This is a genomic window from Rickettsia australis str. Phillips (assembly GCF_000273745.1).
GTDB classification, from domain to species: Bacteria; Pseudomonadota; Alphaproteobacteria; order Rickettsiales; family Rickettsiaceae; genus Rickettsia; species Rickettsia australis.
Map to the genome: position 1 here is coordinate 1 of NZ_AKVZ01000021.1, position 57,671 is coordinate 57,671.

The following is a 57,671-nucleotide window of genomic DNA, read 5'->3' on the forward strand; positions in this document are numbered from 1 at the left end:
AGCTCTAAATGCTGCTTCTGATCCTCACCTACAGGCACTATATCAGCTTTATATATCAATATATCCGCTGCCATAAGTACCGGATAAGCAAATAACCCAAGGCAAGCTTTTTCTTGATCGCTTCCTGCTTTATCTTTAAATTGCGTCATTCTCTTTAACCATCCAAGCGGTGTAACACAATTTAGTAGCCAAGCAAGCTCTGCATGCTCTTTCACCATACTTTGGGCAAAAATTGTTACTTTATCCGGGTTAAGCCCTGCTGCTAAATAAACAGCAAGAACCCCAATAATTGAATTATTAAGTTCTGATGACTTAATATCAACCGTGATAGCATGCAAATCTGCTAAGAAGAAAAAACAATTATATTCTTCCTGCATTTTAACCCAGTGTCTAATTGAACCTAAATAGTTACCGAGATGTAAAGAACCGGTAGCTTGCACACCGGAAAGAACAGTTTTTTTCATTATAATACCTTATTTATTTTACTCGCTATAAATTTATGTTATAAGTACCATTTGAATTAATAATTATTTAATAATTATGCTGTGGCGTTTAAGAATTTTATCATTTTACGGATTATTATCGTTATTTACATTTATTTTTTTTCTTGTATGTTACATACCCATAACATTTTTCAATGTCAACTATCAAATAAGATATAGAATTGCCATTATCTTTTCTTATGCTTTTGTGTGGCTTGCAAAAATTTGTTGCGGTTTAAAATATGAAGTAGAGGGACTTGAGAAATTACCGAAAACAATCTCAATAGTCGTGTCTAATCACCAATCCTTTTGGGATCAAATGTTTATGCAACTGATTATTCCTAAACATTCTTGGGTATTAAAGCGTGAATTATTTAATATACCCTTGCTTGGTTGGGGACTGCGGATGGTTAAACCTATTGCAGTTGACCGTGGTACTAATAGCTCGGTTGCTCAGATTTTAAGAGAAGGCCAGGAAAAAATAAAAGAAGGATTATGGTTGATAATATTTCCGGAATCAACCAAAGTCCCACCTGATAGAACGGTGAAATTTAAGCCGAGTGCCGTAAAACTTGCTTCAATTACTAAAGTGCCAATTGTAATGATGGCTCACAATGCCGGTTTATTTTGGCCTAGAGGTTTTTGGTTTAAGCAACCTGGAACTATAAAGGTAAAGATTATAGGTGTAATAGAAAAAGAAGAGGTAGAGCAAACAGACGTACGTATTCTAAATGATAAGGTTGAGCGAATAATTAATAGCGAAAAGCAAAAATTATTAAATTAATTTGGTTTATATAATAATTAGTATTATCATAACATGACCAATATATTACTATGGAGGTATTTATGGTAAGTACAGAATCGTTAAAATTAATTGCAGTTATCGATAGTAAGCAAATGATGCTTTACGACGCGTTTGGGATTAAAATTACTACTAATAAACCTTTAAAATTATCTTTGGATTTAGAGGAGCATCACCACCATAGAGAAAAAAGACAACGCCTTTACCAAAATAAATCTACACCGGCTTCGTTATTTGAGCCGCATACTTCGTTAAAAGATATAGAACATAAAGAAGCAGCAAGGAGCGTTATTAAACATCTAGAGAAAGTAACGGCTGCTAATCAAGCTAAATATAAGGAATTGATTATTGTAGCAGAACCGCAGATGCTTGGATGTGTTAGACAAGAACTTAAAAACGGTCTAAAAAAGATGGTTACTAAAGAAATCGCTAAGGATTTAGTACAACATAGTGCAGATGCAGTCGAACGAGCAGTATTTTCTTAGGTCATAATAAATAGCAAATTACTTTTGTAATTTGCTATGGACTTAAAAAAATCTGCATATGTTCCTGTGCGATATAAAATAATTGTATCTTTTTTATTTCATATATTAATAGCCAATCAGGTTCAATATGACATTCCCATTTTGGGTAATGGTTGCCTATGAGTTTATGAGGTCTATATTTTTGTGGTAAAGCAATATTGTTTACAAGCATATTCACTATTGCTTGTATTTTTTTATATTTTTGCCTCTTTTAACCAATTGTTTTAAATCGCGATTAAAAATTACAGTAGAGTGAATCTGTCTCATTTAGCGATGTCATCTAAAAATTTTTCAAATTGTTTAAATTATAGCTTTCAAATTCACCGTTTTCTGCTTGCTTAAATGATTCTAATGTTTCTTTATTAGGAATCTTAATATGTGGTTTGAAAGGCAAACCGCCGCTATTTATACATTGATTTAGGAAGATCCTCATGGCTTCCGACATAGTCATCCCCATTTGCTTAAATATTTCTTCTGCTTCTATCTTTATATCTGCTGACACACGTATTCTAATATCTACTGTATTCTCCATTCAGTTATTATTATCCGCTATTTTAGTATATATGGCGGCATGCGTCAATATAATCGATTATTTAGTGATAGTGTTTTAAAATATAAGAATAGTTGCACTAATAAGAAAAAGTGGTAAAATATCATATCGAACAAATTAAATATAATTATGCCACAAATTTATTTTAACGGTCCGGAAGGACGAATTGAAGGAAGATATGCAAAAGCTACCGCACCTAATGCCCCTATTGCATTAATTCTTCATCCTCATCCTTTATATGAGGGTAATATGAATAATAAAGTAGTTTATAATGCTTATAAAATTTTAGCAGATAACGGTTATACCGTCTTACGTATTAATTTTAGAGGAGTAGGGGGATCGCAAGGTAAATTTGATAATGGAGTCGGTGAAGTTGTTGATGCTGGTGCAGCTCTCGACTGGTTACAGCAGAATAACCCAAATGCTCATTCCAACCTGATATTAGGCTTTTCTTTCGGAGCGTGGATAGCTATGCAGCTTGTAATGAGACGTCCGGAAATAAATCATTTTATTGCTATCTCACCACCGGTTAATACAATTCATAAATATGATTTCTCATTCCTTTCACCTTGTCCTATTCCAGGGTTTATATTACAGGGAGATAATGATAGTATAGTATCGGCAGATGATGTAAAAGACCTAGCAAATAGATTATCTAAGCAACAATCCCATATTAAAGTTGATTATAAAATTATCAATGGGGCGGACCATTTCTTTCGTTATAAAACTGAAGAATTTTCTAAAGCAATAAATGATTATTTAATAACGATCCAATCTAATTATCATCACCATAATAACAATGTAAATGAAGCAATTAGTAAGAGCCAAAAGAAACTATTTTTATATTAGGTTTTATCTTATCCGTCATTGCGAGTAGGCGTTGCCCGGCGTGAATCAATTTCACCTTTGTCATCCCGTGGGGCTCATTTTATGTCATTCCCACGGAAAGTGGGCATCCAATAAAACCTATAAAAACTTGTTTTTTTAGGTTTGTTTTGCCAATATTGAGACTATTTTTTCTAGACTCCTGTGCTTGCGCAGGAATGACATGATACAACAACACCTATAATTCTAAATAAGCTTCTATTGCCAAAATTAATATTTCATCTTTTTTAGCATCTAACTCCCTAGTTAATTCTTCGTAAATTTGCCTATCTGATATAGAAGTAAAGTTTTTAAATAGCTGCACTAATTTTAAAGAGGGGATAATACGAAAAGCATCTTTTAATATTTTGGTCTTTTTATTAACATTAAGCTTATCATTTAAATTAAAGTAAAATTCTAGTAATTCATCGTTATAAAAATTTAAATCTATAGCCATTTCCAAATAATCTATAGCGTTAGCCGTATTATTACTTTCTACTTCTTGCTTTGCTGCTAATAAATAATACTCAGCAATTTCCGGCATAGAATCATGTTTATGAAATTTTGCGAGCTTGTTTGTTATAAAAATAAATTTCGTCCATAGAGAAAGTCTAGCATAACAACGCATTAAAGTAATTAAATTGTCACTATCAAGTGCATTTAAATTATAAGCCTTTGTTGCGTAATTTTCTGCTTTCTCATACAAAGATTTATCATAATAAAGTTTTGCTAGGTTTTTGCTACCGTAAAAAACAAATTCTTTAGATGTAATAAGTTTTTGCAAATAGGAAATTTTTCTATCTATATCCTCTTCAGTTACGGCTAAGATTAAATTATGGGATTCTTGCAAACCCTTTAAATCTTCAGAAGATAAATTTTTGCGAGCAATTGAAGCAGATTTAGCTTTATTATTCATAATATATTCGGCAAAAGCTAAAATTAAAGCATATCTCTCATGATTAATTTTTCGTTTATTAAAAATATTATGTATTGTAGACGGTAAATCGATAATTAATATTAAAAACCTAATTATAATAAAACAAGAAATTATTAATAAAAGCCATAAAATAAGACTAAAGAACAAGGTAATCTCAATATTATAATCATATACACTAATAAAAACTTTGGAATCAAAGCTCTCTATTAAAGTAAACCCGAAATAAAGCAGTAAAAAAGTAGCACATATTAATAATAACCTAAACATCTTTATTTACAAACTCCTGCATAAATTTTTCTGCATAAAGAAAATCGATTAGATAGTTTAATTTCTCTACAATTAGAGTTTTATCTTGTTCTTTTATCATCATAGCAGAAGGTTTTTTCTCAATTTTGATAAATTTCTCCAGCCACTTATGGTTGGTAGGAAAAATTACTTCCGTACTACTTGATTTAGAAAAAAGATACTTATTATTATATGCTTCTAGGTTATTTAAAATATTTCTTATATCTTGAGGCAGCAGGCGAGATTTTACTATTCTTAACTCCTTACTATAGTCTTTATCCTGCATGAAATTATATACTAACAGATTTACATTTAATAAGTAATTAATATAATCCACTGAATATGGTTTAATAGGAGCTTCTACATTATGATCCCGTAGCTTGACCGAGGAACCCGGTTCCGGTGCTTCAGGAAACTTTAAAGAACTTACGTAATTTAAAAGCGACTTAGTAGATAATAGATGGGCTACTTCCTTTTCTTCCAAGGTAGTATTTTCTTTATTTTCTACTGCTTGATCAGGAATTTGGCTTAAATCTTTATTTTCACTTTTAAACAATTTTAAAATATCGGCTCTATTATGATAAAAAGTAAAAGAAGATAATACAAATATTACTATTGCTATAAAAAAGATGTTTTTGCTTTTAAATAAACTATCGAATTTTTGCATTTTCAGATAATAACTTGATTATATAATTAGGGTTATGGTCATCACAATAAACCACATTTTTTATAAAAGGTCTAACTATATTTGCGACTTTCAAACTTATGGCTACAACTAAGCTATCTTGTAAGTATTCTAGTAAATTATTTTGAAGTAATAATCTTATAAAAGTCTTAGCACTATTCTGAGAATAAAGTAATATAAAATCAATATTTTTTTCTAACTCTTTTATAATAGATATGGGCAACTCATTCAAATATTCTACATTATAAATGATATGTCTAGCGATTTTATTAGGTAAATCTTTAGTAATTTCATTTGAAGATAAGTATATAGTCTGCTCATATAAATCAGGAGGAAAATGCTTAATCAAATCTTCCACGTTTTTAGCAGTATAAATTACTTTCTTGCCTAATAATCGTTTTGACTTACTACCTACTACCCAAATATCTTGTTTTAAGTTGTAACCGACTAAGATATTTGCTGAGTATTTACTAGTAATTATTATATTTGAGTAATTATCTAAAATATAAATATTAAAATCTAGAGCTTCATATTTAATTAAAGGACAATGAATATAACATAAATCTAAATTAGATTTACTTATTTCTTTTATAGTTTCATTATTTTCTTCAATATTTCTAGTTAATAAAACCGATTTCATACAAAATTTGTACTCCAATATAAAAAGCAACTGCCCAAATAATAATAGCAGCGATCTTATTAATTATAGTTAAAATCGTACTACTTTTATTTAGCTTTCTGATATTATAACCTGCAACTGCTAAAGAAAAAAACCATATCCAAGATATAAATATACAAGTTAAGGTAAACATAATTTTTGCAATACCGTTATACCTTAAAGCACTAGTACCTATTACTATAATCGTATCCATAATTGCATGCGGATTTAATATTGACACCGATATAGCACATAAAATTTGTTTTTTAGCTGAAAAAGCCCCGGAATTCATTGTAAGGTCAATAGGCGGCTGATTCCAAGTATTATATCCCATATAAATTAAGAAAATAAATCCAACAATAAATATAGATAATTTTAACCAAGAAATTTCAAGAATTAACAAAGATATCCCAAAAACTGCAATACATATAAGAATAGTATCACATATTGAGGCTGCAATGATGCTAGGTAAAGCCTTACTATACTTTGGCTGTTTTGCTCCTTGATTAAATATAAAAATATTCTGTACTCCAAGCGGCACTATTAAACCAAGAGCTAAAACAATACCATGTAAAAAAGCACTTAATATATCATTCATTATTGTAATTTAGTTTTTATCTTTAATAATATTAATAAAGACGGGATAGTAATAATTGTAGTAAATAAAAAGAAATTTTGCCAACCGAAATTTACTATCATATAGCCTGAAATTATAGGAAAAATTGAGCGTGAAATTCCCATCATCGATGAAAGACAAGAATATTGAGTAGCTCGAAATTTACCTTGGCATAGCGAAGAAATAAAAGCTATATAAGCAGTCATCGTCATACCACCGGTAATACTTTCTATTCCTATCGTGATAAATAATAATAAAGAATTTTTACCGTTTATTTCAAGAAAAATAAATAAAATATGTCCTAAAGCATGAATAATCCCAAATAAAAATATACTATTTAATATATTTTTATGTTTCATAATAAAGCCGCCGAGTAGTCCGCCGATTATAGCTCCTACAACACCCCAAAACTTTCCAACACTTGCTATTTCAAAAGCATCATACTCAAGATGAAGCAAAAACGGATTAATCATAACATTGATTAAATTATCCGGTAATCGATATAATACTAGGAAAATTAATATAAGAATAATGAAGTATGCGAGGCTGATGTCATTCCCGCGGAAGCGGGAATCCAGAAAGATCTTTAAGAAATTAGAATAATAACGTTTTATAAAAAATTCATGCTTATTTTGGTTGTTTTCTGGATTCCCGCTTCCACAGGAATGACATATTTTTTCTTCAACGAGACCAAAAGAATTAGTATATCTAGCAGCTACAATCAATAAAATTAAATAAATACATACTAAGCCGGCAAAGATTTTATATATTTCATTAAATGTAAAATAAATAGATAAATAAATAGCTCCGGAACCGGCTAAAAGCATACCGACCCGATAACCGAATATATATATTCCTGAAGTAAACCCCAGCGATTCTTTAGGTACTATTTCTGTTCTTAAAGCACTTAATATAGTATCTTGGGCAGCACTAAAAAAAGAAATAATTAAAGCCGTAAAGGTAAATAATACTAGATTAGTACGAGGATCTAGAAAGCTGAAAATATATATAAGAAATATTAACGCAGTACTAGTTAAGCAAATCCAAGATAATCTATGACCAAATTTTTTGTTTAAATATTTAATTTGCACTGCATCAAAAATCGGTGCTAACAAGAAATTAATAGAGTAGGGAAGCGTTATGAATGATAATATACCAATTGTTTGCAGTGCTATATCTTCTTTAGCAAGCCAATAATTTAAAGTATTACCGGTAATCATTAGATTAAAACCGCTAATAAGTCCAAACAACCAAATAATACATAAACGAGAGTTATTTAACATGAATTTTATATATGCCTGTAGCTATACAACAATGTGATTATTCTGTTTATTTGCAGCATGTAATGTAATTATGTTATTTTAATTTCTCAATTTCTGCTTTTTTTAAACCTGTAAAGTTTATAATCTTATTTATAGGCTCTTTTATAGATAGCATCTTTTTAGCTATAATAATTTTCTCTTTATTTTTCTACCTTCTTCAATACTTTCGTGTTTCCAGCTATGAGCTAAGCTATTCATAAATTTTCCTCCTACTTCAGGGTTTAAATGTGATTTAGGCATTTTTTCTATTTCTATTTTATCATTTTCCTTAATCTTATTCAAGGTGTAGGACAAAATTAGCTCTATATAATTATACCAATATTAACTTTAATAAATTCAGGTAAAAGATCAGCTACTTCTTGCCATCTCTTTAATAAATCTCGTTCGTGAATATGTTTTAAAAAAACTGCAAGATTCCAGACCAAGCTTTTGCTTTTAATTTTTCATCAAATCACCGTCATTGCGAGGAGTTACCGATAAGCATGAACTATGGAAGACAAATCAGGACAAGTTAGATAAAATGACAAAATACTACTGGCGATATAGAGAAATAACACCTTGGAGTAGTATAAATTAATTATTTTAATTGACTTTAGCACTTAAGAGATTTAAAAGTTAACTTTAATATGTAAGGTTACAATAAAAATGTTACCGCCTAAAATTTTCTTTGAAAAAGTTAAAGAAATAATTTGGCCTATAGAAAGGAAAGAATTAAAGCTATTTATACCTATGGCTTTAATGATGTTATGTATCCTTTTTAATTTTGGGGCTTTAAGATCTATCAAAGATAGTTTAGTAGTACCTTCTATGGGGGCTGAAATTATTAGTTTCTTAAAATTATGGTTAGTATTACCCTCCTGCGTAATTTTTACTGTACTTTATGTTAAGCTTAGTAATAAATTAAATTTTGAATATATTTTCTACATTATAGTCGGCAGTTTTTTACTGTTTTTCTTATTATTTGCCTATATTATTTATCCCAATCAAGATATTTATCATCCTAACGATGAAATGATAAATAATTTAATTGCTTCATACCCTAATTTTAAATGGTTCATTAAAATAGGTAGTAAATGGAGTTATGCATTGATGTATATTTTCTCGGAATTATGGAGTGCAGTAGTCATAAACTTAATGTTTTGGCAGTTTGCCAATCACATTTTTGATACTTCTAAAGCTAAAAGATTCTATCCAGTTCTTGGAATGGTCGGCAATATCGGTCTTATAATAGCAGGCAGCGTACTTGTCTTGTTCTCAAGTGGGCAAGATGTCATTGATTCAGAATTATTATCAGATTCTTTTAATTCATCTGCCAGAAATGCTATAATGCTTCAGCCAATCATATCAATTATTGCTACTGCAGGAATAATGGCTATGCTTCTATTTAGAATAATAAATAGATTTATTTTAACAGACTCTATAAATGTTTTAGATACAAAAAAAGTTACGGCTAAAACGAAAACAAAACTTTCGGTAATTGAAAGTATCAAATTAGTAATTCACTCAAAATATATAGGTCGTATTGCTTTACTAATAATTTGTTATGGGTTATTAATAAATATAGTCGAAGGACCTTGGAAAGCAAAAATAAAAGAATTATACCCAAACACTATAGACTATGTTAACTTTATGGGCAGGTTTAATATTTGGATGGGGATATCATGCGTTACCTTCATGATAATAGGCAGCAATATTCTTAGAAGACTCGGTTGGTTTATTGCTGCATTATTAACCCCTATTATGTTGTCTATTACCGGCTTGATGTTTTTTATCTTTATAATTTTTATTGAAGAAATAGGAGCATGTTTCGGTGATTTTAATCTTCTATATGCAGCGATTATTGTTGGAGCAATTCAGAACATACTTAGTAAATCGTCTAAATATTCATTATTCGATTCAACAAAAGAAATGGCGTATATCCCATTATCTTTAGAGCTTAGAACTAAGGGAAAAGCTGCCGTAGAGGTAATAGGTACTAAATTCGGTAAATCGCTTGGAGCATTTATCCAGTCTTTGATATTTATTATTATTCCGACTACTACCTTTGATTCTATTATAATATATTTATTGGTAATTTTTATAGTTATAATGAGTTTATGGATTTGGAACGTTATAAAATTGAATAAGGAATATATAGAGCTGTGTAAGTAGAAGATATATGTCATTCCTGCAAAAGGGCTTTGTGTTGCAGGGCAGCTATGTCATTCCCGCGTAGGCGGGAATTCAGCACTTTAAAACTTTTTAAAATCTCGCTTTATCCTAGATTCTCGCCTACACGCGGAAATGACATCGAGTAGGTTTTTCGATCCATGCGGACAACGCCTAACAAGGCTTTCGCAGGGATGACATACATATAAAATACCTAAAGAAATGAAAAAAATTCTTAAAATAATATTATTTATAACTATCTTTATTATATTCGCATATAGTGGTCTGTGGTTTACTATTATATTCTCTTTATCACACTCTATAAATCAAAAATATGCCGATACTAACCTTAATATAGAAGAGGCTGATAATAATCCTAATCAGCAATACCTTATTAAATTCTCTAAAGTTCAGCCCTATGGTTTTCCTTTTAAATGGGGTATCTCAGTAGTTAATTGGCAAGAAGAGAGTATTAATAGAGCAATTGAATTTACTACACCGATACATATTGGTTATGATTTACTTAAGCAGAAATTATTTATAAATTTTTCCGGAGAAGCATTAGGACAATTTAAGCCAGTTCAAAGAGGCTTTGGAGTAAGATTTTATAATGAGAACTGTATATTGTCAACAAAAATACCGTTAAATTTTAAATTATTTGAAATAATACGATCAAAAAAAGATTTATTTGAAATTATAAATTTAATAGAAAATATTGAGTTTACTTCCAGTAAAACAAAAATTTTTGACTTAGTCGATAATCAAAAATTATATGAAGAAGATCATACTATGCTTACTATGTTATTTGACAAAAGTAAGTATTATACAAGTAAACAAGATTTCCTTGATAATATACCGCAAAAATTAGAAATTTATTATGAAACCGAAATAGTAAAAAGTAACCTTGAAGATAGAATAATACCTGCCGGCTTATTATTATATAGACCAGCTTGGAATAATAACTTCAAATTTTCCGGTAATTTCTTGATTAGTACTAGTAGTTTGCATTTTAAAGATATTGCTAAAGATTTAACAATTGAAGTGACTAATGCAAAAATCAATAGTAATAACTTTGAAAATAATATTAATTTATTATATAAAGGTAAGTTAAACGATTTCGGCAATAATAATATTGATCTTTTGGTAGATTCGCAATTTAAGCTAAAACCTGGTTTTATAATAGGTTCTTTAGAATTTATAAAGAAATATTACGATAGGCAAACCTATCTGTTTAAACTTTCCGATAATAATCTATATAAAGATTTTAATAATGAACTAAGCTATATTTTAAATAAAAATAAACAGTTTAGTATTTTTGAAGATAGGCAATATAATTTTAATTTAAATATTAATTTAGTTACTGAATTAAATAAATTAACTAGAGCACAGATAAATGCTTTAAGTCTATATTCAAACGCATCAGGATTTAATATAACAAATGAAACTATAGTAAATGCTCTTAAAGATTCTTACAGTAAAGGTACAATAGTAATTAATGATTACTCTAAAATAATAGATGTTTTAAGTCTATATGTATATGGGGTAGGTGATTTTAAAAACTTATCCAACGAGAGCAAAGAAGTATACGGAGATGCTCTAAAATCATTTTTAAAAGCTATTTCCGATCACCCGAATTCATCTAATTTAATTGACGCTAGCATTGAGTATGAGTTTGATTTATCCGATTTAAACAAAGCTAAAATAGGTACTATAGATGATATAAATAAACTTATACCTTTATATTATTTATCTTTATACCAAGCAGCAGTAAAGAAAGTGAAACCCGGAGAAAACGTAAAAGAAAAGATTATAGAGTTAATTCCGAGTGTTAATCAAAAAATATTAGAGGAATGTATGTTGCCTGAGATTGTTACCCCGTGACTTGATCACAGATTCTATTAGTACTTACAGGCCTCTAGCAATTCAAAAAATACCATGAATATTATAGTAAAAATACAGCAAGATTTAAAAGATGAAGTAACTAAGTTAAACAATTTAAACATTAGCTGTTTAAAAAGTGATGAAGAGTTAATAGAAAAGGTCGGTAAATATTTACTAGAGGCAGGCGGTAAAAGAATTCGTCCGCTTTTAACTATAATAACCGCTAAAATGTTTGATTATAAAGGCGATAATCATATAAAGCTCGCAAGCGCCGTTGAATTCATTCACACCGCTACATTGCTTCATGATGATGTGGTAGACGACAGCACTTTAAGAAGATTCAAACCTACGGCTAACGTTATTTGGGGAAGTAAAACAAGTATTTTAGTCGGTGATTTCCTATTTAGTCAGTCTTTTAAGTTAATGGTAGCTTCCGGCTCTATTAAAGCTATGAATGTTCTAGCTAAAGCTTCAGCAATTATTTCCGAAGGGGAGGTAATACAGTTAGTTAAGCTAAATGAGCGACGTATTATAACTATAGAAGAGTATCACCAAATAGTTAAGTCTAAAACTGCTGAGTTATTTGGTGCTTCTTGTGAAGTTGGAGCTATTATAGCAGAGCAGGTAGACCATATTTCTAAAGATATGCGGTACTTTGGGAAATTACTCGGAACGATATTTCAGGTTATAGATGATCTACTTGATTATTTGGGTAATGATAAACAGGTAGGCAAAAATATCGGCGATGATTTCTTAGAAGGAAAAGTTACGTTACCGCTGATTTTTTTATATAATACGCTAGAGCAAGATAAGCATCTTTGGCTTGAAAATATAATTAAATGCGATAAGCGTACTAATGATGAGTTTATGCAAATACGTGACTTAATGGTAAAGTATGAAATCTACAATGAAACAATTAATTATTTGAGTAACTTAGAAAATGAAATAAATAAATTATTAAATAAAATTCCGGTTCAGAATATTTATAAAGATTATTTGTTTTCGATTATTAGATTTATTTTAGATCGTTCTTATTAATATCGTTCTTATTTGCATTCGTAGCTCAGCTGGATAGAGCATTGCCCTCCGAAGGCAAAGGTCGTTGGTTCAAATCCAATCGAATGCACCATTAAATGTAACGCAATTATCATTTATTTTCCATAATATAGATTATAGAACAATTATTGTACTAATGCTTCTTTACTAAAATCTTTCATAGTATTTCATTAGCTGTGGCTGTAGCTTGAAGTATTTGAACGGGTTTTTCAAAACCGTTTGTTATAGGACCTAAGTAGAAATAGCCGCTGAATTTAAACCAGGCATAATTAATACATGACCTAAGTAGAAATAGCCGCTGAATTTAAACCAGGCATAATTAATACATTTGCAGATCCTGATAATCTACAAAATTTATATATTTGAATGTTTCATTTGATGAATATTTTGTGGATTGGGTAATTGCACATTGACGAATGGCTGGGACGGGAGGATTCGAACCTCCGAATGACGATACCAAAAACCGTTGCCTTACCACTTGGCGACGTCCCAATGTATAAAAAATGTATGTATGTATAGACTTTATACCAATAAATAGCGAGAACGTCAATTACAATAATGATTGTAACAATAAATTTATTTCATTGTTAAGCCAACCACTCGCTTGCGGAGATAATAAATCATAAATTTTAGCTCTAATTTTGTTATAATATTCCTTAATATAATTTATTTCATCAATATTAAGTAGTTTTGTATCAATCAATTTACTATCATAAGGTACTAGGCTTAAGGTTTCAAATTCAAGCCATCCGCTATTTTCTTTTACATACATTAAATTTTCTATTCTAATTCCGTATTTTCCAGGAATATAAAAACCAGGTTCGTTAGATAGAATCATACCTTTTTGAAGTACGGTTCTATTACGAAGATTTATGCTTTGGGGTCCTTCATGAACACTCAAGAAACTACCTACTCCATGCCCTGTACCGTGTGGATAATCTAGCATTTCTTGCCATAAATATTGCCGAGCTAATATATCAAGATTAGCTCCTGCGATGATATTTTTTGGGAATTTGGCGTTAGCTAAAGCAATATGTCCTTTAAGTACTTGCGTATAACGCTTTTTCTGCTCATCAGTCGGCGTACCTATCATGATTGTCCTTGTTATATCGGTAGTAGCACCACTATATTGACCGCCGGAATCTATCAGTAATATCCCCTGCCCTATAATTCTTTTAGCATTTTCCAGAACAGCTCTATAATGAATAATGGCACTATTCTCCTGAAATCCGCAAATAGCAGGAAAACTATCCGAAACATACCCCTCTTGTTTAGCTCGATACTCTGTAAGTTTTAAACCGAGGGAATACTCGTTCAATTCGTCATTCTCATTATCCCATATGTCATTCCCGCAAAAGTTGGAATCCATATTATGTTTTTCTGGATTCCCGTTTTCACGGAGATGACATTGAGAAAAATCAGCAAAAAACTCACATAAAGCTACTGCATCTTTAATATGAAAATCGATTGCATGCTTAATTTCTACATCGTTCTTACAAGCTTTAAGCGTTAAGCATGGATCGGTAATTTTTTGTACTTTTTTATCAGCTATTAAGTCCATTATATGAACAGAGGCTATAGTATCATCAATAAAAATATTGTCATGACCCTTTAAAATATTTTCAAATTCTTCTTCCGGTAAAATTGTTATTTCAGGACGTGCATTAATAATTGCGACATCAATTCTTATGAGATCAATAAATAGATATAATTTTGTAGACGTAACGATTACTTTTGCAAACATTAAAGGTGTATAAGCAACGTCACTAGCCCGCAAATTTAGTAACCAACATATGGAGGAGCTGTCGAGAATGATTAGAGCATATTGCTCATTATAATTACTGGATCCTGCGGTCAAGCCGCAGGATGACAATAAGGTTTTACGGCATTTATTTATTTTATCATTATGACTAACACCCGCAAATTTAATATCATGTAAATAAACTTTAGAGTTTGGCTCTGATGGCTGATTATGCCAAATTTTATCAACTAAATTTCCGTTAATCTTCTGAAAATTGAGCTTTAAATTTGATATAGCTGGACAAGTAAATAATTGAGGATCATATCCTATTTTGGTATCTTTATTTAAGGTTGTGGATATATCTTTTAAGTCAAAGATCTTAAAAAGCTCTAAATCCAGCTCTTTATTTGCTTGCTCTAAATAACGCCCGTCAGTAAAGAATAATGCTGTATCTTTACATATAATAACTATACCGTTTGAACCGGTAAAACCTGTTATATATTCAAGCCTTTTGGCATACTCAGGTACATATTCGCTCATATATTTATCGTTAGACGGAATTATATAACTGTCTATATCATATGCTGTGAATAAGCTTCTAAGTAGATTAATGCGGGTTTTTGTCATATTCACTACCTGTCATACCGCGACTTGATTGCGGTATCTAAAAAAATACTCAATGGATACCGTGGTCAAGCCACGGTATGACATAGGCTACAATTTAGTTCTATTCCTTCCTCTATACCACCCATAATATAAAGGAATACCTGCTATAGTGAAAGAACAAGCTATAATTAGAGTTTTAACAGGTGTTTCATAGATAACCCATGCACAAAAGATAATCGATATTAGGGCTATAAGTAAATAATAATAAGAAAAATTTTCTTTTGAACTAAGAATTACCTTTAAGAAAGCTAAGCTACAAATTAAATAAACAAACAAAAATGCTATTACCGAAAAATCTATTATTTGTGTAATCTGCTCGGCAAAATTATCATTTGACGTAAAGACTAATAATGGCACAATGCCAAGGCAGCTTACAATAATTCCGTAAGTTGGGGCGTTATTGCTATTTTTCTTAGCAAAAAATTTCGGCAATAACCCGTCTTCTGCAAGTCCTAGAGCAATCTGTCCGCTAGTCAGCACCCAAGCGTTGAGCGTACCTATACATATAATCGAGGCTATAATTGCAATTACGCTTGACCATTTACCACCGAACAATAATGCAGCGGCATCGGCATAAGGAGCTTTAGAATTAATAAGTTCAGAAGCAGAGATTAATCCCATTATACCTATACTATTAATAATATATAACACCGCTACGCAAAAAGTGCCAACTATTATGGCTCTTGGAATAGTCTTTGCCGGATCTTTTACCGCTCCTGCCGTAGTAGTTGCACACTCTACCCCAATAAATCCCCAAAAAGTAAGCAGTGCAACTCTTCCCATAATAGTCGGAATACTTAAATTCTCTACTTCCTTAGCAATAACTATATTATCTATATTAAAATGAGATAATGCCGCTAAACCTACTACAAGCAGCGGAACAAATTTTAAGAGAGTTAAATAAAACTCTGCTTTTCCTGCTACTTCAGGACCTTTTAAATTTAAAATTGTAATAGCAGTTAATAATATTATCTGTAATATTAAATCCAAAATCGCTTGTGATTGAAAAAAAGGCGTTAGATAACCTATCGCCGAAATGACAACTATACTTGTACTGACAAAGGATATAACCCAGTAAGTGAAACCGGTGAAGAAAGCTATTTTATCCCCAAAACTCTCTCGTACATAAACATGAGGACCGCCTGTTTTAGGAAATTTTGCACATAAGAATGAGAATACAAGGGCTATACTCATAGCACCGAATAATGAAAGTACCCAGCCCCAAACGCTATATATACCGAACGGCGCTAAACTTAGCGGTAATATAAAAACACTAGTACCAATTTGACTGCCGGTTACTAATGCAAAAACCGCCCAGAAACCTAATTTTTGCGACATAATAATTTGATTAAAGAAATAGCTTTAAAATAGCTGAAATAATGATTTTTAGCAATAGTATTGATAGCTTTTTTAAGCTATCAAAAATAATCTTAGGAGTTAATATACCAAATCACACCGCTAAAGTTTATACAGTGAAATCAGAAGTCACTTTATCACATATTGCTACAAAAAATGGGCTAACAGTTAAGCAATTGTTAACTATCCCAAGTAATAAAAAATTTAAAGCTAATATCCTGATAAGATTTATCCAGGGAATAAAGTAAACGGTACTTCTGTTCAGAATAGCGATCCTAAATAGCAAGTAGGCTGAGAGATTTCATTATTCTCTGCGATAATAGAGAAAGGAACTCCTTGATTATTAAAATTTAAGATTTCCTCCAACGCCGGCATTTTTTTATCAGAATCGCTGAAATTTAAAACATATTCAGCAAATTCTAAATTCTTGTTCAATCTCTACCCCATTTATTTGATCCAGGTCATGTATTTTATTACCTTGAATTATTTGTAAGCTTTCAATTTTAGGTGAAGGATAAGAGAATATTTTATTATAATCCAGTTAAACATATTTTAAATTATATTAAGTGTTACACGTTAAAGGATTTGCTACAACACGCTTTTTATGGATGTACCGTAATTGCTAGAATAGTGATGTTATCTTTGTTTGATACATAATGCCAAAAAATTCTATAAGCAGCAGGAATATTATTTTCAGCATAAGCTTCAAATATTTCTTCTCCGTTATTTCCTTTAATAGATTTATGCTGAAATTTTCTATAAATTTGACTTGTCCTTTAGCAAAGCCTTTAATACCGTTATTTAACTGTTTAAAGCCTTGTTGTTATTAAATAGCCAACTTTCTTTTAAAGGTATTCCCGTATAAGGGTCTAAAATAATTTGTCCTTTTTTACTATTAACATTTAGCTAATTTACCAAGCGTTATTGTTTCTTTTATACCAAGTTTTAATATACATGCTTGTACCATATAAATTACTTTTCTTGCATTCTAGAATATAGAATAACATATGGTGGGTAATTAATCAAGTGGGATTATCACACACTAAAAGATCTGCCACAGCCGCAACCTGCTTTTTCGTTAGGATTGGTGAAAGTGAATTGGGATTTGAATTTAGTCTCTACATAGTCTATTTCAGAACCTAGAATATACATTAACGCTTTTGGATCGATTAGTATCCGTACACCCTTGTCTTCAACTACTTCATCGAATTGATTTTTACTATCGGCATATTCAACGTAATAAATCTGACCGGCACAACCGCCTGACTTAACCCCTATCCTAACACCAAAGGTAGGCTTAGCTCGTTTTTCTATTAGCAATTTTACTTGCTTTGCAGCAGAATCGGTTAATGAAATAACATTGTTCATGTTTTAAGAGTCTTTTTTGCTTTCTTTTTTCTGTTTGTAATCAGCAATAGCTGCTTTTATTGCATCTTCAGCAAGTAGTGAGCAATGTAATTTTACCGGCGGGAGCGATAATTCTCTTGCTATCTCAGTATTTTTAATTTCTCCAGCATCATTTATCGATCTTCCTTTAACCCATTCCGTTACTAAAGAACTTGAAGCAATAGCTGAACCGCAGCCGAATGTTTTAAATTTAGCATCTGTAATAATCCCATCATCATCAACTTCGATTTGTAACTTCATCACGTCACCACAAGCAGGAGCTCCAACTAGTCCCGTTCCGACGTTTTTTTTCTCTTTATCAAGTGACCCGACATTACGAGGATTTTCATAATGATCTATCACTTTTTTGCTATAAGCCATTGTTATTCTCTAAAATTTATTTTCAATTTTGTCATTCCACATAGTGTTATGTCATTCCCGCTTTCGCGGGCATGACATACGGTTCATGGGAGACCACGGGATGACATTAATATTCTCAATGTACAGCCCATTTAATCTTTTTCAAATCAATCCCTTCTTGCATCATTTCCCAAAGAGGGCTTAATTCCCTTAATTTATCGATTTTTGAGCATATTAAATTTACTGCGTAATCAATTTCTTGCTCGGTAGTAAATCTACCTATGCCGAACCTAATCGAAGCATGGGCAAGCTCTTCACCTATTCCCATGGAACGTAAAACATATGACGGCTCTAAAGAGGCAGAAGTACAAGCAGAACCGGAAGAAACCGCTAAATCTTTAATGGCAAGGATAATTGATTCTCCTTCTACTCCAGCAAAGCTTAGATTTAGATTGCTTTTATATCTTGAATCTTTATCGCCATTTAAATAAACTTTCGAAATTCGACTATGTATATTATTTAAAAATCTGTCGAATAAGTAATTTACATGCTTAGTATCTTTTTCCATCTCACTATACGCTATTTCAGCAGCCATGCCAAGCCCTACGATTAAAGGAGTAGGTAGCGTACCCGAACGCATACCTCTCTCCTGTCCACCACCGTTTATGAGCGGCGTAACACGCACTCGAGGTTTTTTCCTTACATATAAGGCACCTATTCCTTTCGGACCGTAAATTTTATGCCCTGAGATACTGGCAAGATCAATATTAAATTCGTTAACGTCAATTGGAATTTTACCAAAACCTTGAGCAATATCGGAATGAAAGAAAACACCTCTTTCACGGCAAATTTTCCCAATTTCCTTTAAAGGCTGAACAACACCTATTTCATTATTAACCGCCATAACTGAAACTAACATAGTCTGATCGGTAATGGCATTTTTTAGAGTTTCTAAATCGATTATTCCATTTGGCTTAATCGGTAAGTATGTGATTTTTATTCCTTCTTGCTCTAAATGCCTGCAAGCATCAAGTACGCATTTATGCTCACTGACTACGGTAATAATATGATTTTTCTTATTGCCGTAAAATTTTGCTATTCCCTTTATTGCAAGGTTGTTAGACTCAGTTGCACCAGAGGTAAAAATAATTTCTTTAGTATCTGCTCCTATTAACCTTGCTACTCTACTCCTTGCCTCTTCAACAGCGTGTTCTGCTTCCCATCCGAAAGAATGGCTACGTGAATGAGGATTCCCGAACTTGGTAGTAAAATATGGCAACATTGCCTCCATTACTCTTGGATCTAGTGGCGTTGTTGCCTGATAATCCATATATATAGGCAAGGTTAAATTGTTTAATTGTTGGTTCATATGGTTTATTAAATTAATTTTTTGTATACAAAGCCTAAAAATAGACGAAGTGTAATTTGGAAAAGGGTAAGGCGTTTCATATTTTTTGACCGCAGCATGCATACTAATATGTGAGGATCAAAAAATATTAAACACCAACGCCAATTTTTCAAATTAAACGAGTACATTATACACTTCCTCAAAAGCTTTGATAAAAGCCTTTATATCACTTACCGTATTAGTATGGCTCAAAGATACTCTAATAGAGGATTTTGCCTCTTCTTCCCCTACACCCATATTGTTTAATACGTGTGATTTAGATATTTTTCCTGATGAGCAAGCAGAGCCGGAACTTATGCAAATATTACGTAAATCAAACCCAATTAATTTCACTTGTGCATCTGTATTTTGTACAGTAAATAAAGTAGTATTAGGCAATCTTGCAATATTATTACTAACAATATTTACATTAGGATATTTTTTTAATTTTCTCTCTAAATCTTCTTGTAAGCTTTTGATTTTTATATATTTTGCTGAGATATCTTTTGTTATTAACTCAGCTGCCAAACCAAGTCCTGCAATAGCTAAAACATTTTCTGTACCTGATCTTATTCCTTTCTCTTGTCCTCCTCCTATAATCATAGGAGTAACTTGAAAGTTAGAGTTAGAGAGTAAAGCAGCACCACCATGCCCCCCTCCTATTTTATGCCCTGAAATTGTCGCAAAATCTAATCCCAACTCTTTGATATTTATAGATATTCTGCCAAAACTTTGTACTAAATCACTATGAAATTTCGCATCATATTTTTTAGCTATTTCACTTATTGTGGTTATATCTTGCAGCACCCCGCTCTCGTTATTAGCCATCATTACGGAAACTAGTTTTTTAGCAGCGTTACTTTGAGCTAATAACTCTTCTAGATGTTCTAAATCAACCAAACCTTGATTGTTAACTCTTACAATTTTAATATTTGGAGCATGTTTTATATGGTTATAGATCGATAAATGTTCAATAGCTGAAATAAAAATATCGCCGTCATAAAAATTGTTCATTATTAAATTATTACTTTCAGTTCCCGATGACGTAAAAGTAATGTTATATTCTCTAGATGATAAAGTTATACCAAGAGCCGCAACTAATTGAAAACGTGCTTCTTCTATAATATTCCTAGCAAATACACCTGATCTATGTATTGACGAAGGGTTAAGCTCTTTATCCATCAAACTGATTATATATTCTTTTACCTTGGGATCGATAAAGGTGGTTGCATTATGATCTAGGTATATCATATATTTATATTTAAGTTTAGAGTATCTTTAATGGAGATATTTTCAAAATAATCTCTAATATGTTTACCAAGACCTTTCCATAATTTATGCGAATTACATTTTACTGTGTCAGGTACACAAGTTTTAACCGATTTCTTATAGCAGGTAGTCATTATAAAATTTTCGTTAACAGCATCCATAATATCGGAAATTTTTATTTCTTCTAGGTTACCTATTAAAACATATCCACCTTTCGAGCCTCTAATAGCCTTAACTAGATCAGCTTTTTTAAGTTTAGAAAATATCTGCTCTAAATAGTTAAGCGATATATTTTGTTTTACGGAAATTTCATTCAAAGTGACCGGTTCAACACTTGATTTTGTAGCCATTTCAAGTATTGCCATTACGGCATATCTTCCTTTCGTCGTCAGCATCATATAACCAACCTATTAAAACTTAAAATTGTTTTATATCTACAATACCCAAGTAATTTAGTCAAGTATATAAATTTTAGAAAAATTAAAGGTTTTATTATATTTAATTTTTTGTTTTGAGTTAACTTCATGTATAATAAACTCCTAAATCTCCTCGCTATCATCCAACAGTAATAAGTTTCACGCCGGCAAGCGTAGTTATAAATTACTCTTTAAATGATTTACAAGAAGCTACAAACCTTGCTCAACAATTTTGTAGCATGATAAACAAAGATGCACAATATACAGGAACACAGTATATAAAAATTGCTGAAGCAGGATTTTTTCAAATGAAATTCAAAATCGTTATGCTTTCTTTAATTGTATAGAGTCAAGTAAAAGTAGAAAAGATGGTCAGAATATCATAAATAACTTTAAATGAATTCTTCCTTATATATAGTGCTATAGGCTCTTGTTAATTTGCCAAATAGCGACAAACACTAAACAAGTTGTAAACATTTGTAGTAGCTGTAATAATATGCTTAATTCCGGTATTAATATAATAATAACCGGTTGTAATATTATTGGGACTCCGCTTGAAAACATTACTAATCTTATAGCAGTTTGTATTGAAGTTTTAGTAGTAAGTAAATTAGATAAACTATATACTAACAAAACTATAATACTTCTCTCTAATAAGAATGTTACAAACCAAAATAATATAATAGCCGGCATACCGAAATAAATAAATAAATTTGGTGCATATAATAAATTATCGGCAAAATATTTTTTTATTATTTCAGGAGTTAAAATTACTTCATTTTGTTTGAATATCTCAGAATAGTTAACAGTACTTGGGAAATTTTTCTTAGTATTGGCTACAATTAAATTGATCTTCAGCTTATTCTCTTCAAGTACAAACGGTATTTTGCTTTTTTCTTTGTTAGAAACTTGATTTTTTGTATCAATGACAACTATTTTATTGTTATTTTTGCTATATAAATATATAGGCTCTACTTCTTCAACTGAAATTTTTGAATTATTATATTTAATTTCCGGTAATTGATTGATAATATATTCAATGTTGTCTGTAACTTTTGATGATTGTATTCCGTTAAAATAATCTTTTAAAGTTATTATGTAATTTAATATAAAAATACAATAAATTACTGATGGGATAAAAGATAAGGTAAATAAATATCTTATTCCGTACCCTTGATAGTTTTTATATACGTCTTTATAAAACTCTATAGAGCTAATTGATAAGCGTAATTGACGGAGTAATGCATTTAATCCTCCTAATATAAATGATAATAAATACATGTATAAGTAATTTATTTAAGTTCCTTACCCTCTTCCTTCTTTAATCCGGTTGAGGTTAGCTATTACATCAGTTCTTGCACAGACTTTGATTAAATTTTTGGCTATATTAATTATGATTTAAGTATTTTTTCTATTTCTATCATTTTGACCAAATTTGGTCAAAATGTAGAATAAAATTAACTCTATTTTGTATGCCATTATAAAACACTAAAGGATATATGAAAGAAAATTTTTTGTTTTTTATTACTTTTATATGATATTCATAAAAATTTAACATGCCAAAAACTTCAGAGTCATTAGATATTTTGGGTTGTTTCTATGCTTACCTATCAAACGCGCTGTTTTGCTTTTAGTCTGATTATCTGATAACTGATTTTTTAAATAACATGCAGCTAGATATTCTTGAAATGTTAAATGAATAAATTGATTATTTAGATTTATTATGCTTTCTCCTGTTCCTTCTGCTTTAAGCAATCCAAGCTTATTTATTTTTTCTATATTAAGAATTGTAAAATCCTTATCATTTAACTTTGCTTTTATTAATTGATGTGTTACTAGTTTGCCTGTAGCTACCAAAGCTTCAAAAGCTATTTCTTGTCAGAATTGAAATTCAGGAGTATATAATATTTGTTCATCGGTAATATTTACTATTCTTTTATTTTCAAATTTCTGAAAATATTTTTTTCCAAGTCATATTACTACTTCATGATATAACTGACTTATATTAAAATCTTCATCACGTTTTTTTTTGAATTTATATCTTTATCACTCCAAACCAAACATATTAATGCAGTATTGATAGGAACTTCACATATTTCTTTTATTGGCTATGAGTATCCCCAAAAAGCTTGTTAATTGTGTTCCCAGCTCTTTATCATTTTCAAAATTTTTATTTACATATTACCTCACTATCCCAACCTGTATTTTCTACTATGCGTTCAAACTCGTTGCTTACTTTTTCCGTAATTGCGTTAGGTCTTGGACTCATTATTACGTTCTTATACTGAAATACCGAATCCATAATATCTCGGTAATCACGATTGCTATATGATAAAAACGCCACCTCATCATAACCGTCAAGTAGTAATGTAGTAATAATATCCTATCTTTATCTTGTATGTTTTTTATATCCTCAAGTTTTATATCTTTAGAATCTAGACAATAATGGATAAAACAACTTAGTATATCGTCATCTATGTTAGTACCGTAACGTAATGTCCAATTGCTTAATAATGCCTTTAACTTAACTCTAAAGACGTAATCAAATTTATTATTCCATAAATTTCCTTGTCCCCATTTATAAGATAGATAATGCATTAACGTAATTTAACCTATTCCTGCACTACCGAGTAACAATACTTTACCGACATCCGCTTGAATTCTGTTTATTGATTCAGCTATATTTTTTATTTCCGATTCACTTTTATTAGGTAAATTTCTATAAAGTACATCTATCTTATTTTTTTCTGCCTTGAACGACCTAATTTATATTATCAATCTCATCATCCTTATTAGGCAGATCTTTACTAAGCAACTCTCTTATCTTTTTTTCCGTATCTATGGCTTTAAAAATATTCTCTATTTCTACTGATTTCTTGTCTCCGACAACTTTATTGCGTAATGCTGTTTTACCTGCTTCATCATCTTCACTCAGTAATATCTGCAATTTTACATAATATTCCTCTAAAGACTGAGCTTTGATTTTCTCATCTTCTATTAGCTTTGGCAAAGTATCGTGAGAGCTATATAAGGTTCTTAACTTGTCAGTTAATGATTTTGAAGTAGAAGGCTTCATATTTTTACTTAGTGGTAGAAAATATATTTTTATTAGAAAACCTAATTAGATTAAAACAATTATAGGTGTGAGTTTAAGAATTAAATTTATTTAAGCAATTTAAAATTGATTAACCAAAATAATTTATTTTTATTTATTGCAACTAATAATTATCAAGTTGCAATAATTATTATGGGATTAGAGCTAAGTAAAATTTTACAAAGAAAATCATTTTAATTGTAGGTAGTATTAAAGTGCAATATTATATATAAGTTTGTTGATAAAAAATGATTTATTTACTAATATCTATATTTCCATAAATAATATTAGTTTTATATGCTACTGCTACTTCCTGAAATAACTTTGACTTTAATAGCACTTTTAGGGCAGTTTTTTGCCGTAATGATCCCAAATAAAAATAGAATTATTGCTAATATCATTATTTTATTATGTATATTATCAATTTTTCTTACCTTTAAGTACTCAAGCTATGAAGGAGTATGGTACTCATTTGCTACCGGAATAAATATCGGGATTAGTAAAAGCATAGTATTGATATTCACTATTATATCCATGATTATATACCGTGATTACTCTATTCTTGTTGCTGAGGAATTAAAATTTGAATTTATCACTTTAATATTATTATCGGTCGTAGGTCTTTTTGTTGCAATCTCATCACGGAATTTTCTATTATTATTCTGCGGTATGGAGCTTACTGCTTTAACTTCATATGCACTTGCAGGATTCAAATTAAATGATATTAAATCCTCGGAAGGTGCTTTAAAATATTTTATCTTGAGTAGTTTAGTTACTTGTTTATCATTATTCGGGATTTCTTTTATATACGGATTTGGTGGAAGCCTACAATTTGAGGATATCTTATATAAACTAAATAATAATTCTAGGATGAATCTTGGTTTAATAATCGGTATTGTACTATTTTTAAGTAGTATTTTCTTTAAACTCTCAAGTGTTCCACTCCATTTTTGGGTCCCTGACGTATATGAAGGCTCACCGATTAGTTCGGTTACTTATTTCACCGCTACCTCCAAAATAGGTATAGTTATTGTTTTATTAAATATTAGCAAATTAATTATAGGTAATTACTATCCTATTAACTATAATTTAATAAAGATAATGGCTATATTATCTATGCTGTTCGGAGCTTTTGGAGCTATTCGTCAAACTTCTCTAAAAAGATTAATGGCTTATAGTACTATTTTAAATATCGGTTATGTGTTAATCGGCGTTCTTCTGCATAATCAAGAAGGGTATAAAGCAGCTCTACTATATATTCTAATATATGCGGTAGGGAATATAGGGTTTTTTACTTGCTTAATCATGCTGCTCGGTAAAGACGCCGATAAGGCTAGTTTTAAAACTATACAAGGCATTGCAGAGAACCATAAAACTATAGCTGCCGTAATTAGCATAGTGATGTTCTCAATGATCGGCATTCCTCCTCTCACAGGATTTTTCGGTAAATATTACCTTTTGCACCAAGCAATTAATCAAGAAGAATTCGCATTAGCTTATTGTGGTATTTTTACCAGCGTAGTTGCGGCTTTTTATTATCTTAAAGTAGTAAAAGCCATGTATTTTTCTAAAAAGATTGAGATAATTAAGCTACCTATGCAATATGGGCTTTTACTGATTAATTACTTAGTTGTAGGCTTCTTGTTGCTTGGTTCATTTATTATCTCGTTTTAGCCGGTGTAGACTTTTTATTAACAACACTAGCCGAAGTAATTTTTGTAGGCTTCATAACCTTTTCTTTTAGATACTTTATATGTTTTAGATCTTCTTCATCTAATTTTAATAAATCTTGGTCTTGCTGTTTAGCTTTTTTAGCTAGACCTAATTGACTTGGAGTAACACTAACAATATCATCCGTTCCGACTTCTTTCTTGAATTTTTCTAGAGCGTCTACATATTCTCTATCTGCGTCTATATTTGTCTTTACTGATTTTTGTTTTAGTTCTTTCTTTATTTTATCAGAAGAATCAGCTAAATTTCTTTCATCTTGAATATCTTCATTTAAACTTTTTATTGTCTTTATTAAATGTTTTTTTGCACTATCTCTAATACCAAGTATTTCTAAAATTCTTGCAAAACTAGTAGTAATTTTATTTCTTAATTTAAGTTTTTGCCCTCCTTTTTTTCTTTCTTCATAATTAAGAATTTTTTCAAAATAATCAGGATATTCTTTCATTAATGTTTTTAATCCTTGCTCTTTCACTTCGTAATAAGGAAAACTATATTTTTTAGAAATTAAACTGTTTACTTTAATTTCTAAGCCGTATTCCTTTAAGGATTCTTGTCTTTTTTTCATTGTATCTATTAAACTAGCCTTAATTTCTTCAGGCATTATTTCTTTAGATTTTTTATTATGAAATTTCTTTGGCATTGCTTGTTTTGCAAATTCTGCAATTGCTTCATTACTATAATATTTAGTTAATTCATCAAAACTTTTATCAATGGTTTTGCTTAAATCAATTTTAGAAACTGCAAGTAAGCTATCGGCAAAATTAGGATTTTTTGTTCTTAAATTAGAAGGAAATTCTCTAAAATGGTTAGTAGGCCCGAATCCAGGCAAATGTTTGGCTCTTGAATGCGGATATATATTATTTGTCAAATTATCAAAACTACCGGCAAAATCAATTCTTACTAATTTAGGTAAAGTTTTTGGATTTTTTTGATCTCTGATAACTCCTATATTTCCAACATGTATATCAAAATCGCCGATCAATAAACTTGCAGGCATAATGTTTTCAAAGTTCTGATACTTAATTTCCTTAAAAGCATTTTCTAAGGTTCTAAATAATTTATTTCTAGCCCCCATAAAAAACGGTCTACCGCCATCCTTTCTAAACCAAGAACTCGGTTTAGTTTTAGCAGACATATGTTGATCCATGTCCACATACATATCACTACTATAATTCTCAAAAAATTCAGATTTGACATATATTTGTGAATCAACAGCTTTAGATTTATTAAAATCATCAGGAGCAATTAAATTAACCTTTGCTCCATTTCCGGGACTTATAGCTTCAAAAATTTGAGAGCCTAAAAACTCGGCCATATTTTTTGAGCTTGAAGCCTCTTTTTTTATCATCGCTGTAACTTTACCGTCTAAGCTTTGATATACTCCGCCATACTCTCCTGCTTCATTAGCTCCGCCTCCTTTAGGCTTTAAAAAATTCCAACCTTCAAATACTGATTTCTTATTTTGAGTCATCCTCGCCTCTTTATAATGATTTACATAAAATTTATAATTTTGATATAATTATAAAATATATTATTTATTTAATATCAAGGATAGAAGTCGTTTTCTACTTAATTTTATTGTTCTTTAATATTTCAGCTACTTCAAGAGCAGCATAGGTAAATATACCTGTTGCACCGGCACGTTTAAAACTAATTAATGACTCCATCAAAGCTCTCTCCCAATCAATTACTCCTGCTGCTGCTGCAAATTTTAACATTGCATATTCTCCGCTAACCTGATATGCAAAAAGTTTAGCATTAAAATTATTTGCCGCTTCACGAATAACATCCAAAAACATCATACCCGGTTTAACCATTACCATATCGGCTCCCTCTGCTATATCATGCTCAATCTCAAGCATTGCTTCCTTAACATTACGTACATCCATTTGATAGCTTGATTTATCTAAATAATTCTTTTTATTACTCTTAACAGCAGCACGAAACGGACCGTAAAAGCTTGAAGCATATTTAGCGGCATAAGCAAGAATTCCAACATTTATAAATCCTTCTTTGTCAAGGTATTCCCTTATAGCCCCGATTCTTCCATCCATCATATCGGAAGGTGCAACAATATCTACTCCGGCTTTTGCTAGCACTAATGCTTGATTACATAAAGCTCTTACCGATCTATCATTATCAACTTCTACGTGATGCACAATACCGTCATGACCGCTTGTAGTGTAAGGATCAAGTGCTACATCACATATTATACCGATATCGATATTAGCGTTTTTGATGCTTCTAATAGTTCTACATATTAAATTATCTAAATTATAAGCCTCGTCGGCATTTTCACTTTTTAGACCTTGATCAATACTCGGGAATAATGCAATAGCATTAATACCAAGCTCTGCTGCTTCTTTTGCCGTTTCTACTATTTGATCGATCGATAAACGATATATATCGGGCATAGTCTTAATTTCTTGTCTTTCATTATATCCTTCAACAACAAATAAAGGCAACACTAAATCACTAATCGATAAATTACTTTCGGCTATTAACTCTCTAAGCCAAAAAGCTTTTCTATTTCTTCTAAGTCTAATATAGGGGTACATAAAATTCATATCTCATTTTAGTTAATAACTTGGATTCTAATGTATAAAATATATAACTTAACTATCTTATAGTAAAAAGTATTGCATTACAAAAAGAAATTTTTCTTGCAATTTATAAAAAATTTAAGCAAACTAACGAAAATAAAGATATGGTTTAATTATGTAAATAAGTATAGGAATTTAATATGGCACAAGATAATATTCCAAAATCAGTAAAAGATAGAATATAAAGAGTGGGAAAACAAAACAACTATGTCAGATACCCCGCCAAAAAATACAAAACCGGCTGTGCCTCCAAAACCTACTCCTGAGACAATAAAGACATGGAGTGAGGAACATAAAAAACAGACTGACTTAACTACACATTCCCAAGCACTTGATATATTTGTCGATACCCCATCTCCACAAGTTGAAACCCAAAAGCCTATTATTTTTTCAAAACCGGTTCCGGAACACACAAAAGTACCGGAAGAAACACCTAAAAAACAATCCAATTTAACCGTACAAGAAAAAATAGAGCAATTTTTTAAAAATCATAATATTGATACCAAAGATGCTTTTATTCCGGAATTTAGCCGCTATATAGAATTAAGCAATTCTATGGCAGGGGAAGCGTCTTGACGTTACTGTTAAAGCTTATGAACAATCATTAGGACGACTAATAAATCAAGTAGGAGTACCTCAAAAAGAGTTTGTTTCTTTTATAGAAGATGAGCTAATAAAGAATCATCCACATAAAGATAAATTTGAGAAAATCAATCAACATTATAAATTACCTGAGCCACCTAAATTATCTGATATAATTGATAATCTTAGAGAATTAGTAAACAGTGATGATATAATAGCTAATTTAAAACAAAGTAGAAAACACATTGAATTTCAAGAGAAAGTAAACAACCTTATTCAAATTTATGACGATAATAAACATAATCCAGCTGCTATAACTAAAGTTGAAACAAAATTGAAAGAGTTAGGTAAATGGTGTGAAGAAACTACAAAAATGGATAATAATCCTATTTGGAAAAATATTGGTAATTTTATAAAATATTCATTTACCGGAGATAAAGCTAAAGCTGCTTTTTATAAAGACGCTATAAAAAATTCTACTCAAAATACTAAAAAAGCTATAGCAGAAATACAAAAATCTCTTACTAATCCTTCTCCTCATTCATCTAATGTTCCACCGTCAAAGAATAAAGGAGAAAGATATAGAAGCTAATAAAAACTTTTAGGATCGATATCTATTTTTAGATGGCAAAAAGAAGGAATTTTTATAAGGCTTAGCCAAAATTTTAAATATTTCTGCAAATTAAATTTCTTACCAGCTATAATGAGTATCCGGTAACGATATTTACCGGCGAGCTTTGACATTAATGAGCTTGCCGGTCCTAAAATTTTCACGTTTGCTTTCGGTGCAATTCGTACCATATCTCGTGCTATTTCTAGAATTTTAGATTCACTAGAACCTGATAAAATTATCGATGCTGTTTTAGAAAAGGGCGGCATATCTGCTGATTTTCTTATTTCAAGTTCATGCGCAAAAAAACTGTCTTCATCACCGGCTTTAACATAACTAAAAATTATATTATCAGGATAATAGCTTTGTAAATATACTACACCTTTACTATCTCCCCTACCAGCTCTACCGCCTACTTGATGCAGTAGCTGAAAAGTTCGCTCAGATGCTCTAAGGTCGGCATTATTACTACCAAGGTCAGCATCTATTACTCCAACTAAAGTAAGATTCGGAAAATGATAGCCTTTCGTTATCATTTGCGTTCCTATTAATATATCAATTTCTAGATTTTCCATTTGATGTAGAAGTTGTGCTATTTTTTCCGGATTTTTAGCATGATCTTTACTTATCAACGCAATTTTACTCTCAGGAAAAAGTGCCTTTGCTTCTTCCTCTATCCTTTCTATTCCTGGACCACAGATAGTTAATGTTTCACCATCTAGACATTCAGGACAAGAACTAAAAATTTTACTTTGATAACCGCAATGGTGACATTCAAGTTTTTTAGTTGCTTTATGTACTACCATCCAAGAAGAGCAGAATTTACAGGTAAATCTGTGACCACAAGCTTTGCATAGCATGAGCGGAGCATAACCACGCCTATTAAGAAATAATAATACTTGCTTTTTATTATCTAAATTATCCTTGATAGCTTCTATAAGAATCTTGGATAAATAGGAATTCTTAGCTAGCTTTTCTTTAGTCATGTCGATTATTTCTATATTTGGCAAATCGACATCTTTATATCTATTAACCAATGTAACTCGTTGATATTTACCTATTGCTATATTATATATCGTTTCAATGGACGGTGTTGCCGAGCACAAAATGATTTGTGCTTTATCAAATCTACCCCTTACGATAGCCGTATCCCTAGCATTATATAATATACCGTCATCTTGTTTATAGGAATCGTCATGCTCCTCATCTATAACTATTAAACCGAGATTTTTAAAAGGTAAAAACAAACTACTTCTAGCCCCAATTACTACTTTAACTTTCTCGCTTAATATACCTCTTAAAATCATTTTCTTTTGAGCTTTGGTAACGTTTGAGTTCCATATGATAGGCTCAAAACCGAATCGCTCTATAAAACGATTAATAATTTGTGTACTTAAAGCAATTTCAGGCAACATAACAAGCACTTGTTTGCCTTTTGCTAAGTAGTCTGCTATTAGATGAAAATATATTTCCGTTTTACCTGACCCCGTAACACCTTTAATAATCACAGGCTTACGGCTTTCATTTAAGACTGTTACTGCCCTATTCTGCTCTTCTGACAAATTAGGTAGCACAAAGTTATTATTTACTTTCTGCTCTTTAACTTTAATCGGTTTTTCAGCAATATCTATAGGTAATACTAACTTGGCTATGCTTCCAAGTTCCGACATATAGTAGCTGCTCATCCATTTAATTAATTCTAAAACTTCTAAAGTAATATTTAAATTTAACGGGACTTTTTCTTTTACGGTTTTTAGCTTTTTTGCTTCAGGAATAGTGGTGAATTCCCATATTATGCCGGTTAATTCCTTATTTCTAAAAGGCACTACAACAAGATCACCGATATTTAGCTCTAAGTCTTCAGTTATTAAATAATCTAAAGGGAATAATTTTGCTGCCGGTAATAATATTTTTGCTATTCGCATATATAATGTATTTTATAATTTTTTTTTTATTATATACTAAATTTAATGGATTGTAGAAATTTAGATGATAAGAGATAAAAAGATTATTATAGCAATTTCCGGAGCATCAGGTGCTATATACGGTATTCGTTTGCTTGAAGTACTAAAAGAGCAAAATATCGAGACTCATTTGGTTATTTCAGAGGGAGCAGCTCTTACTATAAAGCTCGAAACCAAATATTCTATAGATGAAGTAAAGTTTCTAGCGAATTATTGTTATGATGATAAAGATTTAGGAGCTGCTATTTCAAGCGGTTCTTTTAAAATTTCGGGGATGGTAATAGCTCCTTGTAGTATGAAGACCTTAGCAAGTATTGCTCACTCAATGGAAGATAGTTTAATTAGTAGAGCAGCAGGGGTTATACTTAAAGACAGACGAAAGCTTATTTTAATGACTCGTGAAACGCCTTTGCATATTGGATATTTAGAAAATATGTTAAAAGTAGCGAATTACGGCGGTATCATAGCACCGCCCGTGCCGGCTTTTTATAATAATCCTAAAGCAATAGATGATATAGTGAACCATTCTATTACTAGAGTTCTAGATTTTTTTGGTATTGAAACTAATTTAATTAAACGCTGGAGGAGTGTTTAGGTACAGTAGATGTTATTCCTGCGTGGATCAAAAACGCGTTCGATGTCATACCGTGGCCTTGACCACGGGTATCCAGAAAAATAACTAAAAATACTAACATTGTTAGTATTTTTAACTGGATCCTGTGAATAAATCACGGGATGACACTGTATACTTTTCAAACCCCAATAAACTTTAACAAACAAAATGGCACATAATAAAATAAATAACGACACAAATATACTAACTGATGATGAAGATAATTTACCCGTACCAAGGGTTTTACCTTCAAATGTTCAAGCAGAGCAAATGCTACTTGGGGCGATTTTAACCAACAATGAATTACTAAATTACGTATCGGAATTTTTACGTGAGGAACATTTTTTTGAACCTATTCATCAAAAAATATATAACGCAATTGAAAAAATTACCGCAAAAGGTTTGATAGCTACACCTATTACTTTACGTAGTATGTTAACTCAAGATGAACTATTTCAAGAAATAGAAGGAGCAGAGTATTTAGCAAAATTGATAACTATGTCAATGATGGTAATAAATCCGGTTGATTACGGTAAAATAATATATGATTTAGCAATAAAGCGTCATTTAATAAATATCGGTGAAGAAGTAGTAAATAATGCCTATAATTCTTCATTAGAAGTTGAAGCAAAAGAACAGATTGAATATGCCGAAGCTAAACTTTACGATTTAGCTAGCGAAGGCTTGAATGCAAAAAGTTTTACCAAAATCGGTATATCTATTTCAGAGTCACTAGCTAGTATTAATAGAGCTATGAAAAATAATGATCATGTAATCGGTATATCTACTGGTTTGCTTGATCTAGATAATAAATTATTCGGCTTTCATAATTCTGATCTTATAATTCTTGCAGGACGTCCGTCGATGGGTAAAACGGCATTTGCTATAAATCTTGCACTTAACGCCTGTAATAATATGCGTCTTAAAAATATTATGGATAATCAAGAAATTCAGTCGGTAGGTTTTTTCTCGTTAGAAATGTCCTCAGAACAGCTAACCACACGTCTACTTTCAATGTGTGCAGAAATTGATTCTACTTCTCTTCGTACGGGGATTCTAGGTGAAGAAAAATATAACCGTCTTCGCAAAGAAGCAAATACTTTATCGGAATTACAATTTTTTATCGATGATACCCCTGCTCTATCTATTTCCGCTATAAGAACAAGAGCTAGAAGAATGAAACGCAAGCATAATCTTGGTATATTATTTATCGATTATCTACAATTAATTAGAGGAGCGACTAAATCCGAAAATAGAGTTAGTGAAATTTCAGAGATTACACAAGGTTTAAAAGCGATAGCAAAAGAGTTAAATATTCCGGTGATTGCCTTATCTCAGCTTTCAAGAGCGGTAGAACTGCGTGAGGACAAAAAACCTATGCTATCTGACCTTAGAGAATCAGGAACTATAGAACAGGATGCGGATATAGTAATGTTTATTTACCGTGAAGAATATTATTTAACTAGAAAAGAACCGGCAGCAGGCGATGCTAAACATGCCGAATGGTTAGATAAGCTTAATAAAGTATATAATATTGCCGATATAATTGTTGCAAAACATCGTAACGGACCGGTTGGAAATGTTCCACTTTATTATGATAGTCAATTTTCTAAATTTGGTAATTTGGAGAAAAAAATTTTTAATTCTGTTTAAATCAGAATTGCCTTAACGTCATTGCGAACGACTAAAGACGTTGTTGCATGGGTCGATTTATTTCATTCCCGCGGAGGCAGGAATCCACCGTTGTCATACCGAGGCTTAATCGCGGTATCCAAAAATACAACTTTAAAATACTAAATTTTAGTATTTTTAACCCCGTGATGTCAAGCCACGGGGTTAAAGTCATTTTCTGGATCCCCGCCTATGCGGGAATGAAATCGGACAGCTAGAGAATATCAATTATTTCATCAAAATTTTCACGTCGTTTATTTTTTCTACCCATTTTATTGCTTTATCAAGCAACTCATTATTATTGTTATTATAAAGCCAAATCTTATTATCAGGAATAAACTTACCGGGCTTTATTATTATAGTACCATCACTTAAGGTTAAAACTTGTATCTGTTTTCCTGCGTATTTTTTCCTAATGAGATTTGCCAGTTATTTCTTACTTGTTTTATTGTTTTTATATTTTTTTCTACTATCATAGTATTTAATAGTTAATTTAGTTACTATATTAACAAGTTCATAGCCCATTATAAGCATTCCGATAATTACGCATATAATAATTAGATATCGTTTTTGTAATTATTACAAGAATCATACCGGCAAACCCTAAAATTGTAATAAAAGCATTAGGTACTACTACTGCTACAATATAAGCCGGTAATATAGTAACAATAGAAGCTGTCATATTACGAAGTACTACATTCGGTATCGAATTCATAAACATAGTTTTAAGAGAATCACATAGCCCTACTCCTAGTATTGAGATAGCGATAGCAAAAATTAAAATTATCCAAACTAATAATTGTACGGACTGCCATTTTGCTATATTACTTAATTCAATCTCCTACTTCTACATTACTGGTAATCATTTGTTGATAAAATGTTGGATTATTATGATTTACTACAATCAGAACACTACAAGTCCAAATTATATATACTATTGCAGGAATTAAACTGCCAAATAAAAATGCCGTCTTTAGCATTTTAGCATCTTTGTTACAATAATTAGTTAAGGTATGGAAGATTACTTGGAAACCAAATGCAGTAAAAACTACCGGAGTTACTACACTCCATATAGATATTTCTTTATAATTTGGTGAGAATAAAGGTAAATTATCCCACTGAATCATGGAAACAAGTCCAATAACTAAAATTGCAATTATTATAAGTAACCAGATAAATAGCACTCGATTTATATAATCTACTAACTTTAGAGGTAATAATAATATTAGAATGCTAATAATAACATACCATGCTCCTATATAAGTTATACTTGTATCTAAAGCTAATAACTTCTGTAATATTGAAGAACCTCCATATATAAATACTGCAAGTAAAACATGTGAAAGGAGCTTAAGGCTTACCGTACCGATGATTTGTGCAGTATGTCCTGAAAAATATTTTCCCAATGCCCCATGGTTAAACCTTTACCAGCTTGAAGATTAAGCTTTAGATTAATTAAAAAAGTATAATATATTATAAACCAAATTATAAACATCAATGTTATACTAGGTATTATACCTAATTTTGCTCACACCATAGGCAGTGCTATCATACCGCTACCTATACAGTACCTGAAATTAATAGGATCGAACCAATAAGTTTTTGCATAATTTAACGAAGTTTAGATTAAAGAAAAAAGTATGTAATTTTTTCTAAAACGAAAATCAGCTAAAAAAAGAAGATAAGATTTTAAAGGAAAAGGTTTTGATAAGTAAAATTAACATTCGTGTAATTTTGTTAAAATATATATGGCGATATGGTATAATTATATTAATTATTTATGTCAAATTATTAATATTGCTTTTTAAGGGTATTTTTGTATGTTTTTATTAGACATTTTCCTAAATAACCTCTAACAGCCGGTTTAGAAAGATGTCTATGAAATTTACTATATTTAAAAATGCAAAGATTAGCCAAAATAATTAGTAATGCAGGAATATGTTCTAGGCGTGATGCTGAAAAGCTTATAGCTGAAGGACAGGTAAAAGTAGACGGCATTACAATTTTATCACCGGCTACAAATGTTAATATTAGTAATCAAATCGAAGTATCAGGCATATTAATCAATAATATACAAAAACCAAGGCTTTGGATTTATTATAAGCCTGTGGGTTTAATTACTACTCATAAAGATCCATTATTTCGTAAAACGGTTTTTGAACAGCTAACAGGTTTACCTCGTGTTATTTCAATAGGTAGGCTGGATTTAAATAGCGAAGGTTTGTTATTACTAACTAATAGCGGTGACTTAGCTCGTCAGTTTGAGCTACCTTCAAATAGGTTAAAGCGAGTATATCATGTTAGGGCATATGGGAAGTCTGATATTTTACTAAAAAGCGATTATAAAAATTTAGAAATTGACGGGATATTTTATAATCCTCATTCGATAAAGTTACTTAAGCAAAATAAAAGTAATTCTTGGTTTGAAGTAGTTTTATTTGAAGGAAAAAATCGTGAAATTAGAAGAATATTCGAGTATTTTGGACTAAAAGTGCACAAATTAATTAGGATTCAATATGGTAGTTTTACAATAGATAATCTAAAACCTGGAGCTTATAAAGAAATAAATAATAAAATACTGGGAAAATAATTAGTAATGTGTTATTATTAACGTATTTTAACTAATCATATAGAAAATAGAAAACATATGACAAATCTTAATATATATAAATGTGAAGAAAAAGACTTAAACGATTATCTTGGTTATATAAAAGATAACCCTAGTGTCTCATTAAATGATTTTATCAAAAATAAATATTTCGCTGAAGATAATGATAAAATTATCATTACTAGCTTAGAAAATATGGAAATTAATGCAGATTTAGTCAATGCTAATTTCCAAGGCACAATATTAACAGATGCTGTATTTAATAATTGTGACTTAATAAATACCATATTATGTGATTCAGATTTAACAAATGTAAAATTTAATGATTGTACATTTATCGGTACCGACTTTAGAGGAGCAAATCTTCATTACACAGACTGTAATTATAAAGATTATGATTATGATAACTATAAAATCCCAAATCTAAAAGATAAAATACGAGATATCAAACTATCTTTTTCAAATCTTGAAAGATTAAATAAATATATAGATAAGGATTTAGAAAAAGAACGTGTTAAAGAAATAGTTATAGATGAAGTTACGAATAAAAAGAAATATATTCTAGCTACGGAAGACGAAGAAACTTTACATACAGTTAAAGCAAAAGAGCTACAGACTAAGCAAGAAGAGTTAGAAACTCTAAAGCAAAACCTAGATAATCCTGGGATTGCTACCAATCTTTTAAATGCTTTTTGGAATAGTGCAGAAACTATTGCTCAAAACCAACAAAACAAACTAGAAACAATCAATAAGTTACAGCATGAAGTAAATAAATTAGAAACTGAAATATATGCTTTAGATAATCTTAGAATGTTCTGCGGTAACGGTCTTGCAGATATTTTTGAGCAGTTAAAAGATGAAAAAATACAAGTAAAACTAGATCCGTCATATATTATAGGTTCGCCAGCCAAAGAACGTGATATACCGAAAGAATATATAAAATTAACTTCTGCTGAATTTGATCTATATTTAGCTGAAGCAGCAAAACAATCTGATACAAAATTATCTCTTACCGATTTTGTTAGAAAGCAAAAAAAACTTTCAGAAGATTTAAATATAGTTCCTGATCTTTCAGACATTAATTTATCAGGTAAAACTCTTACTAATCTTAACCTGAAGAATACATTATTTGCTTCAGCTAATTTAGAAAATATTAACATCTCAAATTGTAATTTAGATTTTACTAATTTTGAAGGAGCTAATTTACAAAATGCTGTTTTTCAAGATGTTACGGCTCGTAACACAGGATTTCTTTTTGCTGATCTTAAAAAGAGCAAAATTGAAAATAGCGATATGTCGAGAGCTTACATGCCTAAAGTAGATTTATCTGAAGCAGAGGTAACAAATAGCAAATTTAATGCTGTTATGATGGTTAATGCCGATGCCGAAAAGTTAATTATGCAAGATTCAGAATGGAAAAATTCTAATCTTACCGGTATATCACTTGCTTATGCAGATATGCAAAGAGTTCAAATGCAGGGAGTAGTTTTAAATAATGCACTTCTAGATCAAGCAAATATCATTTCTACTGATCTTGAAAATGCTTTTATGAATAATGCACGTGCGTTAGAAGCAAAATTCAAAGAGCAATGTAACATGCAAGGCATAACTGCAAGGAATGCCTATTTTAGCGATGCTGAATTTGAACATATACTATCTTTAAAAGAAGCTGACTTAAGAGAAGCTATAATACAGCGTGTTAAACTTAAGAATGCTGATTTAACAAAAGCAAAGCTTGATAAAGCAAATCTTGAATATGCCGATCTTACAAACGCTACGCTTACTAATGCAACTGCACAATTTGTTAAGTTAAGTAATGCTACTTTAGAAAAAGCAGAAGCTGAAGGATTAAATATTTCTGATGTTATTGCTAAAAATATTAATGCTAAGGAAGCTAACTTTAAAAATGTAATTATGCAGCGTGCCGATCTTACTAAAGCCGATTTCACTAAAGCGGTGCTTGAAAATGCCGATATGCAAGCAGTAGAAGCACTTGATGCTATATTTAAAGAAGCAACTCTAAAACAAGCAAATCTAAAAGCAGCCAATCTAGCTGGAATTAATAAAGAAGGTGCAGATTTTGATAAAGCAAAACTCAACGATGCTACAAAGATGCATGATACTAAAGGTGAGGCTAAAGGGAATTTAGATCATCAAGATAAAGACGGTAAAAAAGCATCTGTCAATGTTAACGAGCATGCTAAATTACAAGATAAAATTCATGCAAGAGAAAAAAGCGGTTGGTTTCTGAAAACCGGAGTAGGACAGCTTTGTACAAAAATTGCTAAAACTACTACATCAGGAATTAGCCGCGTAACAAATTTTTTAGCAAGTAAGAAATTTTTAGTAGGGCTTGCCGTAGTAGCAGGTCTCGTAGTAGCAGCTGCACCTTTCGTAGCGATGCCTGTATTATTGGTCACCGGTACAGCCATTGCTACTAAAGCTGTTATTCTAGGAGCAGGTATTTTAGCTGGAGGTCTAGTCGCTATCGGCACTTATAAACTTACTCAAAAACCTTTACGCAATCTTCAGAAATCATTTGAAAACTTAACTAGTAGTATAGATAAATATATCTCACCGCCTCCTGAAAATATTGATGAATTAGTAACAGAAAAACAACAAGCAAGACAAAAAGCTGAAACAGAAAAATCTAAAGAAAGGGAAGAAAATTTAAATAATGTAAATAATAATATTGATAAAGCTAAAGAACAAGATATTTTAAAACAAGCACAAAATAATTTAAACCAAGCAACGCCAAAAGTAGAAATAAAAGAAAAGCAAGATAAAACTGTAGAAAAACAACAAACAGAGCATGGTAAATTTGCAGCAAAATTTCAGCCTAACACTAAAGGTAAAGGATTTGTCGAAAAAATAAAAGACGCAAAAAAAAAACAAATTCAACAAAAGAAGCATATAACTAAATAAGTGTTAAAAATAATATCCGGTAAATATAGAAACCAAATTATACCTACCGCTAAAAATATCAAATATCGACCTTCCACCGGTAAGCTCAAAGAAGCAATATTTAGTATATTAACCTCCGGTGAGTTTACCGGTAATAAATTATTTAACGAAAATCCCCACATTCTCGATTTATTTGCCGGTAGCGGTAGCCTTGCTTTTGAAAGCCTATCAAGAGGAGCAGGTTTTGCTACCTTAATTGATATTGATACATCTTCATTAAGAATAGCCGAAGAATTCGCTAAATCTCTAAATATCGAAGATAAAGTTAATTTTGTTAATATTAATGCCTTAAATCTACCGCAAGCAAATAAGGCTTTTGATCTTGTATTTATAGACCCCCCCTATCATAAGGATATCGTGCCTAAAGTAATGAAATTGCTGATAAAAAACAACTGGCTTAAAGACGGTACTATAATAGTTATTGAGATGGCTAAACTAGATAATTATGTTTTGGATGAAAATATTGAAATTTTATGTGAAAAACTATATGGTAAGAGTAAGCTATTGGTTTTGAGATATGGTTGCCATCCCACAACTTGATTGGCATTGTTGCATAGTTCAAAAAACCTACCTTATGTTATTCCCGCGTAGGCTGGAATAACATAGAACCACTTACCAAGACATTAAAAAACAAACATGACCAAAGACAAGAAGCATTATATCTGTTCTAACTGTGGAAATACTAGTCCTAAATGGTCGGGGCAGTGCTTTGACTGCGGTGTATGGGGTGGTATTGTCGAAGAGATAGTAAGTTCAAATAAAGCAATTGTTAAAACAGGTCGCAAACAAGATTTCGATAAACTTTCAGATCACGTAGCCGAACAGTTACGCATCCCTACCCCTATAGGTGAATTAAATAGAGTACTAGGGGGCGGTTTGGTGCTTGGTTCTGCTATATTAATAGGAGGAGACCCTGGCATAGGTAAATCTACTTTGTTACTACAACTAGCAGCAAGTAATTTTGCATCAAAGATGAATTGCTTATATATAACGGGCGAAGAATCGTTAGACCAAATAAAATTAAGGGCCATAAGGTTAAATCTAACTAACTATAATACCAATATTTTAGCAGCCACTAATGTGGAAGATATTATTGCGAGTATAGAAGCTAATAAAAATAATATTGATTTAGTAGTGATTGATTCTATTCAAACAATTACCACAAAAGAATTATCATCGCCTCCAGGCACTGTTTCACAAATTCGTACATGTGCGAATGAACTTGTTAATTATTCTAAGCAAAATAATATAATTATATTATTAAGCTGTCACGTAACTAAAGACGGTCAGCTAGCAGGTCCTAAGATACTTGAGCATTTAGTTGATACCGTGCTATATTTCGAGGGAGATCATAATAATCATTTCCGTATTTTACGTTCATATAAAAATCGTTTTGGCGGTGTTGGTGAAATAGGAGTATTTGAGATGAGCGGCAGCGGGCTTATTGAAGTAACAAATCCGTCTGAACTATTTTTGATGAAGCGAGCGCAGAACGTTATAGGTACGTCTATTTTTGCAGGAATTGAAGGCTCAAGACCATTACTTATGGAAGTACAAGCCCTCATAGTATCTTCAAATATGGTAACTCCTAGACGCTCTGCGGTGGGCTGGGATGCAAATAGATTATCAATGATACTTGCCGTGCTTAGTAGTAGGATAGGACTTAATCTTGCTAATTATGAAGTATATTTAAGCATAGCTGGAGGTCTTAAAATTACCGATCCTGCTTCGGACCTCGCAGTAGCAGCGAGCTTAATATCTGCCGCAACAGGCAAACCAGTTCCTGAACAAAGAGTTTTTTTCGGAGAAATAAGCTTATCGGGTGAAATAAGAAAAACTGCAAAAGCAGAAACAAGAATAAAAGAAGCCGTAAAGCTTGGATTTAATAAGATTATCTGCTCTAAACTTGAGCATTTAACGTATGACTTTATATCTTCTATCTCACATTTAAAGGATTTAAAAGAGCTAATTAGATGAAAACATATGTTGTAGTAAATTTGGAAGAAGCACGTAATTTTTTATCTAGTATAGAAGAACAGCTGATATTAACAAATCATGCCTCTAGCGTAAAATATTACGGTATGCTAGCAATTAATTACATATTTAAAACTTTAAGTAAAGAATTTCCGCAAAAAGTTTTAGAGCTTACCGTAAATGTAGGAGAGGATCATGCCGCGTTATTTACTGCAATCAAACTAGGATATAAGAATATATTATATACAGGGGATTCTAAGGAAGCTAGAGGGTTATTGGGTGGAGTGGAAAAACACTCTATGTCATACCGTGGCTTGACCACGGTATCCAAAAAAAATTAAAAAAGACTGGATACTGCAGTCAAGTCGCGGTATGACACCAAGGAAAAACTATGAATATCAAAGATGTAGGAGTAATAATTGCTAAAAAACCTTTGAAAGAAAATACATTTATTATTACGGTTTGTACTAAAAATCATGGTTTATATTCGGGAGTTGTAAAAGAATTTTCTAAAAAAAGCAAATTTATATATCAGGAAGGGAATATTGTAGATTTCCTTTGGCAGGCAAGACTACACGAACATATCGGCATGGCTAAATGTGAACTCATCAAATCTTACACTGGTTATTTGATCATAAATAAAGCTAAATTATATGCCTTTAATTCCGTTATATCTTTAATCAAAGAGTTATTTCATGAAAGAGAAGAACATTCTAATTTTTTTTCATTTCTACTTAACTATTTAGATAATTTATCAAAAAATTTTTGTTTTCGTGATTATATTAATTTTGAGCTGGCTTTACTTGCCAAGACGGGTTATAAGCTTGATCTTACCAAGTGCGGCGTGACTCATGTTACAACTGATTTAACCTATGTATCACCTAAATCAGCTAGAGCATTATCATATGAAGTAGGGAAGCCTTACAAAGATAAATTATTGATTTTACCAAAATTTTTACTTTCAGATGATAGTGAGATTACATTAGAAGAAAAAAGACAAGCTTTAACTCTAACAAACTATTTTTTTAATAGATATTTATTTCATAATAATAGACAGCCTGAAGCACGCCAAGCTTTTATGGAGTATATACTTAATGGGTGCTATAGCTAGCTAAAAGCGGTCTTGTTGTATGGACTGGTTTTTCGTCATTTTTGCGAGGCAATTACAAAGTAATTGACGAAGCAATCCAGTTAAAAATGCTATAAAATAGCATTTTTAACTGGATTGCCACGCCAGCCTGGCTTGCTCTCGCAATGATGGGGTAGTATCCACCGCAACAACACCTCACGGGGGGAAGGACACCTTATAGTTATAAATAATATAATAATCTATGAAAATACTAGCATTTGACACAGCCAATAATACTGCATCGGTAGCAATATCCAAAAATGAGAATATTTTGGCATATATAGAAGAATTACGCCCTTCTATGCAAGCAGAGAATCTCATGCCGATGATAGAAGACGTGATGAAATCAGCTAAATGTTCATATGATGATCTAGATTATTTAGCGGTAACTAACGGACCAGGTAGCTTTACCGGCATTAGAATAGGGCTTGCTTGTGCTAAAGGTATATTATTCGCCAAGGAAAATATTAAAGCAGTAGCGGTTAGCAATTTTGAATATGCTTACTTTAGAGCCATAACTCAAGTTAAAGACTATGATAAAATATATATCTTTTTAAACGCTTATCGCTCACAGCTCTATATGCAGGTTTTTCATAAATCAGGAGAAATGGAAGAGCTGTTATTGATAGATTTCAAGTATGCTATAAAGCTGCTTGCAAATGAGAAAGGTAATATAGTGTGCTGCGGTAGCGGACTTGAATTTATATATCACCAAATTATGCATTTACCGAATATAATAACCTTACCACGTTTTGCACGAGTTAAAGCATGGGTTATTTGTAGATATATTGCTAATAGATTATCGAGCGGTATGAAATTAAATAGCTTTATCGAACCGCTTTATATACGCCCACCTGATGCTAAAATAGCTAAAAAGGATAAGATTTAAAAAAAATCTTATCCTCTGTAATTTGCCTATTTATTAGAAGTATTCTATCCAATTATTGTTAGGGTCAAAGTTACTTTCAATTCCAGAATCATCAGAATTATATCCGGTTTTTTCACTATTACCTAACAACCCAATACTAGAACCCTTATTTACAAAATTTTCATGATATGCTTCATTAGAACTTTTATAATGTTCTCCTCCTTGTCTTTCAAGCTGCTCTACAACCTCTTCATCATCCATTAAGGTTGTTATTCGTTTAATTTTTTCAAAAGGAAGCCAAGGCAATATCTTTGGGTTAATATTCATGATTCTTACTATACTTTCATCTGAGGCGTGAGAAATTATTGTTGCTAGCTTAGCATTTGAAATATTACTTATGATTCTTACTAAATTTTCATTTGGAATAATATCAAGCTTTTCTGCAAATTTTTCTTCTCCTGCTAAAATAATTATATTTTTAAACCATTCATCAGAAATATCCTCATGTGATAATTTTTTTAGTTCCTGCTCGGTAAGTGCTTCTAAAGAAAGATTATTAGGGTTTTCATTAAATAATTTATCCAACTTATCTTGTGTGATTAAATCTATTACTTTTTCAAGATGCCAAGGCAAAATATAATAAACTAATTGTTGTGCTTGCTCATCGGAAGTATTATTAATTAATTCTGCCAATTTTGCATATGTCATCTTTTCAAACACTTCATCTAATTCATGTTCAGGCATATTTAAAATCTCTTCTACTAACTCATTATCAGAAAGAGTTTCAAGTTGATCTAAATGATCAAATGTTTCTTCAGCGTCAGTATATTTGATTTGCGAGATGCTTAGAGTATCTACCTGACCTTTTACTGCTTCTTGGAAGATTATTTTAGAATTTAAAAAAGGATATTTAGCTTGAGCTTCTACTATTTTTTTATTACATCTTGTACTTTTTTCATCATACGGCTTAATTGAATTATCCAACGCTGCTAAAAAATCAGTATTTTTTTCTTGATTAGTAGTTTGCTTTGGAAAAATTATAAACTCAAATTCATCATTAGCAAGATAAGAGGCTGGCTTTGGATAAGTATTATGTGAGATTAAATTTTGTAACTTATTAAAAATTGATGTTATTGACATAATACTTCCTCATTTCTTATTATAATAATCAGTGTTGCATTATAATAGAAATTATGAAGAGGTCAAGATAAAGGCTAATAATTATTAACTTTTTATTATATTTGACTTAAAATTGATTAATTTATCACAGAGGGATATTCTACTAAATATTATTCCCGCAGAAACGTGGCGTTGCCTGGCATGGCTCGTTTATGTCATCCCCGCCTACGCGGGAATGACATATAATAAAAATTCTACTATAATTGTCTCTGTTCTTGAACTAGCTCAAAAACTTCAACTGTGTCTCCTTCTCTAATATCTTCGTAATTTTCAAATGCTATACCACACTCATATCCTTCTCTAACTTCTTTAACTTCATCTTTAAAGCGTTTTAAAGTTTTGAGTTTTCCTTCATGAATGACTACATTATCACGTAATAAGCGTACGCCCGCTCCTTGCTTAATAATCCCTTTAGTTACATAGCTACCGGCAATTTTACCGACTTTGGTAATATTAAATATTTGTCTAATTTCTACGCTTCCGATATATTGCTCTCTAACGATCGGATCAAGCATACCGCTCATAATGGCTTTTACGTCATCAATTAAATTATATATTATACTATAATACCTAATATTGACTTTTCCTTTTTCTGCAGCAGTTAAAGCATTTGCCCCTGCTCTAACGTTAAAGCCGACAATAATAGCTGAAGAAGCATGTGCAAGAGATACATCGGATTCCGTTATCGGACCTACGCCACTATGAAGTATACGAAGCTTTATTTCATCACTCGGTAATTTTAATAAGCTACCTGAAATAGCTTCAACTGACCCTTGAACATCACCTTTAATAATTAAAGGTAATTCCTTAATTTTACTATTACCGGAAGCTTTTAAAAATAAATCTTCTAAACTTGAACGCGGTGCAATAGATATTTTCTTTTCTTTAGCAAGACGCATTCTATATTCGGCTATATCTTTTGCTTGTTTCTCATTTTGTACTACGTTAAATTTATCGCCGGCAAAAGGTACTTCGTTTAAACCTTGAATTTCTACAGGAACAGATGGTGTTGCTTCTACTATTTCTAGTCCCTTATCATTAGTCATCTTTTTAACTTTACCGTAAGAGCTACCTGCTATTATAATATCACCATTTCTTAAAGTACCTCGTTGAACTAATATAGTGGTTAGCGTTCCTCTTCCTTTTTCGATTTTCGATTCAATTACAACACCGGCAGCTGCACCGAAAGGGCTTGCCTTTAAATCCTGCATTTCTGCAACTAATAAAATCGCTTCTTCAAGTTTATCTAAGTTAATTTTCTTTAGTGCCGAGATAGGAATAACCATAACATCACCCCCTGCCTCTTCGCCTATAATTTCGTGGACATATAATTCGTTCTTTACACGCTCAATATCAATATCAGGCTTATCAATCTTATTAATAGCTACAATTATAGGAACGCCCGCTGCTTTTGCATGATTAATTGCCTCAACCGTTTGCGTTTTGATTCCATCATCTGCTGCAACCACTATAATAACTATATCCGTTACTTTAGCACCTCTTGATCGCATTTCTGAAAAAGCCTCGTGACCCGGGGTATCAATAAAAGTAATCGCTCTACCGTCTGCAAGAGTTACTCTATAAGCTCCAATATGCTGGGTAATTCCTCCAGTTTCACTTGCAGCAACATCCGTAGATTTAAGGGCGTCAAGTAATGATGTTTTTCCGTGATCTACATGCCCCATTACTGTAACAACCGGAGCACGAGTTCTCAAATCTTCAACCTTATCATCACTAATTAAAACATTTTCAACATCTGATTCTTGAACTCTTTTTACCGTATGCCCTAAATTTGTTGCAACTAGTTCTGCTGTATCGGTATCTATTGTTTGGCTGGCATTTGCAAGAATACCTAGCTTCATTAATTCCTTAATTACATCTGCTACTCTTTCAGACATAGCATTTGCAAGATCGCCGACTCCGATAACTTCCGGTATCGTCACTTCTCTATATACTTTCTCAGGTGCTTGTGATACTAATTTACGCTTTTCTTTTTCTCTAGCTCTTTTTATAGAAGCAAGACTTCTAGTTCTACCGCTTTCATCGCCGCCAAGCATATTGAAAAGATCGGCTTTTTTGAATTTTTTTGGCTCTTCTAACTTAATCTTTGGAGCAACTACTTTACTATCTGCTGTTTTATCTAATTCTTTCTCTGATTCTATACCGTAACGTGTTCGCACCCCTACTAAAAGAGACTTTACAAAAGCTTCTTCTTTCTTTTTAGATATTTGTGACGGTATATCTTCATTATCTTGAACGATTTTAGCACTAACTTCTACTTTATTTTCTTCGGTATTTTGCTGTTTTTGTTCAACTTCTTTATCAGTTTCTAGCGGTTCTATTTTTGAGTTATCAGACTGGTTAATACTTGCAAGTTTACTTAAAGTGCTTATTTGTGAATGGTCATTTAATTTAGATTGCTCAGCAGCTTTTTTAAGAATAGATAAACGCCTGTTAAATTCTTCCTTATTAGCATCAACAGCAGTTTGATCTAAGCTATTTCTTTCTTTATTTAATGAAAGGGTTGTACTACCGGTAGAGCTTTTTCTAACTTCTACTAGCGTTTTAGATTTAGCATTAATAAAGCTTTGAGCTCCTGTAAGAGAGTCAAAAGACTTATTAAGCGATAATTTTGAATTGCCAAGTGTCAACTTTTTGGGTTTGATTTCCTGGTTATCCGTCATATTTAAAACCTTTGTGTTTCTGTTTTTTCCGTCTACTACTATTACATCATTCCCGTAGAAATGTTGTCCACATAGCTATCATTCCCGCGAAACCGGGAATCCAAAAAAAGTATAAATACAGCAAGCTTTTAAAATTAAAAGCTCGATTCATCTCATTTTATACTGGATGCCCGCCTACGTGGGAATGACATCGAGCGTGTTTTTTGATTCATACAACCACTCTTTCGCAGGAATGACGTACATTCCCATCATCTAACTATCCTTTAATTCACCGTGCTGTCTAGCAGTTTTAATCAGTAATTTAATATTTTCGTCCGTTATATTAGAATTTGGAGCTAAATTTTTAAACTCATTTACACTCATCTCTCCTAAATCTTCTATGGTCTTTATACCATATTCAGCAAATTTTAATATTAATTCAAGCGGTAATGCTAATATATCTATTAATTCTTGCTCAACTCCCAGATCCTCTAACTTTTTGATAATCTTTTCATTCTTAAGGTCGACGTAATTAATAGCTCGATTTTTGATCTCTACTGCAAGTTCTTCCTCAAAACCTTCGATTCTTGTTAAAGTACTAATCTCACCACTGGCAATTTGTTCTACCGAATTAAATCCCGTTACCGATAAAAGCTGACCTATAACTTCTTCAACATCTAAAGCTTCCATAAATAATTGCGTAGAAGTTAAGAACTCTTCGTTTCTTCTTTTTGATTCTTGCTCTTCAGTCATTATATCGATATTCCAACCTGTAAGCTTAGAAGCTAAACGAACATTCTGACCTCTTCTACCTATTGCAATACTTTGATTTTCTTGTGAAACTACTACTTCTACCTTATGTCTATCCTCATCAATCAAAATTTTTGTAATCTCCCCAGGTGCAAGCGGTACAAGAGCATTAACTATAAACTGTGCAAGATCATTACTCCATAATACTATATCAATTTTCTCTCCGTTTAACTCATTTGTTACTGCTTTTACTCTATTACCTCTAATACCTACGCATGAGCCTACGGGATCTATACTACTATCTGAAGCAAATACCGCTATTTTTGCTTTTGAACCGGGATCACGTGCTACTGATTTTATTTGAATAATATCTTCAAGAATTTCAGGTACTTCTAGCTTAAATAGTTTAACTAGCATCTGGTTATCTACTCTAGACAAGAAAATCTGAGGTCCTTTTGTTTCTTGCCTTACATCCTGTACATATGCTTTTATACGATCATTAGGTTTAAAATTCTCACCCTTAATTAATTGATCTTTTCTTATTATTGCTTCAGCACGACTCAAGTCAACTATTATATCACCGTATTCTATTCTCTTAACTATCCCGTTTATAATTTCGCCTTTTCTATCTTTAAAGTCATGATATTGTTTTTCACGTTCAGCTTCTATAACACGTTGAGTTATAACTTGTTTTGCAGCTTGGGCCGATACTCTAGCATGATCAATCGGTGGTAAATATTCATATATCTCATCACCGATTTTAGCTTCCGGATTCTTTCTTAAAGCTTCTGCAAGTGAGATTTGCGTTAAGTAATCTTCTACATCTTCTACTATTTTTAAGATTCTTAAAAGATTTATCTCACCGGTTTTCCTATTTATCTGAGCTTTAATATTATATTCATTACCGTATTTTTTTCGTCCTGCTACTTGTACCGCTTGTTCAATCGTTGAAATCAAAATTTCTTTTGATATTCCTTTCTCACGAGCTACAGAATCTATAATTTGTAAAATTTCTACATTACCTATATTAGACATACATTATCTCTTATTGCGTTAAGGCCTTGCGTACAATTTCTAAAAAGACTTAATTTTGGTTATTTTTTAAAAATACCTCAAAATAGAAAATCAACTAGAACCCTTCACAGAACCTAGTAATTTTTAAAATACTTCTTCAGTTAAAACTAGATTAGCATTTTTAATTAAATTATAATCAATTAGTACTTCTTGTTCTTCACATTTTAAATATACTTTATTATTTTCGGCTTTAATTATTTTACCCTGATAACGAGTTTTGCCGTTCAATAATTCTTTAAGTTTAACTTTAACTTCTCTTCCTAAAAATCTATTATAATTTTTAAACTTTACTAACGGACGTTCAAAACCGCTTGATGCTACCTCTAAAGAATATGCATCTTCTATTAAATCTTCAACATCTAGAATAGCGGAGATAGTCCTGCTTGCTTTAGTACAATCTTCCACAGATATTTTTTCACCGTTTAAGCTATCAATCAATATCTCGACTACTTTATGGTTAACACCTTTAAACTTAACAAGAACTAACTCAAATCCCATATCAGTCAAGGATTCTTCTATTACGTTTGTTATTTGTTGTTCAATAGTTTGCATATTTGATGTTTATAACAAAAAAGGTGGGATAAACCCACCTATCTATAATTTTTATAATGCTTATCCGTAACGAAAATACACTAATTAGAATATATAAGCAATATTTAACTTTATATTTTTATGTCTAAGAAGCTATTGTACCGGACAATTTTTACTTTATATCATTCCCGCGGAAGCGGGAATCCAATTAAATAAAGCTTCTTAAAGCGTTATTTAAAAAATTATCCAATAAAAAAATCTTTAATTTTAAAGATTTTTTAGCCTAGATCCCTACTTTCGCATGGATGACATCGAGAGCTTGTTAAAAAATGTCCAGTACTATACTAAGAAGCTATCTTTAATCTCGTTTATAGTTGCTCTCTGTTTTTTCAATACCTGAATTTTTTTGCATCTTTCAAGTGCTTCTTTAGAATAAAGTTGATAATTTGAATCGGTAATATCAGCAATTTCAAGTAACCCCATCTTAGTCCAAAAGCGGATTGTAGAAACATTTTCGTTAGCGGCTTTAGCTAGTTCCCCGATTTTCATTAATCTTTCTGATTTTCCATTATATGACGGCTCTTTGCCTATTATTGCCTTTAAGTAAATATCAAGTGAACGGTTAACTGCGTTATAAATAATTTTCATATTTTTCTTTTGAACCACCAAACTGTGCAGTTTCTAAAGACGTAATATAAGGCAATCGTTCTTGAGGTCTTATAATTGCAGGCGGATAGCCTTCCATAATTAAAATTAAATGCATTAATAGACGTGCAGTGCGACCGTTTCCATCTGAAAACGGATAAATTGTTACGAGTCTATAATGAGCTTCCCCTGCAAGCTCCAACCGGATGAATATTTTTAACCCCATTTAACCAATTTATAAAATTTGTCATTAATAATGGCACTTTTGCAGGATAGGCATTACGACGGGAGAACCTGAAATACGTACGGATACATTTCTATAATGACCTGCATTATAGTCATCAATACTATGTAAAATTGTATGATGTATTGCTAAAATATCTTTTTCGGTGATTTCGTAATATTTCTTTTTAGCAAGCTTTTGGATAATATCTAAAGCTTTTGCATGGTTGGTAGCTTCTAAATGTTCTACTAATGCCTTACCTCCTATAGTTAAACCCTTTTCAATAACTATAGCAGTCTCTTTGCGGGATAAAGTATTTCCTTCGATAGCATTACTTGTATAAGTTAATTCTATCTTAAATCACTCATCTAAGTTTTTAGTTAATTCAGAACTTAATGGACGCAAATCATCTAACTTCTTCTTTTTTTATCTAAAAGATCATATTTCATAAATATAAAGTGTTAAGTGTTACTTTATACTTTAAATCATTCTTATTTAATTATCAAAGCTTAAAATGTCCTGCTATTAAAAACTCCTTATTCCCCTTAGATCCCAGTATTGGACTTTCTATAATATCAAATATTTTAAAATTATGCTCTTGTTCAAGCCAATCTTTGATTTTATCGCATACTTTTTGATGTAAGAGAGGATTTTTAATAATTCCTCCCTGCTCTACTTCATACTTTGCAACCTCAAACTGCGGTTTTATTAAAGCAATAAGCATGCAATCTTCTTTAGCTAAATTTAGTGAAGTCGGCAATACAGTAGTTAAACTAATAAAACTGGCATCACAAACAATTAAATCAGGCTTTATCGTTATTTGTTTATCAGTTAAATATCGTGCATTAGTCTTCTCAAGCACTTTAATTTGTGGATTGTCGCGTAATTTAGGATGAAGTTCGCCATAACCTACATCTACGGCAAAAATTAATTTTGCTTTACGCTCAAGTAATACTTCGGTAAAACCGCCTGTGCTACTACCTATATCAATACAAACTAAATTTTCAGGATCAATTTTAAAATAATCCAAAGCAGCAATTAACTTTAATGCACCTCTTGAAACATAATGATGCTGCGGTAGCTTTACCTTAATGTCGGTATCATTTATATTAACCTGTATCCCAGGCTTAATTAACTGCTCATACTTATTATGTACTTTACCTTGAATAATCAAGCTTCGTGCTATAGTAATATCTGTTACAAAACCTTTTTGCAGCAAATATTCATCAAGCCTTATTTTAGTCATGACTTTTTAAATCTGAATTTAACTTATGTTATAGGGGTTCATTAGATAGGAAATATACAATTTGTCTAATTGAAAGTTGCAGTTTCAATTAGACATAATATATTTGAGCCATACAACAATGTTGCAATTGAAAGGAGCATGGCAATCTAGAAAAACATTTAAACCCTAACCAATATATGTCTTTTCTTGCCAGCAGAGAGCTTTACAACATTTTTATCGAGTAGGAAAGTAGTATTAATTATAATATTCTCATCTTCGACTAATCTATCATTTATCTTAGCACCCTTCCCTCTTATAAGCTTGCGTGCTTCTGACTTAGAGCTAGCAAGACCCACCTTGTGAAATAACTCATATGCACTAATACCGGCTTGTAATAGTTCCTGCTCTAAAACAACGGTAGGTAAATTCTCATCGATTTCTCCTTGTTCAAATATCTTTACTGCAGTTTCTAGAGCTGATTTTGCTGCCTGCTCCGAGTGACAAAGCTTAGTTAGCTCATACGCTAGTTGCTTTTTAGCTGCATTAATATCTTCAGCCGCTAAGCTCTCAAATTCATTAAGCTCTTCAGAAGTTAACTCACTATATAATTTAGCAAATCTAATTACGTCGGCATCTTCACAGTTACGCCAATATTGGTAATAATCATACGGACTTAACAAATCTTCATTAAGCCATACTGCCCCTACCGCAGTCTTACCCATCTTAGCACCTGAGCTAGTCGTAAGTAGTGGCGTAGTCATACCGAATACTTCTTTGCTACTTATTTTACGAATTAAATCCGCTCCCATTACGATATTGCCCCATTGGTCACTACCGCCAAGCTGCAAACTGCAATTGTAATGCTTGCTTAAATAATAAAAATCATAGGCTTGCAGCAACATATAGTTAAATTCTAAGAAGCTTAAATGCTGCTCACGCTCAAGCCTTAGTTTTACCGAATCCATAGTAAGCATACGGTTGATTGAAAAATGAATGCCAAAATCTCTTAAAAACTCTAGATAATTAAGAGAATCAAGCCACTCTACATTATCGAACATAATAGCATCACTTTTACCATCACCGAATTTGATAAATTTTGATAGTGATTTTTTAATCCCTTTAGCATTTTTAGCTATATCTTCTTTGCTTAAAATTTTGCGAGTTTCGTCTTTCCAAGTAGGATCACCGATTTTACTCGTACCGCCGCCGATAATGACAATAGGCTTATGCCCATGCTGCTGAAGTAACCGTAATATCATTATCTGCATTAAACTACCGATATGTAGCGATGTAGCAGTACAGTCAAAGCCTATATAAGCCACTATTTTTGTTTCTTTCGTTATAGTAGTTAACCGATCCAAATCGGTACATTGATGGAAATATCCTTTATTTATAAATTCTTCTATAAAACTCATATATTATTTCTTATCTTCTAACAATTCCTTTTTTGCTTTTCTACTAAGTAATAAAGTCTTAAGGAAAACAGTATCTTCGTCTTCTTCTACAAACGGCACAGCATATACTTGATCAATCATTCTAACATATAAAATTTTTTGACCTGCATGCTTCCTGTGATTATGATGTAATTTGACATCTAGTAAATTACTGTCTTCAATTGATTGAACTATCTCTTCAAAGCTTACACCACGCTCATGTAATCACTTAGAGTTCTTGTCATGATTATATCTAAATTTGATCATTAGTATTTAAAGTTTAGTAGTATCTAAATGAATTAGCATATTAAGATAGGTTTGATAAGGTAAGCCATGCTTAGAAGCTTTAATTTTTATTGCTTCTATGTCATGTTCTGCAACCCTGATAGTAACAGATCTCTTTATTATTAAGATGTGCTTTTGCAGACTTTTGAAATAATGCAATGAGAGCAGGATCATCAACTGTTTGCTGCTTTTCAAAATTATCTTCAATATCGTGTTCGTAAGGATCTAGCTTGATACCCATAGACACAACCATTTTTAATGTTTAATTGATTATAAATAATGTAAGTACTTTGTCAATACTTGATATATTAGATTATCATGCGAATAGTTGTAAATCTGTACATCGGATTTTGTGAAAGAAATTTAATTTAATCTACTTTTTAGTTTTCTTTGTATTATAGGAAGTAAAATATAAATCAAAACAGGCAATAAGGCACATTTAATCAAAAATGTAAAATTAAATAATATTGTTGAATTTTTTATTATAGGAAAAGTTTTATAAAAAAGAATAACAGAATAAAACTAATAATTATATCTATAGTTTTTTGCACATTATTTAAGATCAAATCAGAATTATATTTAAAGCAAATATATACGATACCATAAACCAATAAAGTTCCTATTGATAATAAAAGCAGTAAGGGAAAAGGATTGTCTTTCGATAACAAGAAACATATACCTATCACAAAAACCAATGTATCAATAATAAGATTTAGTACTATTTGCCCATCTACCTAATTTGTGCCTGCATAAAATTACTTCTATAAAATAATTAACACTCCAAAAATCATACCGCCTATAACATCATATATACTATGTACTCCAAGATATAGGCGTGAAAACATAATATTAATAATTGCAATAGATATTATTTGTAACGTTTTTGAATTAAATGATAAAAATATTATCATAAAGAAAACAGTAGCCACCTGTACATCTCCACTAGGGAAACCAATAGATAACATATGTAATGTACTATGGGGGCGAGGAATAGAAAAAGCATTTTTAATAATAATATTCAATAATGTTGCAAATGATATAAGCCAGCCTAAATCCAAAAATAAGCTATTTCTTGGATTTAACCAGTAAATAATCACAATAATTGTGATGTAAAAATAATCACTCGCAAAAAAGGAAATATTTTAAACCAATTAGTTAATATTGCACTTCTAAAATTCAATACCAATTCAGGCTCTAGTATAAATAACGTCATTGCTTAAGACTTATGGTTGAGTAGTATAGAAAACTTCTATCTCTAAAAAAATATCATATATATCTTTTAAAAGCGGTATTACATCCTCTTTTTGAAATAAGTTTAAAATTAATAAAAGCAGTTTCTTCTATGGTAAATAAATTATTAACAATATAGAGTATCTTCAAAGTAACAGTTTAATATTTATAACTAATATTTTAACTTAACTGAATTTTCATTAACTTGTTTGACTTGATAAATAATGGTTTAATAAAATAACAGGCATTAAATATAGGGATTATATCAATAGAAGATAAGACAAAATTTAATAAAGTTGGTAAGCAAATAAGCGAAAGCGAACATCAGGCAACACATAATGTTTTGAATACACCAAAAAGAAAACAAGCGGAAATAAATAAACCATACCAAGATTTTACACCTTTTTCAGAATCTAGCCCAAAACAAGAGCCAAACAAGACTCATCAAGGTTATACAAGCTCTATCGAAACACCGGATCCCCAAACAACACCCATCTCTACAAAACCACCACAAATCGTTACAAAAAACTTAAATGTTACTAGCAAAAACCCCGTTAACGCTATAGCACAAAAATTAATAAACCAATTTAAAGGCAATAAACCGGTTCATAAAACTAAACAACCTCCTACTCCATACTTCTAGCCCTACTAATAAATCAACTGGCAAAGGTCAGAGTAATAGTAGATAAAATTTTTATTTTCTTAATGTCATACCGTGGCTTACTATTCCACTAGGCATTGCCTGCGTGGATACCGAAATCGTCATTGTAAGCGAGCGTTGTTACATGGATTGGTTTTCTGTCATTGCAAGAAGAATTACGTAGTAATTCGACGAAGCAATCTAGTAAAAAATTTTGTAAATCAGAACTTTTTTAATTATTTTTTCTCGATTGCCACGTCGCTTTTCTCCTCGCAATGACGATTAGATGTCCACTCAACAACACCTTCCCGCTTTTAGCTAAGAATGATATAGATCCTTGTAACACCAGGACCTTTTCATAGAAAAATCATCAATGTATTTTTAACTAAATAATGAATTATTAATTTTTTAGTAATTTACTAAAATTTCCTCTTGACATGCCGTCAAGCTATTAGTACATAATGCACCTAAGACAAAAACGAAACTATCAATAACGCATTATAATCTTTACGGAATATATTAATTATTACTTTTTTAAGTAAGTATTATAATTTAATCAAAATTTTTAAAGGGGATAAATTATGTCTAAATTTTTTTCAAAAAATACAGATTCTAATAATATACCATCAGAAGTAGTAAATAATTCGACTACATACGCAGGAATACAAGTTTCTGACGCAACATTTCACTACGTTGCAAGTGCTACAAAACATTTTGCATACGCAACAACGGCTGCTGCAAGCTGTAGAGTTTATGCTACTTTAACTGCTACTTACGCTGCTAAAACAGTTATTCAAGATGTTCTTGGACTTTGGTGCTTACAAAGAATTTGCCGCTGAAGTAATGACCGGACATGCCTTTGGTATTAGTTATGCCTGAAATTGTAAAAACTGTAGTAGGTACAGCTGCAAGTGCTATTTATCACTATCCCACAGCTGTGATGGCAACCTTTGTCACAGCTGCAGTTGTAGCTTCACCGGAAAAATGTAACAGAAACTGTGAAGAATGCAGCTTGCACAGTAATGAAAGCAGCAGAGTGTGCATATCACGATGTAGCTGGTATAGTAAATGTAGCAGGTGTTGGACATTTTGTTTATGATACCTTACCAAGCTACAGCGAAATGGATCTAGCCGGTAGCAATAGCATGGCAGCAGTAATTCCATGGATAGGAGCTGTCGCATAAATCTCTAAAATAGCTAAAAAAGCTACTCGTGTCATACCGTGGCTTGTCCACGGTATCCAGTAAAATCACTAAAAATACTAACACAACATTAGTATTTTTAACTAGACCCCATGGTCAAGCTAGTACCAGACAATTTCTATTCTATGCCATTCCCGCAAAAGCGAGAATCCAAAAAATATTTATACTGGTCATTGCAAGGAGCGTAGCGATGTGGCAATCTTGCTTAAATTTCATGATATTACTTCGTCGGCATAAATGCCTCCTCGCAATGACGGGGATAGGCAATACTGGATCCACGCTTTCGCGGAGATGACATCGAGGTCTTTTAAAAAACTGTCCAGTATTATATGTCAAGTGAACTAGGTAACACAGTGGATTTTACCAATCCACATAACAATGCTATGTGGTAATGACATAAAACAATCCACACAATAATATCTACTACCTCCCAAACACCTCGCTCTAAAATATTCTCACGTACTTTTTAAGCAGTAACTTAATAATATTTAACCTAGTTTAATTTAGAGCAACTTGTTAACAGCATTAAATAGTTGAATAATAATTTAATAGCATTAGTAAATAAGTTAGGGGCGTTATTATGTCGCAAGACAACCAACCAACTAAATAACCTACTACTGAGAAGCAGATTAAAGAAATTATTCATGGTACAAGAAACGATATACGTGATATAGAAGGTTATGTTCTAGGGCAATTAAAAATCAAATAATAGCAGATAAAAAACCTATAGATATCAATAACGAGGATTTTAGAAAAGCTTTTAAAGGAATCTTTGAATCTGATCCCAAT

The 57,671-nt window shown here is 31.5% G+C and carries 55 protein-coding genes, 2 tRNA genes and 8 pseudogenes; 23 read left to right on the plus strand and 42 right to left on the minus strand.

Going from position 1 to position 57,671, the window contains the following annotated elements:
* A partial coding sequence (gene trpS, locus A452_RS0103540) for a tryptophan--tRNA ligase (RefSeq protein ID WP_017208552.1) occupies window positions 1-464 on the minus strand: 464 nt, incomplete at its 3' end.
* A gap of 76 nt (window positions 465-540) precedes the next feature.
* Here trpS and A452_RS0103545 point away from each other — a divergent pair.
* Both A452_RS0103545 and A452_RS0103550 read left to right on the plus strand, forming a co-directional pair.
* Complete coding sequence (locus A452_RS0103545; protein WP_014412665.1) at window positions 541-1,266, plus strand: lysophospholipid acyltransferase family protein; 726 nt, start codon at window positions 541-543, stop codon at window positions 1,264-1,266.
* Between the two features lie 62 nt (window positions 1,267-1,328).
* Window positions 1,329-1,769, plus strand: coding sequence for a host attachment protein (locus A452_RS0103550; protein ID WP_014412664.1), 441 nt, complete (start codon window positions 1,329-1,331; stop codon window positions 1,767-1,769).
* Between the two features lie 34 nt (window positions 1,770-1,803).
* Here A452_RS0103550 and A452_RS11550 read toward each other — a convergent pair whose 3' ends face one another.
* Together A452_RS11550 and A452_RS0103560 are read right to left on the minus strand one after the other, a co-directional pair.
* Window positions 1,804-1,980 carry a type II toxin-antitoxin system mRNA interferase toxin, RelE/StbE family gene (locus tag A452_RS11550; RefSeq protein ID WP_014412663.1) on the minus strand — a complete coding sequence of 59 codons (177 nt, stop codon included), beginning with the start codon at window positions 1,978-1,980 and terminating at the stop codon, window positions 1,804-1,806.
* 108 nt (window positions 1,981-2,088) lie between these two features.
* The gene (locus A452_RS0103560) at window positions 2,089-2,340 is read right to left on the minus strand and encodes a type II toxin-antitoxin system RelB/DinJ family antitoxin (RefSeq protein WP_014412662.1); all 252 of its coding nucleotides are present in this window, start codon (window positions 2,338-2,340) and stop codon (window positions 2,089-2,091) included.
* A 147-nt stretch (window positions 2,341-2,487) separates the two neighbouring features.
* Here A452_RS0103560 and A452_RS0103565 point away from each other — a divergent pair, with 147 nt between their 5' ends.
* Window positions 2,488-3,207: an alpha/beta hydrolase gene (locus A452_RS0103565; RefSeq protein ID WP_014412661.1), complete on the plus strand. Its 720-nt coding sequence runs from the start codon at window positions 2,488-2,490 to the stop codon at window positions 3,205-3,207.
* Between the two features lie 214 nt (window positions 3,208-3,421).
* Here A452_RS0103565 and A452_RS0103575 read toward each other — a convergent pair whose 3' ends face one another.
* The 8 genes and pseudogenes from A452_RS0103575 to A452_RS12540 form a co-directional block, all read right to left on the minus strand.
* Window positions 3,422-4,426, minus strand: a complete 1,005-nt coding sequence (locus A452_RS0103575; protein ID WP_014412660.1) for a tetratricopeptide repeat protein — start codon at window positions 4,424-4,426, stop codon at window positions 3,422-3,424.
* Window positions 4,419-4,784 (minus strand): annotated as a pseudogene (locus A452_RS12970) (hypothetical protein); the annotation flags it as partial. The gene A452_RS0103575 and the pseudogene A452_RS12970, both read right to left, overlap by 8 nt.
* Window positions 4,785-4,847: 63 nt before the next feature.
* Window positions 4,848-5,111: pseudogene (locus A452_RS12975) on the minus strand (hypothetical protein); the annotation flags it as partial.
* Complete coding sequence (locus A452_RS0103585; protein WP_014412658.1) at window positions 5,095-5,769, minus strand: uroporphyrinogen-III synthase; 675 nt, start codon at window positions 5,767-5,769, stop codon at window positions 5,095-5,097. The pseudogene A452_RS12975 and the gene A452_RS0103585, both read right to left, overlap by 17 nt.
* Window positions 5,747-6,388 carry a LysE/ArgO family amino acid transporter gene (locus tag A452_RS0103590; protein WP_025999564.1) on the minus strand — a complete coding sequence of 214 codons (642 nt, stop codon included), beginning with the start codon at window positions 6,386-6,388 and terminating at the stop codon, window positions 5,747-5,749. The genes A452_RS0103585 and A452_RS0103590 overlap by 23 nt, the downstream gene beginning before the upstream one ends.
* Window positions 6,385-7,686: an AmpG family muropeptide MFS transporter gene (locus A452_RS0103595; RefSeq protein ID WP_014412656.1), complete on the minus strand. Its 1,302-nt coding sequence runs from the start codon at window positions 7,684-7,686 to the stop codon at window positions 6,385-6,387. Before A452_RS0103595 ends, A452_RS0103590 begins: the two co-directional genes overlap by 4 nt.
* A gap of 162 nt (window positions 7,687-7,848) precedes the next feature.
* The gene (locus A452_RS12980; protein WP_014412655.1) at window positions 7,849-8,007 is read right to left on the minus strand and encodes a hypothetical protein; all 159 of its coding nucleotides are present in this window, start codon (window positions 8,005-8,007) and stop codon (window positions 7,849-7,851) included.
* A gap of 20 nt (window positions 8,008-8,027) precedes the next feature.
* Entirely contained in the window at window positions 8,028-8,150 is a 123-nt protein-coding gene (locus A452_RS12540) for a hypothetical protein (protein ID WP_014412654.1), read from the minus strand.
* A gap of 47 nt (window positions 8,151-8,197) precedes the next feature.
* On the opposite strand from A452_RS12540, the pseudogene A452_RS12810 reads away from it, so the two are divergent.
* The 5 genes and pseudogenes from A452_RS12810 to A452_RS0103630 form a co-directional block, all read left to right on the plus strand.
* Window positions 8,198-8,302: pseudogene (locus A452_RS12810) on the plus strand (lipopolysaccharide 1,2-glucosyltransferase); the annotation flags it as partial.
* 68 nt (window positions 8,303-8,370) lie between these two features.
* A complete protein-coding gene (gene tlc3 / locus A452_RS0103615; protein WP_014412653.1) occupies window positions 8,371-9,876 on the plus strand; it encodes a nucleotide exchange transporter Tlc3 in 1,506 nt (501 codons plus the stop codon).
* A 219-nt stretch (window positions 9,877-10,095) separates the two neighbouring features.
* Window positions 10,096-11,754 (plus strand): hypothetical protein, encoded by a 1,659-nt coding sequence (locus A452_RS0103620; protein ID WP_014412652.1) that lies wholly within the window; start codon window positions 10,096-10,098, stop codon window positions 11,752-11,754.
* Between the two features lie 54 nt (window positions 11,755-11,808).
* Window positions 11,809-12,792, plus strand: a complete 984-nt coding sequence (locus tag A452_RS0103625) for a polyprenyl synthetase family protein (protein WP_014412651.1) — start codon at window positions 11,809-11,811, stop codon at window positions 12,790-12,792.
* A gap of 14 nt (window positions 12,793-12,806) precedes the next feature.
* A tRNA-Arg gene (locus tag A452_RS0103630) sits at window positions 12,807-12,883 on the plus strand.
* Window positions 12,884-12,967: 84 nt separating this feature from the next.
* Here A452_RS0103630 and A452_RS09660 read toward each other — a convergent pair.
* The 14 genes and pseudogenes from A452_RS09660 to A452_RS10450 form a co-directional block, all read right to left on the minus strand.
* Window positions 12,968-13,175 (minus strand): annotated as a pseudogene (locus tag A452_RS09660) (phosphate acyltransferase); the annotation flags it as partial.
* Window positions 13,176-13,227: 52 nt separating this feature from the next.
* Window positions 13,228-13,302: transfer RNA gene (locus A452_RS0103635), tRNA-Gln, on the minus strand.
* A gap of 58 nt (window positions 13,303-13,360) precedes the next feature.
* Window positions 13,361-15,178: an aminopeptidase P family protein gene (locus tag A452_RS0103640; protein WP_014412650.1), complete on the minus strand. Its 1,818-nt coding sequence runs from the start codon at window positions 15,176-15,178 to the stop codon at window positions 13,361-13,363.
* Between the two features lie 87 nt (window positions 15,179-15,265).
* Entirely contained in the window at window positions 15,266-16,555 is a 1,290-nt protein-coding gene (locus A452_RS0103645; RefSeq protein ID WP_014412649.1) for an APC family permease, read from the minus strand.
* Window positions 16,556-16,834: 279 nt separating this feature from the next.
* Window positions 16,835-17,008, minus strand: coding sequence for a hypothetical protein (locus A452_RS10815; RefSeq protein WP_017208556.1), 174 nt, complete (start codon window positions 17,006-17,008; stop codon window positions 16,835-16,837).
* A gap of 600 nt (window positions 17,009-17,608) precedes the next feature.
* On the minus strand, window positions 17,609-17,941 hold the full coding sequence (locus A452_RS0103660; protein WP_014412647.1) for a HesB/IscA family protein: 333 nt from the start codon (window positions 17,939-17,941) through the stop codon (window positions 17,609-17,611).
* Window positions 17,942-17,944: 3 nt separating this feature from the next.
* Window positions 17,945-18,340 (minus strand): Fe-S cluster assembly scaffold IscU, encoded by a 396-nt coding sequence (iscU, locus tag A452_RS0103665; protein ID WP_014412646.1) that lies wholly within the window; start codon window positions 18,338-18,340, stop codon window positions 17,945-17,947.
* 115 nt (window positions 18,341-18,455) lie between these two features.
* On the minus strand, window positions 18,456-19,688 hold the full coding sequence (locus tag A452_RS0103670) for an IscS subfamily cysteine desulfurase (RefSeq protein ID WP_014412645.1): 1,233 nt from the start codon (window positions 19,686-19,688) through the stop codon (window positions 18,456-18,458).
* Window positions 19,689-19,841: 153 nt separating this feature from the next.
* Window positions 19,842-20,957 (minus strand): cysteine desulfurase family protein, encoded by a 1,116-nt coding sequence (locus A452_RS0103675; RefSeq protein ID WP_014412644.1) that lies wholly within the window; start codon window positions 20,955-20,957, stop codon window positions 19,842-19,844.
* Window positions 20,954-21,373: a Fe-S cluster assembly transcription factor gene (locus tag A452_RS0103680; protein ID WP_014412643.1), complete on the minus strand. Its 420-nt coding sequence runs from the start codon at window positions 21,371-21,373 to the stop codon at window positions 20,954-20,956. The genes A452_RS0103675 and A452_RS0103680 overlap by 4 nt, the downstream gene beginning before the upstream one ends.
* A gap of 438 nt (window positions 21,374-21,811) precedes the next feature.
* Window positions 21,812-22,672: a DUF1189 family protein gene (locus tag A452_RS0103690; protein WP_025999565.1), complete on the minus strand. Its 861-nt coding sequence runs from the start codon at window positions 22,670-22,672 to the stop codon at window positions 21,812-21,814.
* Window positions 22,673-22,942: 270 nt separating this feature from the next.
* On the minus strand, window positions 22,943-23,248 hold the full coding sequence (locus A452_RS09670) for a hypothetical protein (protein WP_017208559.1): 306 nt from the start codon (window positions 23,246-23,248) through the stop codon (window positions 22,943-22,945).
* Window positions 23,249-23,662: 414 nt separating this feature from the next.
* Window positions 23,663-23,989 (minus strand): hypothetical protein, encoded by a 327-nt coding sequence (locus A452_RS09680; protein ID WP_017208561.1) that lies wholly within the window; start codon window positions 23,987-23,989, stop codon window positions 23,663-23,665.
* 163 nt (window positions 23,990-24,152) lie between these two features.
* The gene (locus tag A452_RS10450) at window positions 24,153-24,467 is read right to left on the minus strand and encodes a hypothetical protein (RefSeq protein WP_017208562.1); all 315 of its coding nucleotides are present in this window, start codon (window positions 24,465-24,467) and stop codon (window positions 24,153-24,155) included.
* Between the two features lie 315 nt (window positions 24,468-24,782).
* On the opposite strand from A452_RS10450, the gene nuoN reads away from it, so the two are divergent.
* The gene (gene nuoN, locus A452_RS0103715; RefSeq protein WP_014412640.1) at window positions 24,783-26,159 is read left to right on the plus strand and encodes an NADH-quinone oxidoreductase subunit NuoN; all 1,377 of its coding nucleotides are present in this window, start codon (window positions 24,783-24,785) and stop codon (window positions 26,157-26,159) included.
* Here the strand turns inward: nuoN and A452_RS0103720 are convergent.
* Together A452_RS0103720 and hemB are read right to left on the minus strand one after the other, a co-directional pair.
* The gene (locus A452_RS0103720; RefSeq protein WP_014412639.1) at window positions 26,146-27,687 is read right to left on the minus strand and encodes a hypothetical protein; all 1,542 of its coding nucleotides are present in this window, start codon (window positions 27,685-27,687) and stop codon (window positions 26,146-26,148) included. The genes nuoN and A452_RS0103720 overlap by 14 nt on opposite strands.
* A 94-nt stretch (window positions 27,688-27,781) precedes the next feature.
* Window positions 27,782-28,774 (minus strand): porphobilinogen synthase, encoded by a 993-nt coding sequence (hemB, locus tag A452_RS0103725; RefSeq protein ID WP_014412638.1) that lies wholly within the window; start codon window positions 28,772-28,774, stop codon window positions 27,782-27,784.
* A gap of 252 nt (window positions 28,775-29,026) precedes the next feature.
* On the opposite strand from hemB, the gene A452_RS11960 reads away from it, so the two are divergent.
* On the plus strand, window positions 29,027-29,395 hold the full coding sequence (locus tag A452_RS11960; RefSeq protein WP_025999566.1) for a hypothetical protein: 369 nt from the start codon (window positions 29,027-29,029) through the stop codon (window positions 29,393-29,395).
* Window positions 29,396-29,735: 340 nt separating this feature from the next.
* A complete protein-coding gene (locus A452_RS11965; RefSeq protein WP_231289937.1) occupies window positions 29,736-29,993 on the plus strand; it encodes a hypothetical protein in 258 nt (85 codons plus the stop codon).
* Here the strand turns inward: A452_RS11965 and A452_RS0103740 are convergent.
* Entirely contained in the window at window positions 29,990-31,936 is a 1,947-nt protein-coding gene (locus tag A452_RS0103740; protein ID WP_014412637.1) for a primosomal protein N', read from the minus strand. The genes A452_RS11965 and A452_RS0103740 overlap by 4 nt on opposite strands.
* Before the next feature lie 64 nt (window positions 31,937-32,000).
* Here A452_RS0103740 and A452_RS0103745 point away from each other — a divergent pair, with 64 nt between their 5' ends.
* Together A452_RS0103745 and A452_RS0103750 are read left to right on the plus strand one after the other, a co-directional pair.
* Window positions 32,001-32,570: a UbiX family flavin prenyltransferase gene (locus tag A452_RS0103745; protein WP_014412636.1), complete on the plus strand. Its 570-nt coding sequence runs from the start codon at window positions 32,001-32,003 to the stop codon at window positions 32,568-32,570.
* Between the two features lie 186 nt (window positions 32,571-32,756).
* Window positions 32,757-34,241: a replicative DNA helicase gene (locus A452_RS0103750; RefSeq protein WP_014412635.1), complete on the plus strand. Its 1,485-nt coding sequence runs from the start codon at window positions 32,757-32,759 to the stop codon at window positions 34,239-34,241.
* 246 nt (window positions 34,242-34,487) lie between these two features.
* Here A452_RS0103750 and A452_RS12820 read toward each other — a convergent pair.
* The 3 genes and pseudogenes from A452_RS12820 to A452_RS12550 all read right to left on the minus strand — a co-directional run bounded on the left by A452_RS12820 (window position 34,488) and on the right by A452_RS12550 (window position 35,665).
* Window positions 34,488-34,735 (minus strand): annotated as a pseudogene (locus A452_RS12820) (hypothetical protein).
* A gap of 38 nt (window positions 34,736-34,773) precedes the next feature.
* Window positions 34,774-35,028 (minus strand): aromatic amino acid transport family protein, encoded by a 255-nt coding sequence (locus A452_RS12545; protein WP_269208726.1) that lies wholly within the window; start codon window positions 35,026-35,028, stop codon window positions 34,774-34,776.
* Between the two features lie 64 nt (window positions 35,029-35,092).
* Window positions 35,093-35,665 carry an aromatic amino acid transport family protein gene (locus A452_RS12550; RefSeq protein WP_014412633.1) on the minus strand — a complete coding sequence of 191 codons (573 nt, stop codon included), beginning with the start codon at window positions 35,663-35,665 and terminating at the stop codon, window positions 35,093-35,095.
* A gap of 494 nt (window positions 35,666-36,159) precedes the next feature.
* On the opposite strand from A452_RS12550, the gene A452_RS0103765 reads away from it, so the two are divergent.
* From A452_RS0103765 to tsaB, 7 genes and pseudogenes are all read left to right on the plus strand, one after another.
* Complete coding sequence (locus A452_RS0103765; RefSeq protein ID WP_014412632.1) at window positions 36,160-36,849, plus strand: pseudouridine synthase; 690 nt, start codon at window positions 36,160-36,162, stop codon at window positions 36,847-36,849.
* A gap of 57 nt (window positions 36,850-36,906) precedes the next feature.
* Window positions 36,907-39,788, plus strand: a pseudogene (locus A452_RS0103770) (pentapeptide repeat-containing protein).
* Window positions 39,789-39,792: 4 nt separating this feature from the next.
* Window positions 39,793-40,371: a 16S rRNA (guanine(966)-N(2))-methyltransferase RsmD gene (rsmD, locus tag A452_RS0103775; protein ID WP_014412630.1), complete on the plus strand. Its 579-nt coding sequence runs from the start codon at window positions 39,793-39,795 to the stop codon at window positions 40,369-40,371.
* A gap of 96 nt (window positions 40,372-40,467) precedes the next feature.
* Entirely contained in the window at window positions 40,468-41,808 is a 1,341-nt protein-coding gene (gene radA / locus A452_RS0103780) for a DNA repair protein RadA (RefSeq protein WP_014412629.1), read from the plus strand.
* Window positions 41,805-42,146 carry a hypothetical protein gene (locus A452_RS0103785; RefSeq protein WP_014412628.1) on the plus strand — a complete coding sequence of 114 codons (342 nt, stop codon included), beginning with the start codon at window positions 41,805-41,807 and terminating at the stop codon, window positions 42,144-42,146. The genes radA and A452_RS0103785 overlap by 4 nt, the downstream gene beginning before the upstream one ends.
* A 50-nt stretch (window positions 42,147-42,196) precedes the next feature.
* Window positions 42,197-42,916 carry a DNA repair protein RecO gene (gene recO, locus A452_RS0103790; protein WP_014412627.1) on the plus strand — a complete coding sequence of 240 codons (720 nt, stop codon included), beginning with the start codon at window positions 42,197-42,199 and terminating at the stop codon, window positions 42,914-42,916.
* A 220-nt stretch (window positions 42,917-43,136) separates the two neighbouring features.
* On the plus strand, window positions 43,137-43,823 hold the full coding sequence (gene tsaB / locus A452_RS0103795; protein ID WP_014412626.1) for a tRNA (adenosine(37)-N6)-threonylcarbamoyltransferase complex dimerization subunit type 1 TsaB: 687 nt from the start codon (window positions 43,137-43,139) through the stop codon (window positions 43,821-43,823).
* Between the two features lie 33 nt (window positions 43,824-43,856).
* Here the strand turns inward: tsaB and A452_RS0103800 are convergent, their stop codons facing one another.
* From A452_RS0103800 to A452_RS11975, 11 genes and pseudogenes are all read right to left on the minus strand, one after another.
* The gene (locus tag A452_RS0103800; protein WP_014412625.1) at window positions 43,857-44,942 is read right to left on the minus strand and encodes a hypothetical protein; all 1,086 of its coding nucleotides are present in this window, start codon (window positions 44,940-44,942) and stop codon (window positions 43,857-43,859) included.
* Between the two features lie 236 nt (window positions 44,943-45,178).
* Window positions 45,179-47,665 carry a translation initiation factor IF-2 gene (infB, locus tag A452_RS0103805; RefSeq protein ID WP_014412624.1) on the minus strand — a complete coding sequence of 829 codons (2,487 nt, stop codon included), beginning with the start codon at window positions 47,663-47,665 and terminating at the stop codon, window positions 45,179-45,181.
* A gap of 252 nt (window positions 47,666-47,917) precedes the next feature.
* Window positions 47,918-49,429 carry a transcription termination factor NusA gene (nusA, locus tag A452_RS0103810; protein WP_014412623.1) on the minus strand — a complete coding sequence of 504 codons (1,512 nt, stop codon included), beginning with the start codon at window positions 49,427-49,429 and terminating at the stop codon, window positions 47,918-47,920.
* A gap of 123 nt (window positions 49,430-49,552) precedes the next feature.
* Window positions 49,553-50,020 (minus strand): ribosome maturation factor RimP, encoded by a 468-nt coding sequence (rimP, locus tag A452_RS0103815; protein ID WP_014412622.1) that lies wholly within the window; start codon window positions 50,018-50,020, stop codon window positions 49,553-49,555.
* Between the two features lie 318 nt (window positions 50,021-50,338).
* Window positions 50,339-50,647 carry a helix-turn-helix domain-containing protein gene (locus tag A452_RS0103820; RefSeq protein WP_014412621.1) on the minus strand — a complete coding sequence of 103 codons (309 nt, stop codon included), beginning with the start codon at window positions 50,645-50,647 and terminating at the stop codon, window positions 50,339-50,341.
* The gene (locus A452_RS0103825; protein ID WP_017208565.1) at window positions 50,631-50,870 is read right to left on the minus strand and encodes a Fic family protein; all 240 of its coding nucleotides are present in this window, start codon (window positions 50,868-50,870) and stop codon (window positions 50,631-50,633) included. Before A452_RS0103825 ends, A452_RS0103820 begins: the two co-directional genes overlap by 17 nt.
* A 499-nt stretch (window positions 50,871-51,369) precedes the next feature.
* Complete coding sequence (locus tag A452_RS0103830) at window positions 51,370-52,113, minus strand: TlyA family RNA methyltransferase (protein WP_014412619.1); 744 nt, start codon at window positions 52,111-52,113, stop codon at window positions 51,370-51,372.
* Between the two features lie 158 nt (window positions 52,114-52,271).
* A complete protein-coding gene (gene tyrS, locus A452_RS0103835; protein ID WP_014412618.1) occupies window positions 52,272-53,507 on the minus strand; it encodes a tyrosine--tRNA ligase in 1,236 nt (411 codons plus the stop codon).
* Between the two features lie 3 nt (window positions 53,508-53,510).
* Window positions 53,511-53,792 (minus strand): annotated as a pseudogene (locus tag A452_RS12825) (hypothetical protein).
* A 6-nt stretch (window positions 53,793-53,798) separates the two neighbouring features.
* Window positions 53,799-54,051 (minus strand): annotated as a pseudogene (locus A452_RS08290) (CopG family antitoxin).
* A 520-nt stretch (window positions 54,052-54,571) separates the two neighbouring features.
* On the minus strand, window positions 54,572-54,907 hold the full coding sequence (locus tag A452_RS11975) for a phosphatase PAP2 family protein (RefSeq protein ID WP_017208566.1): 336 nt from the start codon (window positions 54,905-54,907) through the stop codon (window positions 54,572-54,574).
* 476 nt (window positions 54,908-55,383) lie between these two features.
* On the opposite strand from A452_RS11975, the gene A452_RS0103855 reads away from it, so the two are divergent.
* The 3 genes from A452_RS0103855 (at window position 55,384) to A452_RS11980 (ending at window position 56,864) form a co-directional block, all read left to right on the plus strand.
* A complete protein-coding gene (locus A452_RS0103855) occupies window positions 55,384-55,683 on the plus strand; it encodes a hypothetical protein (protein WP_014412613.1) in 300 nt (99 codons plus the stop codon).
* A 578-nt stretch (window positions 55,684-56,261) separates the two neighbouring features.
* Window positions 56,262-56,519, plus strand: coding sequence for a hypothetical protein (locus A452_RS0103860; protein ID WP_014412612.1), 258 nt, complete (start codon window positions 56,262-56,264; stop codon window positions 56,517-56,519).
* Between the two features lie 159 nt (window positions 56,520-56,678).
* Window positions 56,679-56,864 carry a hypothetical protein gene (locus A452_RS11980; protein WP_017208567.1) on the plus strand — a complete coding sequence of 62 codons (186 nt, stop codon included), beginning with the start codon at window positions 56,679-56,681 and terminating at the stop codon, window positions 56,862-56,864.
* Window positions 56,865-57,671 lie beyond the last annotated feature (807 nt).

What these genes read in the sequence shown, in the direction of transcription:
- A452_RS0103690 (WP_025999565.1), bottom strand. Translation starts at nt 22,672, where the DNA reads ATGTATTTATTATCATTTATATTAGGAGGATTAAATGCATTACTCCGT.
- A452_RS0103560 (WP_014412662.1), bottom strand. Translation starts at nt 2,340, where the DNA reads ATGGAGAATACAGTAGATATTAGAATACGTGTGTCAGCAGATATAAAG.
- hemB (WP_014412638.1), bottom strand. Translation starts at nt 28,774, where the DNA reads ATGTACCCCTATATTAGACTTAGAAGAAATAGAAAAGCTTTTTGGCTT.
- A452_RS0103670 (WP_014412645.1), bottom strand. Translation starts at nt 19,688, where the DNA reads ATGAACCAACAATTAAACAATTTAACCTTGCCTATATATATGGATTAT.
- A452_RS0103825 (WP_017208565.1), bottom strand. Translation starts at nt 50,870, where the DNA reads ATGGGGTTAAAAATATTCATCCGGTTGGAGCTTGCAGGGGAAGCTCAT.
- recO (WP_014412627.1), top strand. Translation starts at nt 42,197, where the DNA reads ATGAATATCAAAGATGTAGGAGTAATAATTGCTAAAAAACCTTTGAAA.
- A452_RS0103645 (WP_014412649.1), bottom strand. Translation starts at nt 16,555, where the DNA reads ATGTCGCAAAAATTAGGTTTCTGGGCGGTTTTTGCATTAGTAACCGGC.
- A452_RS0103585 (WP_014412658.1), bottom strand. Translation starts at nt 5,769, where the DNA reads ATGAAATCGGTTTTATTAACTAGAAATATTGAAGAAAATAATGAAACT.
- A452_RS0103820 (WP_014412621.1), bottom strand. Translation starts at nt 50,647, where the DNA reads ATGAAAATTATTTATAACGCAGTTAACCGTTCACTTGATATTTACTTA.
- A452_RS0103675 (WP_014412644.1), bottom strand. Translation starts at nt 20,957, where the DNA reads ATGATATACCTAGATCATAATGCAACCACCTTTATCGATCCCAAGGTA.
- A452_RS0103620 (WP_014412652.1), top strand. Translation starts at nt 10,096, where the DNA reads ATGAAAAAAATTCTTAAAATAATATTATTTATAACTATCTTTATTATA.
- A452_RS0103720 (WP_014412639.1), bottom strand. Translation starts at nt 27,687, where the DNA reads ATGACTCAAAATAAGAAATCAGTATTTGAAGGTTGGAATTTTTTAAAG.
- radA (WP_014412629.1), top strand. Translation starts at nt 40,468, where the DNA reads ATGACCAAAGACAAGAAGCATTATATCTGTTCTAACTGTGGAAATACT.
- A452_RS0103860 (WP_014412612.1), top strand. Translation starts at nt 56,262, where the DNA reads ATGTCTAAATTTTTTTCAAAAAATACAGATTCTAATAATATACCATCA.
- tlc3 (WP_014412653.1), top strand. Translation starts at nt 8,371, where the DNA reads ATGTTACCGCCTAAAATTTTCTTTGAAAAAGTTAAAGAAATAATTTGG.
- tyrS (WP_014412618.1), bottom strand. Translation starts at nt 53,507, where the DNA reads ATGAGTTTTATAGAAGAATTTATAAATAAAGGATATTTCCATCAATGT.
- A452_RS0103785 (WP_014412628.1), top strand. Translation starts at nt 41,805, where the DNA reads ATGAAAACATATGTTGTAGTAAATTTGGAAGAAGCACGTAATTTTTTA.
- A452_RS0103565 (WP_014412661.1), top strand. Translation starts at nt 2,488, where the DNA reads ATGCCACAAATTTATTTTAACGGTCCGGAAGGACGAATTGAAGGAAGA.
- A452_RS0103750 (WP_014412635.1), top strand. Translation starts at nt 32,757, where the DNA reads ATGGCACATAATAAAATAAATAACGACACAAATATACTAACTGATGAT.
- A452_RS0103745 (WP_014412636.1), top strand. Translation starts at nt 32,001, where the DNA reads ATGATAAGAGATAAAAAGATTATTATAGCAATTTCCGGAGCATCAGGT.
- A452_RS10450 (WP_017208562.1), bottom strand. Translation starts at nt 24,467, where the DNA reads ATGAAGCCTTCTACTTCAAAATCATTAACTGACAAGTTAAGAACCTTA.
- A452_RS09680 (WP_017208561.1), bottom strand. Translation starts at nt 23,989, where the DNA reads ATGCATTATCTATCTTATAAATGGGGACAAGGAAATTTATGGAATAAT.
- A452_RS0103595 (WP_014412656.1), bottom strand. Translation starts at nt 7,686, where the DNA reads ATGTTAAATAACTCTCGTTTATGTATTATTTGGTTGTTTGGACTTATT.
- A452_RS0103625 (WP_014412651.1), top strand. Translation starts at nt 11,809, where the DNA reads ATGAATATTATAGTAAAAATACAGCAAGATTTAAAAGATGAAGTAACT.
- iscU (WP_014412646.1), bottom strand. Translation starts at nt 18,340, where the DNA reads ATGGCTTATAGCAAAAAAGTGATAGATCATTATGAAAATCCTCGTAAT.
- infB (WP_014412624.1), bottom strand. Translation starts at nt 47,665, where the DNA reads ATGACGGATAACCAGGAAATCAAACCCAAAAAGTTGACACTTGGCAAT.
- A452_RS11960 (WP_025999566.1), top strand. Translation starts at nt 29,027, where the DNA reads ATGTCAGATACCCCGCCAAAAAATACAAAACCGGCTGTGCCTCCAAAA.
- A452_RS0103740 (WP_014412637.1), bottom strand. Translation starts at nt 31,936, where the DNA reads ATGCGAATAGCAAAAATATTATTACCGGCAGCAAAATTATTCCCTTTA.
- A452_RS0103550 (WP_014412664.1), top strand. Translation starts at nt 1,329, where the DNA reads ATGGTAAGTACAGAATCGTTAAAATTAATTGCAGTTATCGATAGTAAG.
- A452_RS0103640 (WP_014412650.1), bottom strand. Translation starts at nt 15,178, where the DNA reads ATGACAAAAACCCGCATTAATCTACTTAGAAGCTTATTCACAGCATAT.
- nusA (WP_014412623.1), bottom strand. Translation starts at nt 49,429, where the DNA reads ATGTCTAATATAGGTAATGTAGAAATTTTACAAATTATAGATTCTGTA.
- rimP (WP_014412622.1), bottom strand. Translation starts at nt 50,020, where the DNA reads ATGCAAACTATTGAACAACAAATAACAAACGTAATAGAAGAATCCTTG.
- A452_RS0103545 (WP_014412665.1), top strand. Translation starts at nt 541, where the DNA reads ATGCTGTGGCGTTTAAGAATTTTATCATTTTACGGATTATTATCGTTA.
- A452_RS0103680 (WP_014412643.1), bottom strand. Translation starts at nt 21,373, where the DNA reads ATGATGCTGACGACGAAAGGAAGATATGCCGTAATGGCAATACTTGAA.
- A452_RS0103575 (WP_014412660.1), bottom strand. Translation starts at nt 4,426, where the DNA reads ATGTTTAGGTTATTATTAATATGTGCTACTTTTTTACTGCTTTATTTC.
- A452_RS11550 (WP_014412663.1), bottom strand. Translation starts at nt 1,980, where the DNA reads ATGCTTGTAAACAATATTGCTTTACCACAAAAATATAGACCTCATAAA.
- A452_RS0103660 (WP_014412647.1), bottom strand. Translation starts at nt 17,941, where the DNA reads ATGAACAATGTTATTTCATTAACCGATTCTGCTGCAAAGCAAGTAAAA.
- A452_RS0103800 (WP_014412625.1), bottom strand. Translation starts at nt 44,942, where the DNA reads ATGTCAATAACATCAATTTTTAATAAGTTACAAAATTTAATCTCACAT.
- tsaB (WP_014412626.1), top strand. Translation starts at nt 43,137, where the DNA reads ATGAAAATACTAGCATTTGACACAGCCAATAATACTGCATCGGTAGCA.
- A452_RS0103830 (WP_014412619.1), bottom strand. Translation starts at nt 52,113, where the DNA reads ATGACTAAAATAAGGCTTGATGAATATTTGCTGCAAAAAGGTTTTGTA.
- nuoN (WP_014412640.1), top strand. Translation starts at nt 24,783, where the DNA reads ATGCTACTGCTACTTCCTGAAATAACTTTGACTTTAATAGCACTTTTA.
- A452_RS0103765 (WP_014412632.1), top strand. Translation starts at nt 36,160, where the DNA reads ATGCAAAGATTAGCCAAAATAATTAGTAATGCAGGAATATGTTCTAGG.